This window comes from Spirillospora albida, from assembly GCF_000718255.1.
GTDB classification, from domain to species: domain Bacteria; phylum Actinomycetota; class Actinomycetes; order Streptosporangiales; family Streptosporangiaceae; genus Spirillospora; species Spirillospora albida.
In genome coordinates, this window is the sequence record NZ_JOFJ01000018.1 from 56,044 (window position 1) to 112,273 (window position 56,230).

Annotated in this window: 50 protein-coding genes and 1 pseudogene (2 of these 51 running past the window's edge); 29 read left to right on the plus strand and 22 right to left on the minus strand. The window is 73.6% G+C overall.

Going from position 1 to position 56,230, the window contains the following annotated elements; all coding sequences use genetic code 11:
- Both IE99_RS30605 and IE99_RS0122230 read right to left on the minus strand, forming a co-directional pair.
- Positions 1-1,286: the 5' portion of a pentapeptide repeat-containing protein gene (locus IE99_RS30605; RefSeq protein WP_157610441.1), read on the minus strand. The gene continues 79 nt to the left of window position 1, outside the view; the window shows 1,286 of its 1,365 coding nt (coding positions 1-1,286); its start codon is at positions 1,284-1,286; the stop codon falls past the left edge of the window.
- A gap of 92 nt (positions 1,287-1,378) precedes the next feature.
- Positions 1,379-1,876: pseudogene (locus IE99_RS0122230) on the minus strand (TetR/AcrR family transcriptional regulator); the annotation flags it as partial.
- Between the two features lie 71 nt (positions 1,877-1,947).
- Between IE99_RS0122230 and IE99_RS0122235 the strand changes: the two are divergent.
- Genes IE99_RS0122235 through IE99_RS0122245 form a run of 3 tightly spaced genes read left to right on the plus strand, consistent with a single transcriptional unit; the run spans position 1,948 to position 4,540 of the window.
- Positions 1,948-2,529, plus strand: coding sequence for a hypothetical protein (locus IE99_RS0122235; protein ID WP_051713010.1), 582 nt, complete (start codon positions 1,948-1,950; stop codon positions 2,527-2,529).
- The gene (locus IE99_RS0122240) at positions 2,529-3,788 is read left to right on the plus strand and encodes a methyltransferase family protein (RefSeq protein WP_030174148.1); all 1,260 of its coding nucleotides are present in this window, start codon (positions 2,529-2,531) and stop codon (positions 3,786-3,788) included. Before IE99_RS0122235 ends, IE99_RS0122240 begins: the two co-directional genes overlap by 1 nt.
- A gap of 11 nt (positions 3,789-3,799) precedes the next feature.
- Positions 3,800-4,540 carry a VOC family protein gene (locus tag IE99_RS0122245; protein ID WP_030174151.1) on the plus strand — a complete coding sequence of 247 codons (741 nt, stop codon included), beginning with the start codon at positions 3,800-3,802 and terminating at the stop codon, positions 4,538-4,540.
- Between the two features lie 24 nt (positions 4,541-4,564).
- On the opposite strand, the gene IE99_RS0122250 is transcribed toward IE99_RS0122245, so the two are convergent.
- Positions 4,565-5,536: a helix-turn-helix transcriptional regulator gene (locus IE99_RS0122250; protein ID WP_030174154.1), complete on the minus strand. Its 972-nt coding sequence runs from the start codon at positions 5,534-5,536 to the stop codon at positions 4,565-4,567.
- A 117-nt stretch (positions 5,537-5,653) separates the two neighbouring features.
- Here IE99_RS0122250 and IE99_RS0122255 point away from each other — a divergent pair, with 117 nt between their 5' ends.
- From IE99_RS0122255 to IE99_RS0122270, 4 genes are all read left to right on the plus strand, one after another.
- Positions 5,654-6,049 (plus strand): RidA family protein, encoded by a 396-nt coding sequence (locus IE99_RS0122255; RefSeq protein WP_030174156.1) that lies wholly within the window; start codon positions 5,654-5,656, stop codon positions 6,047-6,049.
- Positions 6,050-6,331: 282 nt separating this feature from the next.
- Complete coding sequence (locus tag IE99_RS0122260) at positions 6,332-7,150, plus strand: MerR family transcriptional regulator (protein WP_084219786.1); 819 nt, start codon at positions 6,332-6,334, stop codon at positions 7,148-7,150.
- The gene (locus IE99_RS0122265; protein ID WP_030174162.1) at positions 7,147-8,073 is read left to right on the plus strand and encodes an ABC transporter ATP-binding protein; all 927 of its coding nucleotides are present in this window, start codon (positions 7,147-7,149) and stop codon (positions 8,071-8,073) included. Before IE99_RS0122260 ends, IE99_RS0122265 begins: the two co-directional genes overlap by 4 nt.
- On the plus strand, positions 8,070-9,653 hold the full coding sequence (locus IE99_RS0122270) for a hypothetical protein (RefSeq protein ID WP_030174165.1): 1,584 nt from the start codon (positions 8,070-8,072) through the stop codon (positions 9,651-9,653). The genes IE99_RS0122265 and IE99_RS0122270 overlap by 4 nt, the downstream gene beginning before the upstream one ends.
- Positions 9,654-9,673: 20 nt before the next feature.
- Here IE99_RS0122270 and IE99_RS0122275 read toward each other — a convergent pair whose 3' ends face one another.
- Positions 9,674-10,318, minus strand: coding sequence for a response regulator (locus IE99_RS0122275; protein ID WP_030174168.1), 645 nt, complete (start codon positions 10,316-10,318; stop codon positions 9,674-9,676).
- Positions 10,315-11,091: a sensor histidine kinase gene (locus tag IE99_RS0122280; RefSeq protein WP_030174171.1), complete on the minus strand. Its 777-nt coding sequence runs from the start codon at positions 11,089-11,091 to the stop codon at positions 10,315-10,317. The genes IE99_RS0122275 and IE99_RS0122280 overlap by 4 nt, the downstream gene beginning before the upstream one ends.
- Before the next feature lie 137 nt (positions 11,092-11,228).
- Here IE99_RS0122280 and IE99_RS0122285 point away from each other — a divergent pair, with 137 nt between their 5' ends.
- The 3 genes from IE99_RS0122285 to IE99_RS0122295 are packed head-to-tail and all read left to right on the plus strand — an operon-like array spanning position 11,229 to position 15,852.
- Entirely contained in the window at positions 11,229-11,903 is a 675-nt protein-coding gene (locus tag IE99_RS0122285; RefSeq protein ID WP_030174174.1) for an ABC transporter ATP-binding protein, read from the plus strand.
- On the plus strand, positions 11,900-14,194 hold the full coding sequence (locus IE99_RS0122290) for an ABC transporter permease (protein WP_030174176.1): 2,295 nt from the start codon (positions 11,900-11,902) through the stop codon (positions 14,192-14,194). The genes IE99_RS0122285 and IE99_RS0122290 overlap by 4 nt, the downstream gene beginning before the upstream one ends.
- A complete protein-coding gene (locus IE99_RS0122295) occupies positions 14,191-15,852 on the plus strand; it encodes a DHA2 family efflux MFS transporter permease subunit (protein WP_051713015.1) in 1,662 nt (553 codons plus the stop codon). The genes IE99_RS0122290 and IE99_RS0122295 overlap by 4 nt, the downstream gene beginning before the upstream one ends.
- Here the strand turns inward: IE99_RS0122295 and IE99_RS30610 are convergent.
- From IE99_RS30610 to IE99_RS0122310, 3 genes are all read right to left on the minus strand, one after another.
- Complete coding sequence (locus IE99_RS30610; protein WP_030174182.1) at positions 15,818-18,406, minus strand: ATP-binding protein; 2,589 nt, start codon at positions 18,404-18,406, stop codon at positions 15,818-15,820. The two genes, IE99_RS0122295 and IE99_RS30610, sit on opposite strands and share 35 nt — an antisense overlap.
- Before the next feature lie 98 nt (positions 18,407-18,504).
- Positions 18,505-19,719, minus strand: coding sequence for a GAF domain-containing sensor histidine kinase (locus IE99_RS0122305; protein WP_037559920.1), 1,215 nt, complete (start codon positions 19,717-19,719; stop codon positions 18,505-18,507).
- Positions 19,716-21,557 carry a SpoIIE family protein phosphatase gene (locus tag IE99_RS0122310; RefSeq protein ID WP_051713016.1) on the minus strand — a complete coding sequence of 614 codons (1,842 nt, stop codon included), beginning with the start codon at positions 21,555-21,557 and terminating at the stop codon, positions 19,716-19,718. The genes IE99_RS0122305 and IE99_RS0122310 overlap by 4 nt, the downstream gene beginning before the upstream one ends.
- 332 nt (positions 21,558-21,889) lie before the next feature.
- Here IE99_RS0122310 and IE99_RS0122315 point away from each other — a divergent pair, with 332 nt between their 5' ends.
- Positions 21,890-23,566, plus strand: coding sequence for a methyl-accepting chemotaxis protein (locus IE99_RS0122315; protein WP_211258886.1), 1,677 nt, complete (start codon positions 21,890-21,892; stop codon positions 23,564-23,566).
- A gap of 117 nt (positions 23,567-23,683) precedes the next feature.
- Here IE99_RS0122315 and IE99_RS0122320 read toward each other — a convergent pair whose 3' ends face one another.
- Complete coding sequence (locus IE99_RS0122320; RefSeq protein WP_030174193.1) at positions 23,684-24,538, minus strand: metal-dependent hydrolase; 855 nt, start codon at positions 24,536-24,538, stop codon at positions 23,684-23,686.
- On the minus strand, positions 24,535-26,019 hold the full coding sequence (locus IE99_RS0122325; RefSeq protein WP_030174196.1) for a flavin-containing monooxygenase: 1,485 nt from the start codon (positions 26,017-26,019) through the stop codon (positions 24,535-24,537). Before IE99_RS0122325 ends, IE99_RS0122320 begins: the two co-directional genes overlap by 4 nt.
- An 88-nt stretch (positions 26,020-26,107) precedes the next feature.
- Here IE99_RS0122325 and IE99_RS0122330 point away from each other — a divergent pair, with 88 nt between their 5' ends.
- Positions 26,108-26,749, plus strand: a complete 642-nt coding sequence (locus tag IE99_RS0122330) for a TetR/AcrR family transcriptional regulator (RefSeq protein ID WP_030174198.1) — start codon at positions 26,108-26,110, stop codon at positions 26,747-26,749.
- 181 nt (positions 26,750-26,930) lie between these two features.
- On the opposite strand, the gene IE99_RS0122335 is transcribed toward IE99_RS0122330, so the two are convergent.
- Entirely contained in the window at positions 26,931-27,320 is a 390-nt protein-coding gene (locus tag IE99_RS0122335; RefSeq protein ID WP_030174201.1) for a cupin domain-containing protein, read from the minus strand.
- A 71-nt stretch (positions 27,321-27,391) separates the two neighbouring features.
- Between IE99_RS0122335 and IE99_RS0122340 the strand changes: the two genes are divergently transcribed.
- The 3 genes from IE99_RS0122340 to IE99_RS0122350 all read left to right on the plus strand — a co-directional run bounded on the left by IE99_RS0122340 (position 27,392) and on the right by IE99_RS0122350 (position 30,674).
- On the plus strand, positions 27,392-27,988 hold the full coding sequence (locus IE99_RS0122340) for a TetR family transcriptional regulator (RefSeq protein ID WP_030174203.1): 597 nt from the start codon (positions 27,392-27,394) through the stop codon (positions 27,986-27,988).
- Between the two features lie 164 nt (positions 27,989-28,152).
- Positions 28,153-28,947: a maleylpyruvate isomerase N-terminal domain-containing protein gene (locus IE99_RS0122345; RefSeq protein ID WP_030174206.1), complete on the plus strand. Its 795-nt coding sequence runs from the start codon at positions 28,153-28,155 to the stop codon at positions 28,945-28,947.
- Between the two features lie 110 nt (positions 28,948-29,057).
- Positions 29,058-30,674, plus strand: a complete 1,617-nt coding sequence (locus IE99_RS0122350) for an FAD-dependent oxidoreductase (RefSeq protein WP_030174208.1) — start codon at positions 29,058-29,060, stop codon at positions 30,672-30,674.
- A gap of 10 nt (positions 30,675-30,684) precedes the next feature.
- Here the strand turns inward: IE99_RS0122350 and IE99_RS0122355 are convergent, their stop codons facing one another.
- Both IE99_RS0122355 and IE99_RS0122360 read right to left on the minus strand, forming a co-directional pair.
- Positions 30,685-31,914, minus strand: coding sequence for a GAF domain-containing sensor histidine kinase (locus IE99_RS0122355; protein ID WP_030174210.1), 1,230 nt, complete (start codon positions 31,912-31,914; stop codon positions 30,685-30,687).
- A 182-nt stretch (positions 31,915-32,096) separates the two neighbouring features.
- Positions 32,097-32,786 carry a TetR/AcrR family transcriptional regulator gene (locus tag IE99_RS0122360; protein WP_030174212.1) on the minus strand — a complete coding sequence of 230 codons (690 nt, stop codon included), beginning with the start codon at positions 32,784-32,786 and terminating at the stop codon, positions 32,097-32,099.
- 171 nt (positions 32,787-32,957) lie between these two features.
- On the opposite strand from IE99_RS0122360, the gene IE99_RS0122365 reads away from it, so the two are divergent.
- The gene (locus IE99_RS0122365) at positions 32,958-34,199 is read left to right on the plus strand and encodes an oxygenase MpaB family protein (protein WP_030174220.1); all 1,242 of its coding nucleotides are present in this window, start codon (positions 32,958-32,960) and stop codon (positions 34,197-34,199) included.
- 48 nt (positions 34,200-34,247) lie between these two features.
- Here the strand turns inward: IE99_RS0122365 and IE99_RS0122370 are convergent, their stop codons facing one another.
- From IE99_RS0122370 to IE99_RS29630, 3 genes are all read right to left on the minus strand, one after another.
- Positions 34,248-35,927, minus strand: a complete 1,680-nt coding sequence (locus IE99_RS0122370) for a GspE/PulE family protein (protein ID WP_030174223.1) — start codon at positions 35,925-35,927, stop codon at positions 34,248-34,250.
- A 119-nt stretch (positions 35,928-36,046) separates the two neighbouring features.
- The gene (locus tag IE99_RS0122375) at positions 36,047-37,135 is read right to left on the minus strand and encodes a GH25 family lysozyme (RefSeq protein WP_084219793.1); all 1,089 of its coding nucleotides are present in this window, start codon (positions 37,133-37,135) and stop codon (positions 36,047-36,049) included.
- Between the two features lie 191 nt (positions 37,136-37,326).
- A complete protein-coding gene (locus IE99_RS29630) occupies positions 37,327-37,656 on the minus strand; it encodes a hypothetical protein (protein WP_037559923.1) in 330 nt (109 codons plus the stop codon).
- Positions 37,657-38,160: 504 nt separating this feature from the next.
- Here IE99_RS29630 and IE99_RS0122385 point away from each other — a divergent pair.
- The 6 genes from IE99_RS0122385 (at position 38,161) to IE99_RS0122410 (ending at position 46,511) form a co-directional block, all read left to right on the plus strand.
- A complete protein-coding gene (locus IE99_RS0122385) occupies positions 38,161-39,615 on the plus strand; it encodes a hypothetical protein (RefSeq protein WP_051713019.1) in 1,455 nt (484 codons plus the stop codon).
- Positions 39,612-40,451, plus strand: a complete 840-nt coding sequence (locus IE99_RS0122390) for a hypothetical protein (protein ID WP_030174235.1) — start codon at positions 39,612-39,614, stop codon at positions 40,449-40,451. The genes IE99_RS0122385 and IE99_RS0122390 overlap by 4 nt, the downstream gene beginning before the upstream one ends.
- 43 nt (positions 40,452-40,494) lie before the next feature.
- Positions 40,495-43,914 carry a bifunctional glycosyltransferase/CDP-glycerol:glycerophosphate glycerophosphotransferase gene (locus IE99_RS0122395; RefSeq protein WP_030174237.1) on the plus strand — a complete coding sequence of 1,140 codons (3,420 nt, stop codon included), beginning with the start codon at positions 40,495-40,497 and terminating at the stop codon, positions 43,912-43,914.
- Positions 43,911-44,873 carry an aldo/keto reductase gene (locus tag IE99_RS30615; RefSeq protein WP_084219799.1) on the plus strand — a complete coding sequence of 321 codons (963 nt, stop codon included), beginning with the start codon at positions 43,911-43,913 and terminating at the stop codon, positions 44,871-44,873. The genes IE99_RS0122395 and IE99_RS30615 overlap by 4 nt, the downstream gene beginning before the upstream one ends.
- A 44-nt stretch (positions 44,874-44,917) precedes the next feature.
- On the plus strand, positions 44,918-45,661 hold the full coding sequence (locus IE99_RS0122405; RefSeq protein WP_051713022.1) for an SDR family NAD(P)-dependent oxidoreductase: 744 nt from the start codon (positions 44,918-44,920) through the stop codon (positions 45,659-45,661).
- A 118-nt stretch (positions 45,662-45,779) separates the two neighbouring features.
- A complete protein-coding gene (locus IE99_RS0122410) occupies positions 45,780-46,511 on the plus strand; it encodes a cytidylyltransferase domain-containing protein (RefSeq protein WP_030174246.1) in 732 nt (243 codons plus the stop codon).
- 8 nt (positions 46,512-46,519) lie between these two features.
- Here the strand turns inward: IE99_RS0122410 and IE99_RS0122415 are convergent, their stop codons facing one another.
- Positions 46,520-47,317 carry a class I SAM-dependent methyltransferase gene (locus tag IE99_RS0122415; RefSeq protein ID WP_051713024.1) on the minus strand — a complete coding sequence of 266 codons (798 nt, stop codon included), beginning with the start codon at positions 47,315-47,317 and terminating at the stop codon, positions 46,520-46,522.
- Between the two features lie 19 nt (positions 47,318-47,336).
- Positions 47,337-47,837 carry a GNAT family N-acetyltransferase gene (locus IE99_RS0122420; protein WP_030174252.1) on the minus strand — a complete coding sequence of 167 codons (501 nt, stop codon included), beginning with the start codon at positions 47,835-47,837 and terminating at the stop codon, positions 47,337-47,339.
- Positions 47,838-47,940: 103 nt separating this feature from the next.
- Here IE99_RS0122420 and IE99_RS0122425 point away from each other — a divergent pair, with 103 nt between their 5' ends.
- Together IE99_RS0122425 and IE99_RS0122430 are read left to right on the plus strand one after the other, a co-directional pair.
- On the plus strand, positions 47,941-48,192 hold the full coding sequence (locus tag IE99_RS0122425; protein WP_030174255.1) for an acyl carrier protein: 252 nt from the start codon (positions 47,941-47,943) through the stop codon (positions 48,190-48,192).
- Complete coding sequence (locus IE99_RS0122430) at positions 48,189-49,211, plus strand: HAD-IIIC family phosphatase (protein ID WP_030174257.1); 1,023 nt, start codon at positions 48,189-48,191, stop codon at positions 49,209-49,211. Before IE99_RS0122425 ends, IE99_RS0122430 begins: the two co-directional genes overlap by 4 nt.
- On the opposite strand, the gene IE99_RS0122435 is transcribed toward IE99_RS0122430, so the two are convergent.
- Positions 49,192-50,049 carry a PaaX family transcriptional regulator C-terminal domain-containing protein gene (locus tag IE99_RS0122435; RefSeq protein WP_030174260.1) on the minus strand — a complete coding sequence of 286 codons (858 nt, stop codon included), beginning with the start codon at positions 50,047-50,049 and terminating at the stop codon, positions 49,192-49,194. The two genes, IE99_RS0122430 and IE99_RS0122435, sit on opposite strands and share 20 nt — an antisense overlap.
- A 78-nt stretch (positions 50,050-50,127) precedes the next feature.
- Between IE99_RS0122435 and IE99_RS0122440 the strand changes: the two genes are divergently transcribed.
- Both IE99_RS0122440 and IE99_RS0122445 read left to right on the plus strand, forming a co-directional pair.
- On the plus strand, positions 50,128-51,159 hold the full coding sequence (locus IE99_RS0122440) for an alpha/beta hydrolase family protein (RefSeq protein WP_030174263.1): 1,032 nt from the start codon (positions 50,128-50,130) through the stop codon (positions 51,157-51,159).
- A 1-nt stretch (position 51,160) separates the two neighbouring features.
- The gene (locus IE99_RS0122445; protein ID WP_030174266.1) at positions 51,161-52,300 is read left to right on the plus strand and encodes a saccharopine dehydrogenase family protein; all 1,140 of its coding nucleotides are present in this window, start codon (positions 51,161-51,163) and stop codon (positions 52,298-52,300) included.
- On the opposite strand, the gene IE99_RS0122450 is transcribed toward IE99_RS0122445, so the two are convergent.
- Complete coding sequence (locus tag IE99_RS0122450; protein WP_211258887.1) at positions 52,257-52,712, minus strand: DUF6069 family protein; 456 nt, start codon at positions 52,710-52,712, stop codon at positions 52,257-52,259. The two genes, IE99_RS0122445 and IE99_RS0122450, sit on opposite strands and share 44 nt — an antisense overlap.
- 112 nt (positions 52,713-52,824) lie before the next feature.
- Here IE99_RS0122450 and IE99_RS0122455 point away from each other — a divergent pair, with 112 nt between their 5' ends.
- Positions 52,825-53,280: a MarR family winged helix-turn-helix transcriptional regulator gene (locus IE99_RS0122455; RefSeq protein WP_037559925.1), complete on the plus strand. Its 456-nt coding sequence runs from the start codon at positions 52,825-52,827 to the stop codon at positions 53,278-53,280.
- 27 nt (positions 53,281-53,307) lie between these two features.
- On the opposite strand, the gene IE99_RS0122460 is transcribed toward IE99_RS0122455, so the two are convergent.
- Entirely contained in the window at positions 53,308-53,673 is a 366-nt protein-coding gene (locus IE99_RS0122460; RefSeq protein ID WP_030174284.1) for a metalloregulator ArsR/SmtB family transcription factor, read from the minus strand.
- An 85-nt stretch (positions 53,674-53,758) separates the two neighbouring features.
- Between IE99_RS0122460 and IE99_RS0122465 the strand changes: the two genes are divergently transcribed.
- Both IE99_RS0122465 and IE99_RS0122470 read left to right on the plus strand, forming a co-directional pair.
- Complete coding sequence (locus IE99_RS0122465) at positions 53,759-55,300, plus strand: FAD-dependent oxidoreductase (protein ID WP_245623307.1); 1,542 nt, start codon at positions 53,759-53,761, stop codon at positions 55,298-55,300.
- Positions 55,301-55,351: 51 nt separating this feature from the next.
- Positions 55,352-55,867 carry a GNAT family N-acetyltransferase gene (locus IE99_RS0122470; protein ID WP_030174296.1) on the plus strand — a complete coding sequence of 172 codons (516 nt, stop codon included), beginning with the start codon at positions 55,352-55,354 and terminating at the stop codon, positions 55,865-55,867.
- 124 nt (positions 55,868-55,991) lie between these two features.
- Here IE99_RS0122470 and IE99_RS0122475 read toward each other — a convergent pair whose 3' ends face one another.
- A protein-coding gene (locus tag IE99_RS0122475) for an LUD domain-containing protein (protein WP_030174298.1) crosses the window boundary here: on the minus strand, positions 55,992-56,230 show its 3' end. The gene runs 391 nt beyond the window's last position; only the last 239 of its 630 coding nucleotides appear in the window; its start codon lies off the right edge, out of view; the stop codon is at positions 55,992-55,994.

The window sequence follows — 56,230 nt, forward strand, 5'->3', positions numbered from 1 at the left end:
ACCTCGTGCGCCAGGGCGGTGTCCGCCGCCGTCGCCGCCTCCAGGTCGACCCCCTTCTCCGGGAAGATCGCCTCGCCGAACCTGGCGGGCCCGGTGAACGCCGCTCCGCTGAACACGGCGTCCCCCGTGAAGGTCGCTCCGCCGAACCTGGCGTCCCTGCCGAAGCCCGCGCCGCTGAACCAGGCGTCTGCCGTGAACGTGGCCTCGATGAACCCCGCGTGCCCGGTGAAGGCGGCCCCGCTGAACACGGCGGAACCGGTGAAGGCGGCCCCGATGAACACGGCCGGCCTGGTGAAGGCCGCCTCCCTGAACCAGGCGTCCCCGGCGAAGGACGCTCCGATGAACACGGCGTCCCCGGTGAAGGTGGCGCCGCTGAACCAGGCGTCCCCGCTGAAGGACGCCCCGCTGAACACGGCTTCCCGGACGAAGGTGGCGCCGCTGAACACCGTGTCCCCGGTGAAGGCCGTGTCGGTGAAGTCGGCGGTGTGGAGGTGGCAGCCGGTGAGGTCGAAACCGGTGAGGGCGGCGCCGGTGAGGTCGAGGTCGATGCCGCTCCAGTGGACCGGGGCGTCGGGGCGCAGATGGGTGTGCAGGAGGCGCTGGGCGGTGAGGCGGACCTGGTGCTCCTCGTGCGGATCGGGTCCGGGTGAGGCGGCGAACCGGGCGGGGGCGGGCTGGCCGGTGCGGGCGGCGCGGTAGCGGGCGGCGTTGCGGCGGGCCCGTTCCCGGTGCTCCTCCTCGGAACCGGGCCCGGGGGCGCAGGGCGGGGTGCAGGGCATGCGCAGGTAGGCGCAGATGATGTTGACGATGGTCTGCCGGTGCCGCTCGTTGCCGTTGGCCAGCCGTTCCAGCGTGTAGAGCGCGGCGAGGCGGACGGGCGCCTTGTCGGAGCCGAGCTGTTCGGCGGCGGCGTTGTACAGCTCGGTGATGCGGCGCTCGGCGGCGTCCTGCTCGCCCAGTGCGGTGGCCAGCTCGGCGTGCCGCTGCCGGCGGAACGCCAGCATCAGCCCGACCGCGGCGGCCGCGCCGCCGCCCGCGGCCAGGCCGGTGCGGACGGCGTCCATCCGGATCTGGGCCCGCTCGGTGCCGGGCCGGGCGTCCTCGGCCACGCCCAGCAGCCAGGCGGTGGTCACCCAGATCGCCAGCGCCGCCAGACCGGCCGCCGCCGGCATCCAGAACCCGGCCGCCAGCGGGCGGACCCGCAGCGGCTCGCCCGCACGCCGCTCCCGCATCCCGGCCCAGCGCCGCCGCACACGTTCCCGCGCTCGTCCCACACGTCCGCTCACACCATCAGTCAACGAGCACGGGGCCTTCCCCCGCCACCGGCTTTGCCACAAAGGTGCAGGGAGACGGGACGCAGGCCACCGCGGCGAGGGCGCTACTCGGCGGGTTTCGGTCTGCGGCGGGGGAGGCGCATGGTGAGGAGTTTCGCGCGCGGGGCCACCCGGGCGGCCAGGCCGAACAGCGCCTCGGTGCGGGTGCGGTCGGCGTCGAGGTGGGTGAACATGTTGACGCCGAGGTAGAAGGTGATCGCGGCGTAGGCCAGATCGCGCGGCGGCATCAGCTTGGCCAGCGGCGAGCCGCCGATCACCCGCTCGAGGGTGTCCTCGACGAACGCGATCCAGGGTTCCGCCCTGTCGACGATCTCCTTGCGGAGCTCGGGACGCGCGATGCTGGCTCCGACCAGTTCGGAGAACAGGGTGATGTGGCCGCCCTCGATGTCGGCCCGGTAGACGGCGGTGGCCGCCTCGACCAGTTCCTCCAGCGTCCTCGCGGGGGCGACCGCCCGGGTGTGGGCGGCCATGCGCTCCTGCGACGACCGGTCCAGGGCGGCCAGGAGCAGGGGGTCGACCCCGCCGAAGTGGTAGAAGAGGACCCGGAGCGCCGGGGCCGCTGCTCGGCGAGGGCGTCGTCTGCCTGGTCATCGCTGCCCCGCTGTTCTACGGCGTGGGCGCGATCGTGGGGCTCCTCGCCGACCGGGCCAAACGGCACCGCGGCATGCAGGTCATGCTCCTCGTCCCGCTGCTCGTCGCCGCCGAGGGCAGCGTCGCCGACCTTCCGCGCGGCGCCGAGGTGACCGTCGCCAGGACCGCCGCCGCCGGAACCGACATCGAACGCGCCCTGGCCGGTGCCCCGGCGATCGGGCCGGTGGGCTCGCGGCTGCTGCGGATGAAGTTCCCCAAGCCCGTCCGCGCGGACGGCACCGGGCTGGACGTCGGCGCCACCCGCCGGATCACCTTCACGCCGCGCACGTCGCTGGGGATCGGCGCCCGCCCGGAGCCCCGGACGATGGAGCTGAGGGTCGTCCGGCGCGAGCCCGGCCGGGTCGTCTTCGCGGTCACCCGGGACACCACGCTCGCCCGGTGGCTGGAGTTCGAGGAGGCCGAGTTCGCCTGGCGGGGCGCCCGGTTGAGCGTCACCCTGCGCTACACCCGGACGTTCGACCCGTCCTGGTACTTCGGGCCGGTCCAGAGATACGCCATGGGCGAGGCCGCCGCCTACCTGGCCGACACGTTCACGGCACCGTGATGGACCCGGCACTGGTGCGCGGGGTCGCGCTGTTCGGGCCGGTCCTGCTGCTGGCGGTCCTGCTCCGGCACCGGCCGCCGGGACGGAGCGAGACCGCGGCCCTGATCCTCGCGATCACGTGGAACACCGCGGCGCTGGCAGGGGTGAACGCCCTGGCGGTCCGGGCCGGATGGTGGACGTTCCACGCCGAGGGTGGGACCGCGGACGGCGTTCCGGTCGACCTGCTGCTCGGCTGGGCCGCGCTGTGGGGCGGCCTGGCGGTGGTCGCCCTGCGCCGGCTGCCGGTGCCGCTCGTCGTCGGCCCCGCGGTCTGGATCGATCTCGCGGTGATGCCGCTCGGCGAGCCGGTCGTCCTGCTGGGGGACTCCTGGCTGCTCGGGGAGACGGTCGCCGTCCTCGCGGCGCTGGTGCCCGGCCTGCTGCTGGCGCGGTGGACCGCGACCGGGCGGCACCTGCTGCCCCGAGTGGCCCTGCAGGCCGTCCTCGCGGTCAGCGTCATGATCGTGCTTCCGGTCGCGTGGAGCCGGGTGCCGGACCGTCCCGGATGGGCGCTCGGCCTGGCGGCCCAGCTCCTGCTCGTCCCCGGAGCGCTGGTCACCGCCGCCGTCTGGGAGTTCGCGCGGACCGGCCGGGGGACACCGCTTCCCTACGACCCGCCGGTCCGGCTGGTGACGACCGGCCCGTACGCCTACGTCCGCAACCCCATGCAGACCTCCATGGCGGCCGCCTATCTCGTGCTCGCCGCGCTGGACGTCCGGTTCCTCCTCGCGGTCGCCGTGGCCGTCGCCTACGGCGCCGGGCTCGCGGCCTGGCACGAGGACGAGCAGCTGCGCGGCAGGTACGGGGGCGCATGGACCGCCTACCGTTCGGCCGTCCGCCCCTGGCTGCCCCGCCTGCGCCCGTTCCCCGGGACACCGCCCGCCGTCATCTGGATCGCCGGCGGCTGCGACCGGTGCTCTCCCGTGGCCGACTGGATCCGGCGGCGCCGCCCGGTCGCCCTGACCGTGCGCGCGGCGGAGGACCATCCGGAGGGCGTCCGCCGCATGACCTACGAGCGGGCCGACGGGTTCCGGGCGCGGGGAGTCGCCGCCTGGGCCCACGCCGCCGGGCATCTGCACCTCGGATGGGCGCTCCTCGGATGGACGCTGAACCTGCCCGGACCGGCCCACTTCGCCCAGCTGTGCGCCGACGCGTTCGGCGCCGGCCCGTCCGCGCGGCCCGTCGGCGGCCCTCCGGTCGATCGTCCATCGAGGGCATAGGGTCGGGCGGTATGGGGCTGCGACTCGTCCAGGTGAACTTCAAGGCTCGCGACGACGCGGCGCTCGGCCGGTTCTGGGCGGACGCCCTCGGCTGGGGCGTCTCCAGCGAGGGGCCCGGGGTGACCAACGTCGAACCCGTCGGTTTCACCTGGCCGGACCCCACCGCCGTCTGCGTCGACCTCGTCACCGTCCCCGACCCCGAGACGGTGCGGTACCGCGCGCACCTCGACCTCGCGACCACCTCCGCGGCCCATCAGGCGGAGCTGGTCGCGCGCCTGACGGATCTCGGCGCGACGCCCGCCGACGTGGGGCAGGGGGACGTCCCGTGGACGGTCATGGCCGACCCGGAGGGCAACGTGTTCTGCGTGCTGGAACCCCGGGAGGTCTACCGCGACACCGGGCCGATCGCCGCGGTGGTGGTCGACTGCGCGGATCCGCGGGCCATGGCCCGGTTCTGGGGCGAGGCGGTGGACTGGACCGTCCACGAGGTCACCGACGAGCACGCGGTGCTGCGTTCGGCCAAGGGTGTCGGGCCGTATCTGGAGTTTCTCCGCGCCGCGCCCGGCGCGAAGACCGTGTGGAAGCGCGTCCACCTCGACGTGCTGCCGTACCCCGGTGACGACCAGGCGGCGGAGGCGGCGCGGCTGCGCGCCCTCGGCGCCACCGACGCCGACGTGGGCCAGGGCGACGTGCCGTGGATGGTCATGGCCGACCCGGAGGGCAACGAGTTCTGCCTCCTCGGCCGGGGCTGACGCGTCCCGGACGGCGCCGTCCGGTCAGGGCGGGTCCGCGTAGCGGGCGGCGAGCGCGGCGGCGCGGTCGCGCAGGGAGGCGCGCAGCGACGGCGGGGCGAGGGCTTCGGCGTCCGCGCCGAGCTGCCACAGCGCCCATTCGGCGTGGCGCGAATCCTGGAAGGTCACCTCCAGGCGCAGCCGGCCGTCCGGGTCGGGCTCCTCGGCGCGGACGGTCAGCGCGGTGTTCAGCAGCTCCTCCCGCCGCGCCTGGTGCACCCGTACCAGCACGGTGATGTGGCCGTCGGCCAGGAACCGCGCGCAGCGCTCCCGCCAGATCCGGTCCAGGTCGACCCGGTCCGGCCGCCGTGCCGGTTCGGGCAGCTCCTCGGCGGCCAGCACCCGCGACAGCCGGTAGGTGCGGTCCTCGCCCGATCTCGTGGCCAGCAGGTAGCCCCGGTCGCGGACGGTGACCAGGCCGATCGGGTCCACCGTGCGCCACCGTGGTTCCTGGCCCGTGGCGGCGTAGTGGATGCGGAGCCTGCGCCCGGCGAGCACCGCGCGCCGGACCTCGGTCATCATGGCGCCCGGCACCTCTTCGGTGACCAGCCGGCGTGAGAGCAGGTCGGTCTCCGGGTCGACGAGCAGTCGCCGGGCCGCGTCGCTCGCGGTGGCCCGATGGCCCTCGGGCAGCGCGTCGACCACCTTGCGCATGGCCGAGGCGAGCGCCGAGCCGAGGGCGTACACCTGGTCGCCGCGTCCGGATCCGGCGACCAGCAGGGCGACGGCCTCGTCGTGGTTCAGGCCGGTCAGCTCGGTGCGGAAGCCGGGCAGCAGCGCGAACCCGCCGTGCCGGCCGCGTTCGGCGTAGACCGGGACGCCCGCCGCCGAAAGCGCCTCGATGTCGCGCAGCACGGTGCGGGTGGACACCTCCAGCTCGCGGGCCAGCGCGGCGGCGGTCATCCGGCCGCGCTGGCGCAGCAGGAGCACCAGGGAGACCAGCCGGTCGGCGCGCATGCGGAAACCATGCCAGAAAACACGACCGAGGATGTCGTGATTCGTTGGGAGGCTCCTCGGCACGGCGTCACGAAGCGATGGCGTCGCACCGATGGATCGAATGGAGCTGGTACGGCGATGGAACGAACGGCTGTCAACCCGGTGACGTGGTCGCTGGAGATGGGGTTCAACCAGGGCGAGGTCGTCTCCGGGCACACCCGGACCCTCTACTGCTCCGGGCAGACGGCGACGGACGGCGACGGCAAGCCCAGGCATGACGGTGACATGGCGGCGCAGCTGGCGCTGAGCATCGACAACCTCGAGGCCGTCCTCGGCGAGGCCGGCATGTCCCTCGCGAACCTCGTCCGGCTCAACGTCTACACCACCGACGTCGACGTGCTCTTCCCGAACTACGGCGTGCTGGCGGCGCGGCTGGGCGCGGCGGGCGCGGCGCCGCCCACCACGATGCTCGGGGTGACGCGGCTGGCGCTCCCCACCCTGATGGTCGAGCTCGAGGGGACCGCCGTCGCGTGAGGCGACCCCGCGTCCGGCAGGGCGGCTGAACGGATCGGGCGGCGCGGCTTCCGGCGGCCCCCCGATCCACCCGCGGCCGTGCGGCCGCCTCTGGCGAGCAGTTCGGCCTCCAGCAGGAGACCGACGTCGCGTACCACCACCATGCGGTCACCCTACGCACCGCCCGGCCCGCGGGACCAGAGCGCGGCCCTGCCGCCGGCGGATCGTGGCGCGCGGATCGCCCGTGGCATTCCGGGCGATCGGTCTTGACTGTGACGTTACGTCGTACCCCAGGCTTGGCTCGTGCGAGTGAAGGAATTGGCGGACCTCGCCGGTACCACGGTGCGGACGGTCCGGTACTACCACGAGATCGGCCTGCTGCCCGTACCAGCGGTGCGCGACGGGTGCCGTGACTACGACCTCACGCACGTCGCGCGGCTCATCCGCATCCGCTGGCTGGCGCAGGCCGGGGTGCCGCTGTCGCGGGTCAAGGGAATGCTGCACCCCGCCGACGACCCGGAGCGGGAGCCGGCCGGGGTCCGCGCGTCGGTGCTCACCGACCTGAACGCCACCGTGGTCGCGCTTGAGGAGCAGCTGGAGGAGCTGGAGGCGCAGCGCGCGCAGGTGCGGCGTCTCATCGCCGCCGTGGAGCGGCATGACCACCTGTCGCCGCTGCCGGCGGCGATCGCGCGGTTCTACGAGACGATCGAGCGGCGCGTCGAGGACGACGGCGCGCGCCGGATGATCCGGCGGGAGCGCGACTTCATGGAGCTGGCGTTCTACCGCGGTGAGATGCCACCGGAGGTGGAGGTCGTCTACCAGGGATTCGACGAGGCGCGCATGGCCGAGAGCGCCGCGCTGTTCGGCCGGTTCGCCGACCGGTACGAGGCGGAGTCGGCGCCCACCGACGAGGAGGCCGCGCAGATCGCGGCGGCGATCGTCGAGCGGTTCAGCCGGCATCTGGGGGCCGGGTTCCCGCCCCTGGCCCGGTCGGTGGACGTGGACGGCCTCCGGCGGGCCGCGGACCTGTACGTGCGGCTGGCCGAGGACAAGGACAGGCGGCTCGACAGGGTGATCGCCGACGCGCTGCTGGACGCCATCGAGGAGGCACGGAACCGATGAGCCGGGACGACGTGATCGACGTGACGGGGCTGGAGAAGCGGTTCGGTGCACTCGCCGCCGTCGACGGCCTGGACCTGCGGGTCGCCGAAGGGGAGGTGCACGGCTTCCTTGGCCCCAACGGGGCGGGGAAGTCGACGACGATCAGAGTCCTGCTCGGGCTGTACCGGGCCACCGCCGGGCGCGTCCGCGTCCTGGGCCTGGATCCGGCGTCCTCGGCCGCTCGGCTGAACCGGCGGGTCTCCTATGTGCCGGGCGAGGTGAACCTGTGGCCGAACCTGACGGGCCAGGAGGTGCTCGACGCCCTGGCCGGCCTGCGGGGTGCGCGCGACGTGGCGGCCGAACGGCGCCTGGTCGCCGATTTCGCCCTGGACGTGCGCAAACGGGTCCGCGCCTATTCCAAGGGCAACCGGCAGAAGGTGATCCTGATCGCGGCGCTCGCGGCCCCCACGGACCTGCTCGTCCTAGACGAGCCGACCTCGGGCCTCGACCCGCTCATGGAGGAGCTGTTCCAGCGCTGCGTGCGCGAGGCCGCGGCGGCGGGCCGCACGGTGCTGCTGTCCAGCCACATCCTCGCCGAGGTCGAGGACGTGTGCGCATCGGTGTCGATCATCAAGGACGGCCGGCTGGTGGAGGCGGGGCGGCTGTCCGACCTGCGGCATCTGGCCGCCTCCGAGGTCACCGCCCGGTTCGGCGCGGACCGGGCGTTCGCCGCCGTGGCGGCCGGCCTGGACTCGCTCGGCCTGGCCGTGGACGGACCGGAGGGTCCGGCCGCGGACGGGCACCGGGTGCGGCTGAGCGTCCCCCGCGATCTGGTCCCCGCGACCCTGGGGCTGCTGGCCTCGGCCGACGCCGAGGACATCACCTGCACCCCGGCGCGGCTGGAGGACCTGTTCCTGCGGCACTACCGGGGGGAGGCCCGATGACCGCCGCGCGCCTGATGCTGCGCCGCCACCGGCTGCTGATCGGCTCCTGGTCGGTGCTGCTGGTCGCGCTGGCCGGTGGCACCGTGTCGGCCTACCAGTCGACCTACCCCACCGAGAGGGAGCGGCGGGCGGCCGTCGACCTGATCCAGCACGACGCCGCGACCACGCTGCTGTACGGCAGGCTGCCGGACCCGGGCACGCCGGCCCAGATGTTCGCCTGGGAGGTCGGCGCCCTCGCCACCCTCCTGGTGGCGGTCATGGCGGTGGTGCTGGCGGTCGCCCTGACACGCGCGGCGGAGGAGGACGGGACCCTGGAGCTGATGCTGACGTCCGGGGCGGACCGCCGGACGCCCATCCGGGCCGCCTGCGGTGTGCTTGTCGCGGTGGCGGCCGTCCTCGCCGCGGGCTGCGCGACCGGGGCCGGGCTCGCGGCGGGCCGTGTCGACGGGGTCACCTGGCCGGGCGCGCTGGCCTTCGGCGCGGTCCTGGCGGTGACCCTCCTGGTGGTCGGCGCGCTGACCATGGTGCTCGCGCAGGTCGTCGCCTCCGCCAGGGCCGCCCGTCGCCTGGGGATGGCGGCGGTCGGCGTCGCGTTCGTCGTCCGGGCGTTCGCCGACACCCGGGACGCGGAGCGGCTGAACTGGGCGAGCCCGCTCGCCCTCTCGACGACCGCGGGGCCGTTCACCCATGACCGGTGGTGGGCCCTGGCGGCCTTCGCCGGCGTGGCCGGGGCACTGGCGTGGCTGGCGGTGCTGCTGTCGGACCGGCGCGAGTACGGCGCCGGCCTGCTGCCCGCAACGGAATCCCGCGACGCGCGGCTGAACATCCGTTCCGGGCTCGGCCTGACCGCGCGGCTGTTCCGCGGCGACATCCTGACCTGGACGGTCGCGGTGGCGTGCGTCGGGGCGCTGTTCGCCTCCATGGGCTCCACGGTGGTGCAGCAGAGCAGGGAAGGCGACCTGGACGGCTTCCTGGGATCGCAACTGGAATCGGGTGATCCGGAAGCCGCCTACCTCGCCTACTGCGGGACGGCCGTCGGCATCGCCGTCGCCGTGTTCGCCGTGCTGAGCGTCCTGCGCACCGGCCGCGACGAACGCGAGGGGCTGGCCGACCACGTCCTGGCCACCGGTACGGACCGATGGAGACCGCTGGCCTGGAACGTGACCGCGACGGCCGTCGGCTGCGCGCTGATCCTCCTGGTCACCGGCGCGGCCAGTGCGCTCATCGCCCCGATGACCATCACCGGCACCGACGTGGCGCTGCGCGCCTTCACCTACAGCGCCGGCCAGTGGCCGGCGGCGATGGCCGCGGCCGGGTGGACCGCCCTGCTGGTCGGTCTGCGGCCCGGCGCCGGACCCCTGGCGTGGGTGCTGCCGGCGGCCGGCGGGACCCTCGCCCTCCTGGGGCGGCTGTTCGGCGTTCCCCAGGCCGTGCAGGACCTCGGCATCTTCCAGCACGTCCCCGACCCCGCCGCCGCCCGTCCCGGCCTCGGCGGTCTCGCCGTCCTCCTCGCCGTCGCGGCGGTGACGGTCCTGGCCGGCGTCATCGCCGCGGCCCGCCGCGACGTCGTCCTCGGCTGAGCCCCGCACGGGCGAGCGGATCAGTCGCCGCGGGGGACGACCATGCCGGACTCGTAGGCGAACACGACGGCCTGGGCGCGGTCGCGCAGGCCGAGCTTGGCGAAGATGCGCGCCACGTGCGTCTTCACGGTCGCCTCGCTGAGATGCAGGTGGGCGGCCAGTTCGGCGTTCGACAGGCCGCCTCCGAGCAGGCGCAGCACCTCCCGCTCGCGCGGCGTCAGCTCGTCCACGCCCGTCGGCTCCGGGCCCGGCCGGGCGAACCGCTCCACGAGCCGGCGCGTGATGGACGGCGACAGCAGCGCGTCCCCGGTCGCGACGAGCCGCACGGACGCCACCAGGTGCTCGGGCGTGACGTCCTTCAGCAGGAAGCCGCTCGCGCCCGCCGAGAGCGCCGTGTAGACGTACCGGTCGAGGTCGAAGGTCGTGAGCATCACCACGCGGCAGGACGGACGGTCGGCGAGCACCCGCCGGGTCGCCTCCAGCCCGTCCAGCTCCGGCATCCGGATGTCCATCAGGACCACGTCGGGACGCAGCCGGCGCGCGGCGGCCACCGCCTCCAGCCCGTTGGCGGCCTCGCCGACCACCTCGATGCCGCCCTTGGTGAGGATCATCCGGAAGCCGCCGCGCACGAGCGTCTGGTCGTCGGCGATCAGCACGCGCGTCACGGCCGCTCCAGGGGGATCCGCGCGCGCACCCGGTACCCGCCGCCGAGCCGGCGCCGGGCGTCCAGGTCGCCGCCGTAGACGGCGACCCGTTCGCGCAGCCCGATCAGGCCGCGCCCGTCCTTGTTCTCGGCGGCGGGCGCGGCCGTTCCGGTCAGCACGCTCGGCCCGGTGTTCAGCACCTCCAGCCGCAGGTTCCGCCCGTAGCCCACCCGTACCTCCGCCCGCGCCCCCGGCGCTCCGTGCTTCAGCGCGTTGGTGAGCGCCTCCTGGACGATCCGGTATCCGGTCGCGTCGATCCCGGCGGGCAGCGGACGCGGCTCGCCCGTGACGGTCACGTCCACCGGCAGTCCCGCGAACGCGACCCGGTCCACCAGCGCCCCCAGCCGGGCCAGCGACGGCTGCGGCGCGAGCTCGTCGCCGTCCGGCGCGGGCGCGAGGACGCCGAGCAGGTTCCGCAGCTCCGTCATCGCCTCGCGTCCCGTGCGCTCCACGGCGAGCAGCGCCTCCTCGGCCTCGCCCGCCTCCCCGTCGAGGCCGTGCCGCGCGGCCCCGGCCTGCACGACCATGACGCTGACGCTGTGGCTGACGATGTCGTGCAGGTCCCGCGCCACCCGCGCCCGCTCCTCCTCGACGGCCTGGCTCGCCGCGCCCTCCCGCTCCCGCTCCAGCAGCCAGTTGCGCGCGCCCAGCTCGGCGCGGCGGCGGCGGCGCTCCCACAGCGCCCACAGGCAGGGGAGGGCCACCGACAGTGGCACGATCCATAGGGGCACCATGCGCTCATACTGGCGGCGGACCGGACGAAGCGCATCCTTCGGCCGGGCGAGGCCCGTACATCGCCGGGATGACCCGGCCCCGCGGCTACATCCCGGGCCCGACGCGGCGGCGGCCCGGCGAGCCCTACCGTCCAGGCATGGAACTGATGGTTCGGCTCAAGGACGTGCGCAAGGAGTACGGCGAGACCGCCGCGCTCGCGGGCGTCACCCTCGACATCCGCGCCGGTGAGGCCGTCGCCGTGATGGGCCCCTCGGGTTCGGGGAAGTCCACCCTCCTCAACATGGTGGCGGGCCTGGACCGGCCCACCTCCGGCCAGGTGATCGTGCGCGGCGAGGACATCACCGGCATGGGTGAGGCGGCCCTCGCCAAGTACCGCCGGCGCCGCATCGGCATGGTCTTCCAGTTCTTCTACCTCCTGGACGACCTGCCGGTGCTGGAGAACGTCATGCTCGCGGCGCAGCTGCTCGGCATCGGCCGCAGGCAGGCGCGGACCCGGGCGATGGAGCTGCTGGACGAGCTCGGCATCGCCGACCGCGCCGACGCCTACCCCGTGGCCCTGTCCGGCGGGGAGCGCCAGCGCGTCGGCGTCGCCCGCGCCCTGATGAACCGCCCCGCGCTGCTCCTGGCCGACGAGCCGACCGGCGCCCTCGACTCCCGCGCCGGCGAGCAGGTCATGGACCTCCTGCTGGACCTCAACCAGATCGGCCAGACGCTGCTCATCGTCACCCACGACGAGCGCCTGGCCGCGCGCTGCGCCGACCGGGTCATCGCGTTCGAGGACGGCCGGCTCGCCACGGAGGTGACCCGGTGAGGGCGGTATGGCGGGCCGCGCGGTACGCGGTCCGGCGGCGGAGGCTGCAGACGCTCATCATCGGGGTCGTGGTGCTGCTGTCCACCGCCACGACCGTGCTCGCGATGGGCCTGCTCGCCACGGTGGACGGCCCGTACGACAGGGCGTTCGCGCAGCAGCGGGGCGCGCACCTGACCGTCTCCTACGACGCGGCGAGGACGACCGGCGCGCAGGCGGCGGCGTCGGCGGCGCGGCCGGGCGTGACGGCGGCGGGCGGCCCCTACGCGTCGCAGATCATGACGGTCGGGTCCCCGGGCCGCCCCGCGGGCGGATCGTCCGGCGGTTCGCCCGGCGGGCCGTCCGTCCGGCCAGCGCTGCCGCCCGGCCCGATCACGGTCGTCGCGCGGGCCGCCGACGGCGGCGACCGCGTGGACCGCCTGACGCTCAAGCGCGGGCGCTGGGCGACCGGACCGGGCGAGATCGTGGTGGGCAGCGACCTCGCGCGCGGCCCCGGGCAGACGGAGCTGATCGGGCAGAAGGTCCCCTTCACCGACGGGCGGACCCTCACCATCGTGGGCCTCGGCCGGTCGATCACCCGCAGCGCGCAGGGCTGGGTGGCGCCCGGTCAGCTGACCAGGCCGGACGGCAGGCAGATGCTCTACCGGCTCGCCGACCCCGCGGCCCCCGCCGCGAACGTCACCGCCGGGCTCGCGGCGACCTCCGCGCAGAGCTACGAGGTGGCCCGCCGCAAGGCCACCGAGGACGGGAAGGTGGCGATCCCGTTCCTCGTCGCGTTCGGGGTCGCCGGGCTGATCGTCGCGGTCCTCATCATCGGCAACGTGGTCAGCGGCGCGGTCGTGTCGGGGTTCCGGCACATCGGCGTCCTCAAGGCCATCGGGTTCACCCCGGCCCAGGTCACCGGCGTGTACCTGATGATGATCGCGGTTCCGGCGGTGGTGGGCTGCCTGGCCGGCACGGTGGCCGGCAACATCCTGGCCGGGGCGGTCAGCGCGTCCCTGAGCGAGTCGCTCGACCTGCCGGCCGCCAGCGGGGTCTCGGTCGCGGTGGACGTGCTGGCCGTCCTCGGGGTGCTCGGCGTGGCCGCCGTGACCGCGCTGGTCCCGGCCGTCCGCGCGGGGCTGGTCCCGGCGGCGGTGGCGGTCAGCGCGGGCGCCGCGCCGCGCCGCGGCCGGGCCCTGCGGGTGCAGCGGCTGCTGGCCCGGACCCGGCTGCCGCGCCCGGTCAGCCTCGGCCTCGGCGTGCCGTTCGCCCGGCCCGGACGCACCGCCCTGACGGTCAGCGCCGTCGCGTTCGGGGTGGCCGCCGTCACGCTGGCGGTCGGCCTCAGCCGGACCCTCGACGCCTACTTCACCGACGAGACGCGCCTGCGGACCTTTCAGGTCGAGGTCGTCGGGCAGGGCGAGGCGCCGTCGCTCGCGGGACGGCCCGGCACCGCGAAGGTCGCCGTCACGTCGTCCGCGCAGGTCCACGTGCCGGGTTCGTCCCGGGCGGTGGAACTGAAGGCGTACCAGGGCGCGCCCGCCGACCGCCACGGCTACCGGGTGGTGAGCGGCCGGTGGCTGGACGGGCCGGGGCAGGTGGTCGTCGGAGACCCCTTCCTCGAGGAGTCCGGCAAGAGGATCGGCGACACCGTCACCGTCGGCACGGACGGGAGGAAGGCCGTGCTGCGGATCGTCGGCACGGCGATCGTGGACGGCAGCGACACGTTCGTCACCGACTGGGCGTCCTTCGCGCCGTTCGGCGACGTCGCCCTCGGCTCCCTCATGGAGGTCACCCTCACGCCGGGCACGTCGGCGCGCGCCTACGTCGACGCGCTCACGGCCGAGGGCGTGATGGCCCATACGACCGACGAGGGCACGGACGTCGAGCAGGCGATCGTCCTCGGCCTCGTGGCGCTGCTGACGCTGGGGATCGCCGCCGTGGCGGGGCTCGGGGTGTTCAACACCGTGGTGCTCAACACCCGCGACCGGGTCCGCGACTTCGGCATCCTCAAGTCGCTCGGCGCGACACCGAAGCAGGTGCTGACGGTCGTCCTCGTCTCGATGGGCGCGCTCGGCCTGCTCGGCGGGCTCATCGGCCTGCCGCTCGGCATGGCCGCCCACCAGGTGGTGCTGCCGGCCATGGCCCGCACGGGCGGCATCGTCCTGCCCTACGGCCTGACCGAGATCTTCCCGTGGACGCTGGCGGCCCTGTTCGTCCTGGCGGGGATCGCGATCGCCGTGCTCGGGGCGCTGGTCCCGGCGGGCTGGGCGGCGCGGATCAGGACCGCCACGGCGCTGCGCTCGGAGTGAACGTCGGCCGCACGGGCGGCGGGCCGCCCGTGTGGCCGACCAATTCGAACGCTATTCTAGAACGGTTTCGGCAGGACGCGCCGTCCCCCCGCGGCTCCGCGGCCGTCACCGAGGAGGATCCGCTGGTCTTCGCCCGCGACAACCGGCCGGACGCGCCGTCCGGCGCCGGCACCTGGCAGATCGTGGCGACGGTCAGCCTGGGGACGACCATGCTCGTGCTCAGCGGCACCGTCCTCAACATCGCCCTGCCGCTCATCGCCGGGCACTACCGGGCGGGCCCGCTCGCCGCGACCTGGGTCGTCCTGGGTTTCATGCTCGTCCAGACGTCCCTGCTGGTCGTGTGCGGCAGGCTCGCCGACCGGTTCGACCGGCGCAAGGTCTACCTGTCGGGGCTCGCCCTGTTCACCCTGGCGAGCCTGGCGGCCGCCGCGGCGCCGACCATCGAGGTCCTGATCGTCCTGCGGACCCTCCAGGGGATCGCCGCCGCCATGGCCATGGCCAACGGGACGGCGCTCATCGCGGCCGCCGTCCCGAAGGAGCGCCTGAGCCAGAGCATGGGCGTGTACCTGGGCGCGCTGGGGGTGGCTCCGCTGCTCGGCCCCTCGCTCGGCGGCTACCTCGCCGACACGTTCGGCTGGCAGTGGGTGTTCCTCATGGACGTCCCGGTCGGCCTCACCGCCCTGGTGTGGGGCGTGTACTGCCTCCCCCGGGCGAAGACCTCCGCGCGCGACCCGATCGACGCGGTCGGGGCGGCGCTGCTGACGGGGTGGCTCGCCCTCCTCGTCCTGGTGGTCTCCCAGACGGGCTCGGGGGACTGGCGCTCCGCGCCGCGCCTTGTGCCGCTCCTGCTCTGCCCCCTGCTGTTCGCCGTCTTCGTCCTGCACCAGCGGCGCTCCCGGTCGCCGCTGATCGATCCCGGCCTGTTCGCGGCGCGCGCGTTCGTGCTCGGCAACCTCGCCGCGCCGCTGAGCGCCGTCGGCATGGTCGGCATGGCGTTCCTCATCGCGCTGTTCCTGCAGAACGTGCAGGGCATGTCGACCGTCGAGGCGGGGATCGCGGTGCTCGCCGGACCGCTGGCGGGCATGGTCGCGCCGCCCATCAGCGGCCGGCTGGGCGCGCGGTTCCCTCCTCGGCGCATCGCGGTGTGCGGTACCGTCGCCGCCGCGGCGGGCCTGGCGCTCCTGGCGACGTACCTGGCGGAGGACACGCCCTACCCGCTGATCGCCGCCGGGATGGTGCTGGTGTGCGCCGGAGCCGGCGTCTTCTACACGGCCAACACCACCCTGCTCATCATGGGCGTCCCGGCCGAGCGGCTCGGCGTGGTCAACGGCGTGCGTCTCACCGTCCACTTCCTCGGGGTGTCGCTCAGCCCGGCGATCTGCCTCGCGGTCGTCTCGTCCCGGCTGGCCCCGGGCGACCGGCACGTGCTGTACGCGAGCGCGGAGACCCGGCCCGGCGCGGCCGTGCGCGACGCCCTCGTGTCCGGTTACCGGCTGAGCTTCTGGATCTTCGCCGTGGCGGCCCTGGTCTGCGCGTTCCTGGTGTCCCGGCTCTCCGGTCCGGCCGGACCGACCGCGGGCCCGGATGATCCCGGACGCCCTTACCGCAGGCCCGCCGGCGGGCTCAGGCGGGCGGTCCGGTGGGGAGCCGGACGGTGAAGACGGTCCCGCCGCCGGGGTTGGGGGCGGCGGTGATGGTGCCGTCGTGGGCGGTGATGATGGCCCGGGTGATGGCCAGGCCGAGCCCGGTGCCCTTGATCCCCGCCTCCTTGGCGGTGGTGGCGCGGAAGAACCGGGTGAACAGCTGGTCGTACTGGTCGAGCGGGATACCGATGCCGGTGTCGGCGACCGAGATGACCACCGTTCCCTCGGCGTCGCCCGTACCCGGGCGGGCGGTGACGGTGACGAGGCCGCCGGCCGGGGTGTACTTGATGGCGTTGGACAGCAGGTTGTCGATCATCTGGCGGACGCGGACCGGATCGGCGACCGCGTGCAGGGCGGGCGCCAGGTCGGTGCCGAGGTCGAGCCGCTGGGCCTCGGCGGCGGCGCGGTGGTCGGAGACGGCCTCCTGGAGCAGGTTGGTCAGGGAGGTCAGGCGCGGATCGATGCTCACGTGCCCGGCACTGAGCCTTGCCAGGTCCAGCAGGTCGTCGACCAGGCGCCGAAGATGGGTGGTCTTGCGGCCGATCACCTCGGCGAACGTGCGCTGCTGCCCGGTCAGCCCGGCGTCGAGCAGGAGCTCGGCGTACCCGTAGATCGAGCTGATCGGGTTGCGCAGCTCGTGGGTGACCAGCGCCATCAGCTCGTCCTTCATCGCGTCCACCGTCCGGAGCCGCTCGACCTGCTCGCGCTGCTGGGCCAGGAGCTTCTCGCGCTGCTGCTCGATCCGGTGGCGTTCGGTCACATCGGTGGTGATGCCGTCGATGAAGACGCGCCCGTCCTCCAGGCGGGGGGCGCCGCGCATCCATATCCACCGCACCCGGCCGTCGCCGCCGCGGACGCAGCACTCGACCTCGGCTGGGCGGCCCGCGCCCAGCTCGGCCTGGAACGCCCGGAACGCCTCGGCGTCGTCCGGTCGCTCCAGATGCTCGGCGACGAACCGGGCCTGGTCGACGTCGTTGGGAATGTGCTTGCCGAAGACCTTGACGCTGTTGGGGCTCATGTAGACCGAGCGGACGCGGTGGTCGGGGGTGACCTCCACGGTCCAGACGTGCTCGTTGATCTGGGTGACGACCCGGTCGAAGTGCTCGCGGCTGGCCTGCAGCGCCAGGGTCAGGTCCTCGCCGCGGCGGCGCTCCATGTAGCGGCCGACGAACTCGGCGATGCCGTCCAGCAGGTCGGCCAGGTCCTCATCGGGCCGGACGACGTTGGTGATGAAGAACGCCAGCACGCCGAGGACCCGGCCGCCGGTGTGCACCGGCACCGCGATCGCGGTGCGCACTCCGGTCCGCAGGGCCACCCGGGCGCGGGGGAAGTCGATCGGTTCGGCGGGCAGGTCGGTCACCCAGATCCGTTCACCGGTGTCCCAGGCCCGGCCGGCCAGCCCCTCACCCCGGGCGTAGGTGAGGGGATCGGGGCCGGTGAACGCCTCGAGACCACCGCTGGGCGACGTCCAGGACGCCAGCCGCGTGATGGACTCGCCGTCCTCGTCGACCTGCCAGTACTCCCCGCAGCACCACCCCAGCGCGCCGGCGACCGCCTCGATCACGCCGGTGGCGGCCTCCGGCACCGATGCCGCCTGGGCCAGCGCGGTGTCGACGGCGTGCCTGGCCGCGCGCAGCATCTCGGTGCGCTGCTGGTCGGTGATGTCGTGCATGGCCACCACCGCGCCCAGCCGGCGCCCGTCGGGGGCGTCGAGCGGACGTCCGTTGACCGACAGGCAGCGGGCCGCCATCTCCGGGGTGTCGACGACGATCCGCTGGCCGGCGACGTGCTCGCCGGCCAGCGCCCGCGCCAGCGGCAGCTCCTCGGGGCGCAGCGGGTCGCGGGTGTCGGCGTCCAGGATGCGGTACGCCTCGGGAAGGTCCCACACCGACACTCCAGGTGAGAGCGGATGGGCGACCAGCGGGCGCTTGTTCATGATGGTGATGCGCCCGTCCCGGTCGCACGCACGCACCTCGGCGTCGAGGCTGTCCAGCAGCGCCTGCACGAAACCCCATCGCTCGTCGTCGGCGATGAGCGCCTCGATCTCGCCGTGCTCGGACGGCCGATCGTGCGGACGGACGCGGGTCAGCCGCGTCGCGATCTCCGCCTCCACCAGCCCGGCCAGTTCCCGCAGCGTCTCCAGATGTACGGCGTCCCATGTCCGCGGCCGCGTGTCGATCATGCTCAGCGCCCCCAGCGCCTGATCGCCGCCCGCGCGCACCGGGACCCCCGCGTACGCCAGCATCGACCCGCCGCGGACGGTGTCGATGCTCCGCCACCGGCCCTCGGCCCGCAGGTCGGGCAGCACCAGCTCGGCGTTCCGGGCCACCACGTCCCGGCACGGCGACCGCGGCCACGGGGCGGGTTCCCTCTCCCAGCGCCCGGCGGAGCTCACCACCACCTGGTGGTCGGCCTCGATCAGCGACAGCATCGACACCGGCGCCGGCACCGTCCGGACCGCCGCCCGGGTCACCCAGTCCAGCACCGGAACGTGCCGGGCCTCCAGCAGGCCCGTCGCGCGCAGCACCCGCAGCCGGTCCGGGTCGGTGACGCGATCGATGACCGCCATCACACTCCACCTCCGTCCGGGCTATACCCCGGCCAGGGGCCGAGGTGCGGCTCCGGCGGGCGGTGCCGGTGCTCAGCTCCTGGCGCGGCCATGCGGCGTCACGCCGCCGGGGGCACCGGCAGGGTGATGCGCATGCAGGTGCCCTTGCCCGGGGCGCTGTCGGTGCGGATGCTCCCTCCGTGCGCGTCGATGATCTTGCCGGCGATGGACAGGCCCATCCCGGTCCCGGGGATGGCCCTCTCCTCCGCCTCGGGTGTGCGGTAGAAGTCCTCGAAGATGTGCTCGATGTGCTCGGCGCCGATGCCGATGCCGGTGTCGCAGACCGCCAGACGGGGGGCCGGGTCGGCGATCACCGTGACGGTGATCGTGCCCGGGTCCAAGGTGAACTTGATCGCGTTGTCCAGCAGGTGGCCGACCGCGTGCTGCAGGCGGGGCGCGTCGGCCCACACCGCCACCGGCTCGGGCGCGTTCAGGGTCAGCGTGTGGCGTTCGGCGCCGGCGCTGTCGGCGGCGACGTCGAGCGCGTGACGGGCGATGGCGACCAGGTCGCAGCGCGCCGGGCTGAAGGAGGTGGTCTCGGTGTTCAGGCTCGCCATCAGCAGCAGCTCGTCGATCAGATGCAGGATGCGGTCGCTGTTGCGTCCGATCACCGACAGGAACCTGTTCTCGGTGGGCTCGTCCAGTTCGCCGGACTGGATGAACTCCAGAGAGGAGCGGATCGAGGTCAGCGGTGTGCGCAGCTCGTGGTTGATGCTGCTCAGGAACCGGTCCCTGATCGCCCGCACGTCCCGCAGCCCGTGGATGGTCCGGTCGGCGCGCAGGGCGTAGTGGTGCGCCTGCAGCAGCCCGGCCGCGCTGTCGGCCAGGAAGCGCAGGATCCGGCGCTGGTCGTCGGTCAGGTGGCGCGGCCGCTCGTCCAGCGCGCAGACCACGCCCAGGACGTGGCCGCGCGCATTGATCACCGGGGCGGCGGCGCAGAACCGCAGCCGGTGGCCGTCGATCACCACGGGGCCCCCGCCGAAGCGCGGGTCGGCGTCGATGTCGCCGACCTCCATCTCCTCCCCCCGGGCGAGGACGGAGACCAGCGGCGCGACGTCGTGGTCGGTGTCGGTCCCGGTGATCCCGGTGTGCCCCGTGATGCGCGGCCCGTCGGGGCCGATCAGGATGACCAGGCTGATCGGGGCGGCGCAGACGTGCGCGGCCGTGACGGCGATGGGGGTGAGGTCCGGCTCGGGCAGGACTTCGACCGCGCCGGGGTCCGCCGGGGCGGGGAAGCGCGCCGGCCGGTCGCCGGGGTACGGTGCGGCCGTCATTCGCCGGGCAGCCGGAGGGCGAGCAGGGCGGCGTCGTCGGTGCCGCCGGACGGCATGCGCTCCAGCAGCTGATCGCAGAGCTCGTCGACCGGATGCCGGGCCAGCGCGGCCGCATGGCGGCGCAGCCGGTCCATGCCGGCGTCCAGATCACCGCCGGGCACCTCGATGAGCCCGTCGGTGTAGAGCAGCACCGTCCCGTCCGCCGGCAGCGGTTCGATGGCGTCGAAGCGCGAACCGGGTTCGGGGACGCCGACGCCGAGCAGCGGGTTCTGGCCGGTCTCCAGATAGCGGGTCTCGCCGTCGGCGGTGACGAGCAGCGGCGGCGGATGCCCGGCACTGACCCAGTGCAGCTGCCAGGGGCCGTCCAGCGGACCCTCGACGCGCGCCAGGATCACCGTGGCGGTGACGATGTCCGTGGTGAAGATCATCGCCTCCTCGAAGCGGTCGATGACGAGACTGGGCGGCTCCGTGCGGTCCCAGATCAGGCAGTGCAGCATGTTCCGCAGCTGCGCCATGTGCGCGGCGGCGGGCAGGCCGCGCCCGGCCGCGTCCCCGATGACGAGCGCGGTCACGCCGTCGGACAACACGAGGGCGTCGTACCAGTCTCCGCCGATCCGGGCGCCCTCCCTTCCTCCCGGCCGGTAGCCGGCGGCCAGGCGCAGGCGGCCCGACTCGGGCAGCGGGGCGAGCAGGTGGCGCTGCACGGTCTCGGCCGTCTCGCCCTGCCGGCCGGCCAGGCGCGCGTTGTCCACCGCCAGCCCGGCGCGCCGGCCGATGTCGGCGATCAGCATCAGCTCGGAGGCGTCGAACGGGCGGGCCGGCTCGGTGCGCGCCACCGTCAGCGCCCCCAGCACGCCCCGGGCGGTGCGCAGCGGCGCGATGATCACCGAGGCCGCGCCGAAGGCGGCGAACAGCTCGCCGTGCGCGGCGTCCAGCGGGCCCTCGCCCGCGGCGGCGATGTCGTCCGGCCCCAGCAGCAGGGCCTCGCCGCCGCGCAGCACCCGGGCCAGCGGGGCGCGCGAGGAATCGGTGACCGGCGGCAGCGGCCCCAGCCAGACGGCCGGATCCTCCTCGGTGCCGCCCTGGAGAGCGGCAACGCCCGGGGGAGCGGGGCCGCGGACGGGGGAGGCGACCGAGACCCGGCGCACCTCGGCCAGACCGGTGCACACGTCCACCGCCGCCCAGTCCGCCAGCCGGGGCACGAGGAGGCGGACCAGCCGGCCCAGCGCCTCGTCCTCCTCCGGTGTCCGGGCCAGCACGGTGCTGATCTCGCTCACCGCCGCGAGCCGCCCGGTGAGCCTCTCCACCGCAGCCAGCTGGTCGGCCTGCCGCCGGGCGGCGGCCCGGCGGTCGCTCGCGTCGCCGAACAGCACCGCCGCGCCCCGGATCCGCCCGTCGCGCCGGATGGGGGAGGCAGCCCAGTCGATCGGCCGCAGATGGCCGTTGCCGTCCAGGAAGGCATCGCACTCGCCGTCGCCGTGGACGGTGCGGCCGTGTTCCAGCACCGGCAGCAGCACGCACTCCGATCGCGGGATCGGCGCCCCGGCCGCGTCCCGGTGGAGCAGGTCATGGGCATCGGCCCCCACGAGGGCGCCGGCGGGCCGCTCCAGCAGCGCCATGGCGTGCGGGTTGACCGCCGTGATGCGCCCGGAGTGGTCGGTGAGGCACAGGCCCGCGCCCAGATCGGCGAACACCGCCAGCAGCAGCTCGGCGTCCGGCGGGATCGCCGCGTCCGGCGCCGCGTCCGGTGTCCAGGCCGGCGCGGCGGCCGGGACCGGCGGGTCTCCGGCGTCCATGCCGCCGGGCTCTTTCCCGGTGCCGTCCGTCTCCGCCGTCATCGGGACGTCCCCCGCGCCCGCGGGCACGGACGCCGTCGGCGCCGCGCGGACTGAGCGCGGGCACCGGCGCCCTCATCGGTGATCGGCACGCTGGACAACGATCTGTGCTCCCGTTGCTTTTCGGGCTGCCCCAGGCAGATCACACCTACCCGGACGAACGCCGAGCGCACCGGACGGATCGTCAAGAACTCTTGGCCCGCCGCGCTGCGTGCCACCGTCGTCCACCTCGGCGGCGCGCCGCCGCAGGGCGGCCTCAGGGTCGGGGTCGCCCGAGGGGGCGCACGCTCCCCACGCCGAGTGTGATTCTGCTCATTCTGTGGCCGGTCCGGTCGATGGTCGCGGCACGGGCGCAACCGGCCCCCAGTCAACGACATCGATCAGACAGAGCGGGGCCGAACATGAAGAAGATCAACGATCTCAAGGTCGGAGTGCGCCTGGGTGGTGCGTTCGCGGTGGTGAGCGTCCTGCTGTGCGGGGCCGTCGGCGTAGGCGCCACCGGGATCTTCTCGGCCCGGGAAGCGGCCGATCAGATGGCGGCCAGTGCGGCGGTGCGCGGCGCGGCGCTGACGGCGAAGTTCCGCACCGCCGACTTCAACGGCTGGCAGACCGGCTACGCCTTCGACACCATCCGCGGCGTGCCGAAGGCGACCGACGACACCGTCGGGCAGCGCAAGAACTTTTTGGCCTCCACCGAAGCCTTCCGCAAGGACCTCGACAAGCTGGCGGGTCTGGAGCTGACCGCCACCCAGCGCGAGCACCTGCAGCAGGCCGAGACCGCGTTCGAGCAGTTCATGCGCCTCGATGAGCAGGTCGTCGCCGCCTACCGCCAGGGCACGCCCGTCCGGACCCGGCAGGCCAATGACCTGGTGGCCGGTGAAGCGCTGGAGTACTTCGACCGGGCCGCCGGCGCTGTGAACGGGCTCGCCGATGAGGCCGATGCCAACGTCGTGACCGCGATCGCCGACGCTCGCGCGGCCAGCGACACCGCCCTGCGGCTGATGCTGGGCGCGGGCGCGCTGTGCCTGCTGCTGGCCGCCGCGCTGGCCGTGCTCGTGACCCGGACCATCACCCGGCCGCTGGCCGCGACCGTGCGGACCTTGCGCACCATCGCCGCAAAGGACCTCACCGCCTCCATCGACACCTCCCGCCGCGATGAGCTGGGCGACATGGCCCGCGCTCTGGAGCAGACCGTGAGCGTGCTGCGCGGCGCCTTCGGCATGATCACCCGCCACAGCGCGACGCTGACCGGCGCCTCCCGGGAGCTGGCCGCCGTCTCCGGACGGATGGACACCGCCGCCACCGGCACCGCCGCCCGCTCCGACCAGGTCGCCGCCGCCGCCGAGCAGGTCTCGGCCAACGTGCAGACCATCGCCGCGGCCAGCGAGGAGATGAGCACCACCATCGCCGAGATCGCCGGCAGCGTCAGTCAGGCGGCCCGGGTGGCCGACACCGGCGTGCAGACCGTGCGCGACGCCGGTGACACCGTGGCCAATCTGGGCGCCTCCAGCGCGGAGATCGGCTCGGTCATCAAGACGATCACCTCGATCGCCGAGCAGACGAACCTGCTGGCCCTCAACGCGACCATCGAGGCGGCGCGTGCGGGGGAGCAGGGCAAGGGCTTCGCGGTCGTCGCGGGCGAGGTCAAGGACCTGGCCCAGGAGACCGCCAAGGCCACCGAGGACATCGCCCGCCGCGTCGAGGCCATCCAGGCCGACACCGACGCGGCGATCGCGGCCATCGGCGGGATCAGCGAGGTCATCACCACCGTCAGCGAGCACTCCACCACCATCGCCGCCGCCGTGGAGGAGCAGAGCGCCACCTCCGGGGAGATGAGCCGCAACATCTCCCAGGCCGCTGTCGGCGCCGACGACATCGCCGCCGGCATCACGGGGGTCGCCACCGCCGCGCAGACCACCACCGCCGGGGTGGCCGATGCCCGCCGTACCGCCGGCCAGCTCGATGAGGTCGCCACCGAACTGCACGGCATCGTGGCGCAGTTCACCGTCTGAGGTTCCGGCCGGGTTCCCCTTTTCCGATACGGACGCGGCCCGCTTCTCCTTGCCGCCTCTCCCGGAACGGTGTCTCCGGGAGAGGAGCGCGGTTCGGGCCTCGCCTCGACGTGTCGGTCAGGCCGAGGCGAGGCGGTCGTTGAGGGTGCCGTCGGGGCCGAAGAGCTCGGCGCGCCAGCGGGCGAGCAGTTCGGTGGCGTCGTAGTCGTCGGGGTGGAAGCCCTCGCGCTGGTAGTCGCGGATCCGGGCGCGGAGCTCGCGGCTCAGGAAGGGGGAGCGGCGCAGCGCGCGGACGCTCGCGGCCAGGCGCCGGGGGTTGTAGGTGGCGGGGTCGGCGAGCATCGACAGGATCGTGGCGACGATCGTGAGGCCGAGAAGACCGAAGCTGGCCTCCACCATGGTGCGGCGGCGCATCCGCTCGGTGCCGCCGACGGCGCGGTAGACGTCGAACGCGACCGCCTTGTGCTCGGACTCCTCCAGGGCGTGCCAGAGCAGGACGTTGCGGACCTCGGTGTCGCCGAGCAGCGCCTGCGCGCGGGGGTCGGTGAGCAGGCACTCGGCGAGCGTCGCGGTGTAGTGCTCCAGCGCGGCGGTGTGGCCGAGCCGGGCCCGGCCCGGCATCAGCCGGTCGCCGAGCGCCAGGCTGCGCTTGACGAACGCGTCCACGCGGTGGGTCGGGTAGCCCATCGCGCGCAGCGTGGCGTTGAGGGTCTCGTGCTCGCGGCCGTGCACGACCTCCTGGCCGATGAACCCCTTCACCTGCTTCTTCAGCTCCGGGTCGGTGATGCGGCCGGAGTAGTGGTGGACGGAGCGGATGAAGAACTCCTCGCCCTTGGGGAACATCGCCGACAGGACGGCGACCACATGGCTCATGATCAGGTCGCCGTCGACGTAGTGGCGGCGCAGGGAGCCCTTGGGGTAGCTGAAGCGGACGCGGCGTACCTTCACGGAGCGTTCGGGAACGGACGTCATATGGGCCTCGTCTCGTAGGTGTAGTCGTCCAGGGGGAACGTGGCGGCGGCCTCGCGGGCCTGCGCCGAACTGGTCGGCCGCAGGTAGGGGACGTCGCCGTGGTGGTCGAAGTAGTAGCTGTTGGCCGTCGCGCAGCGGCCGGTGAAGACCGAGCCGGCGAGGCGGCGGCGCATCCCGGCCGTCCACCGCTCGGTCGGCTCCGCCCGGACCTCGACGCAGGTCGCGCCGCGCCGGCGGGCCTCGGTGAGCACCCGGACGACGTGCGCGGCGGTCGTCTCGACGAGCTGGTGCCAGGTGCCGCCGACCCACCCGTAGGGGCCGAACATCATGAAGTGGTTCGGGAGGCCGGGCAGCGACACGCCCTCGTAGGAGGCGAGCCGGTCGGTGGCGTAGCGGTCGGCGAGGTCGAAGCCGCCCCGGCCGCGGACGGGGGTGCGGCGGAACACCTCGGGGTCGGTGGACAGCCGGAACCCGGTCGCGAGGACGATCACGTCGGCGGGCCGCTCCGTGCCGTCGCCGGTGCGGATCCCGGCCTTGGTGACCGTCTCGATGGGGTCGGTGACGAGCGTGACGTCCGGCCGGTTGAACGTCTTGAGGTAGGTGTTGGACACGGACGGCCGCTTGCACCCGAATCCGTAGTCGGGGGTCAGCCGGCGCCGGACGTCAGGGTCGCGGACCTGCGTCCGGTACCAGGCGGTCAGGAGCCGCTCCAGGGTGCGGGTGACGGCCGGGCGGTGCCCGACCACGCTGTCGATCAGCAGGAACTCGGCGCCGCGCGTGCTCGCCCGCCGCACCGCCTGCTGGACGCGCGGCGCCCGCCGGTAGAGCCGCCGCAGCGCGGCCGGGGTGCGGGCGTCCGGTTTGGGGGCGATCCAGATGGGGGTGCGCTGGTAGACGTCCAGGTGGGCGACCTGCGGGGCGATCTCGGGGACGAGCTGGACGGCGCTGGCGCCCGTCCCGATGACGGCGACCCGCCTGCCGCGCAGCGGGGCCTCGTGGTCCCAGCGCGACGACGACAGCACGTCGCCCGCGAAGTCCCCGATGCCCGGGATGCCGGCGTCCTTGGGATCGACGAACACCCCGATCGCCGACACCACGAACCGGGCGGTGACCTCCCCTGACGGTGTCGCGAGCCGCCATTGGTGCCGTTCCTCGTCCCAGTCGCGGCGGAGGACCTCGGCGCCGAGGCGGATGTGCTCGCGGATCCCGTAGCGGTCGGCGAGGCCGTCCACGTACGCCTTGACCTCGTGTCCGGGGGCGAAGACCCGGCTCCAGGACGGGTTGAGCGCGTAGGAGAACTGGTACGCCTGCGCGGGGACGTCCACGCCGATGCCGGGATAGGTGTTGTCCCGCCAGGTGCCGCCGATGTCGGAGGCCCGCTCCAGGATGACGAAGTCGGTGATGCCCGCGCGGCGCAGCGCGATGCCCATGCCGATCCCGCTCAGCCCGGCCCCGATGATCGCGACTTCGGCGTCCGGCATGGGGCCTCCCTGCTGTTGGAATGCTTGTCCAATAATCTGCACATGTAACAGATTTCGTCAAGATGTAAACCGGGTTAAGCTGCCTGACATGGGGATCGTCCACGGCCTGTTCCAGCGCGCGCGCAGCGCGCCGCCGCACGGGGACGGGACGGCCGAGCGGGTGCTGGACGCCGCCCTCCGGCAGGCCGAGGACTTCGGCGTCCGCCGCTTCACCATCGACGACGTCGCCCGCCGCTGCGGGCTGTCCCGGGTGACCATCTACCGGCATTTCCCGAAGAAGGACGCCCTGCTGGACGCGATCCTGCTCCGGGAGATGCGGCGCTTCCTCACCAGGGCCGACGCGGTCATCGCCGCCCAGTCCACCCCGGAGGACCGGCTCGTCGAGGGCCTGCTGTTCTGCCTCGACTTCCTGCGCGGGCACCGCCTGCTGAACCGGCTGCTGCGCACCGAGCCGGAGTTCATCCTCCCGCACCTGACGACCCGCGCCGCGGGCCCGATCGCCGAGGCCCGCGCCTGGATCGGCGGCCATGTCCGCGCGGAGATCGCCGCCGGGCGCCTGGACGTCCCCGACGCCGACGTCGACTACTTCGCCGAACTCGTGATCAGGGGCGTGATCTCGTTCGTCCTGACCCCCGAGACGGTCCTCCCCCTGGACGACCCGGACGCCCGCCGCCGCCTGGCCGACCTCTACCTGGCCCCCTTCGCCCGCCACTTCCGCCCGGAGACCTGACGGGGGACCGGATCGCGTATTACAGGTGCAGACGGCGCCAGGAAGACGCGGTGGGCTCTGTTCGCCCACGCCGATCGTTACGAAGCTGCGGCGTCATCTGCGACTTACGCCACCTACCAGTGCACCGCTGGCGTCCCCTCCGAAGACCTCCGGCCGTCCGTCGGCGTTGCGGGTGTCATGGCTACCCGTCTGCCCGGGGCGGCACCCGCCGAGAAGGGCGTGGCCCCAGGGGACTTCCCGCATACCCGGTGGCGGCGGAGTGACCGGGTTCCTTGAGTTCGATGAAGATCGCGTGGCTCGGGGTGTCGCCGATGTTCTCGCCCGCGTGCTCCTGGGCGTCGAGCCATCGCACCTGTCCGGTCTCCAGTTCGACTTCCGCCTCCTTGCCGCCGGCGGTTAGGCGGCGCGTGAAGGACGCCAGCGGGACCATCACGGTGTCGGGGTGGCCGTGCGCTGCGGTCTTGTCGCCGGGGTGGTCCCGGTACTCCAGCACCCTGACGCGCTCGTTTTCGAAGAGCACCGTGTACAGCTCGGGATCGGTCACAACGGGATCGTGGGGATCGTGGCTCATGGACGCCTCCGCATGGGCTCTCCGTAGCTCCATGGGACTTGAGTCCCATGGGATGAAAGTACCATGATGGCATGTCGGTACCATATGAGCTGATCGGCCGTCGCGAGCAGAAGGCCCGCACCCGCGCGGCGCTGGTCGACGCCGCCCGCCGCCTGCTCGGTCAAGGAACCGAACCCACGGTGGAAGAAGCGGCCGCCGCGGCCGGCGTCTCCCGCACCACCGCCTACCGCTACTTCGCCAACCAGCGAGCTCTGCTGGCCGCAGCCCACCCCGAGATCGAGCAGACCTCCCTGCTGCCCGACGACCCACCTGACGACCCAGCCACCCGCCTGGCCCTGGTCATGCAGGCGTTCACCCAGCTCACCCTGGACTGGGAGCAGCAACTGCGCAGCTCGCTGCGGCTGTCACTGGAACCGGAGGCCGGCCGGCCGACACTGCGCGGCGGCCGGGCCATCGGCTGGATCGAAGACGCCCTTGCCCCGCTCGCCCACACCCATCCCGGCCTGGACATCCGCCGGCTCGCCGTGGCGATCCGATCGGCCACCGGCATCGAAACGCTGATCTGGCTGACCGACATCGCGGGCCTCACCCGGCAACAGGCCACCGAGATCATGCGCCAGACCGCGCAGGCACTCCTCACCGCAGCCCTCGTCCAGCACCGGAGTTGAGGAATCCGGCGACCTTCCTGGTGCGGTGGTGCCTCGCGTCACCCGGCTCAGCGGCATATCCGTTGGATCTTCGGCGGTCGCTGGCGGGATCCCGTATTGACGCCGCCTCCCGGGTGCTCCACAGTCTCCAGAACGATCACCCCCCGACCCCCGAGAGGGCCGCCATGTCCGCCGCCGGAATCGCCGGAACCCGACTGCTCGTCGAGGATGCCCTGCGCGTCGTCCAGGGCCTGACCGCCGACGACTGGAACCGCGAGAGCGCGTGTCCCGGCTGGCGGGTGCAGGACGTCATCGTCCACATGGCGTTCTTCTTCAACACCCTCGCCGACCCGTCCTGCCTGCCGCAGGACAAGACCATCACCCAGGCCGAACGCCTCAACGACGCCGCCGTCCGGGAGCGCGCCCACTGGACGCCCGAGCAGGCCGCCGCGTACTACGCGGAGCAGTCCGCCGCGGGGCTCGCGGTGCTGGAGATGCTGGAGGCGCCGGGAACGGCCGAGACCGCGATCCCGCTCGCGGACCTCGGGACGTACCGGCTGTCGGAGATGAGCACCACCGCGGCGTTCGACCATCTCGTCCATCTCGCGTGCGACCTGCTCGCCCCGCACGGCCCGATCGCGCAGCCGCCGATCCCGATGGACGACGCCCGGCTGGCCCCCGCGCTCGACTGGATGCTGTCCGGCCTGCCGCAGATGTGCGGCAAGGCTCTGTACCCGGTGCTGACCCGTCCGCTCGGGCTGCGCCTGGAGGGGCCGGGCGGACGGCGGGTCGTCCTGGAGCGCGACTCCGGCGCCGTCCGCGTCGCCGAGGCCGCGGCGCTGCCGGACGACGTCGTGACCTCGTCCACCGTGGAATTCCTGCGCTGGTCCACCACCCGCTCGGACTGGCGCGACGCCACCGCCGTCAGCGGCGACGCCGCCTACGCCGCGGCCGTCCTGGACGCCATCGACATCGTCTGACCGGGACCGATGTGCCGCACCGGCCGGGAATATACCCCAGGGGGTATAGGTTGACGGGTGTGTGCGGGCGCGCACCGGGCCGCCCGCCGCCCGGTACGGAGGGTGCGACGGTGAAGACCGTGATCATCGGTGGGGTGGCCGGCGGGATGTCGGCGGCGACGCGGCTGCGGCGGCTGGACGAGTCGGCCGAGATCGTGGTGCTGGAGCGCAGCGGCCACGTCTCCTACGCCAACTGCGGCCTGCCCTACCACCTGGGCGGCGTGATCCCCGAGCGGGACGCGCTGCTCCTCCAGACCCCCGAGAGCCTGCGCGCCCGGTTCGCCCTGGACGTCCGCGTCCGGCACGAGGTGACCGGCATCGACACCGCCGCGCGCACCCTGACCGTGCGGGACGCGGTGTCCGGGAGCACCTACACCGAGACCTACGACCACCTGGTGCTCTCGCCCGGCGCGGCCCCGTTCGTGCCGGACGTGCCCGGCGTCGAGCGGGCCCACGCGCTCCGCACCGTCGAGGACCTGGACGCCCTGGTCCGCGCCCTGGACGCCGCGCCCCGCACCGCGGTGGTGGCCGGCGGCGGGTTCGTCGGCCTGGAGACCGCCGAGAACCTGCGCCGCCGCGGCCTCGACGTGACCGTGGTGGAGCTCGCCGACCAGGTGCTGGCGCCGCTCGACCCCGAGCTCGCGGCGCTCGTCCACGCCGAGCTGCGGCGCAACGGCGTCGCCGTGGAGCTCGGCACGTCCCTGTCCGCCGTCGGCCCCCGCGAGGTGGAGCTGGCGAGCGGGCGGCGGCTGCCCGCGGACCTGGTCGTCCTCGCGATCGGCGTCCGCCCCGACATCGCCCTGGCCCGCGCGGCGGGACTCGCCATCGGCCCGCGCGGCGGCATCGCCGTGGACGCCCGGATGCGCACCAGCGACCCCCGGGTCTTCGCGGTCGGCGACGCCGCCGAGAAGGCCGACGCGGTCGGCGACGGGCCCGTCCTGGTGCCGCTCGCCAACGCCGCCAACCGCGCCGGACGGCAGGTCGCCGACGTGATCGCCGGACGGGACGCCGACCTCGCGCCCAGCCTCGGCACCGCCATCGTGGCGGTGTTCGGCCTGACCGTCGCCGTCACCGGCTGGAACGAGAAGCGCGCCCGCGCGGCCGGCCGCCCCCACCAGGCGGTCCACACCCACCCGGCCTCGCACGCCGGCTACTACCCGGGCGCCGCGCCGATGGCCCTCAAGCTCGTCTTCGACCCGTCCGACGGGCGGATCCTCGGGGCGCAGGGCGTCGGCACCGACGGCGTCGACAAGCGCATCGACGTCATCGCGACCGCCATGCGCGGCGGCCTGCGCGCCGCCGACCTCGCCGACCTCGAGCTGGCGTACGCGCCGCAGTTCGGCTCCGCCAAGGACCCGGTGAACATGCTCGGCTACATCGCGGGGAACGTGGCGTCGGGCGACGGGCCGTCCGTCCAGTGGCACGAGCTGGACGAGGCCGTCGCGGCGGGCGCGGTGCTCGTCGACGTCCGCACCCCGGGCGAGTTCGCGGCCGGGCACATCCCCGGCGCGGTCAACGTCCCGCTGGACGAGCTGCGCGACCGGGCGGCCGGGCTGCCCGACGCCCCGCTGATCGTCTACTGCGGCGTCGGGCTGCGCGCCCACACCGCGTCCCGCCTGCTGGCCGGCCTGGGCCGCCGCGCGGCCAACCTGGACGGCGGCTACCGCACCTGGTCCGCCGCCGCCTGAAGCGCGCCCTCTACGGCGGGGGCAGGAGGGTGACGCGGACGGTGGTGCCGCCGCCCGGGCCGCCCGTCATGGCGACGGTGCCGCCGTGCATCTGGACGATCTCCTTGACGATGGCGAGGCCGATGCCGGTGCCGCCGATGGCCTGCTCCTCGGAGTGGGGGGCGCGGTAGAAGGCGTCGAACGCGCGGGCCGCCTCCTCCTCGGTGACGCCGACACCGGTGTCGTGGATGGCGATGGCGGGGCCGGGATCGCCGGTGACCGCGACGTCGATGCGCCCGCCGCCGGGGGTGAACTTGATGGCGTTGCCGAGCAGGTGGACCAGCGCGATCCGGATCCGCTGCGGGTCGACCCATGCCGTGACCGGACGCGGCGCGTCCAGGACGAGGGTGTGGCCGCGGTGCCCGGCCTTCTCTCCGGCCTCGGCCACCGCCTCGGCCACCAGGGCGGACAGGTCGGCGGGCTCGGGGTTGAAGGAGACGCTCTGGGCGCTGAGGCTGGCGAGCAGCAGCAGCTCGTCGAGCCGTTCCAGCAGCCGGTCGCTGTTGCGTTCGATGACCTCCATGAAGCGCTGCTGGGTGTCGGGGTCGATGTCGCCCTCGCGGACCAGGTCCAGGTAGGTGCGGATCGAGGTCAGCGGTGTGCGCAGCTCATGGTTGATGTTGCGCAGGAACGTCTGCTTGAGGTCGTCCAGCTCCTGGAGCCGCTGGGCGACCTGCTCGGCCTGCCGGCCCTCGTGGTGGTGCTCCAGCAGCGCCACCACGCAGACGGCCAGCGCCCGCAGCGCGGCGCACTGCTCGGGGGACAGCCGGCGCGAACGCCGGTCCAGCACGCACACGGTGCCCAGCACGTACCCCCGGTCGCTGACGACCGGCACACCCGCGTAGAACCGGATCCACGGGTCGCCGACGACCGCCGGGTCGATGTGGAACCGCGGGTCCTTGAGCGCGTCGGGCACCAGCAGCATCTCCCGCGAGCAGATGACGTGCGGGCAGAACCCGGTGCGCCGGCTCACCGCGGTGATGTCCAGCCCGAAGCGGCCCACGAGGTGCTGGAGGCGGTCGCCGACGAGATTGACCAGCCCGATCGGCGTCCGGCAGATCCGCGCGGCGAGCTCCGCGACCCCCGTCAGGGACGGCTCAAGGGAGACGTCGACGGCGCCGAGGTCGGTCAGGTCACGGACCCGCTCCTCCTCGTCGGGCGGGAGCGGGGCGGACCCCTCCGGGAGCGGCGGCTCACCCATGACCGCGCCCTGGCACGCCTGTGCCGCGCGGGCGGGCCGCCCGGCCCGCCGCAGCGGTCATCACGCTGGACACGACCTACCGCCATCGTCTGGGCTTCCGCCGTCCGGAAACGGCCTGAGCAGCATGAACGTACCCCGGGGCGCCCAAGATCACCCGCCTGCCGCGCCGGTCGGCGGGGGACTCAGCGGCGATCGAGGCGGTGCGGGGAGGGCTCCAGCATGGGGACGAGGAAGCGCCGGGCGAGCGCGGCGAGCTGCTCGTCGTCGTCGAGGTCGACGAGCCTGCTGGGGATCGCCAGGAAGGACGCGGAGATCCGGACCATCATCTCGGCGACGTGGTCGATGTCGAGGTCGCCGGACACGTGGCCGGCGCGCTGCTCGTGGCGGAGCTGGCCCGCGACGAACCGGCGCACGGTGGCGAGCGTCCCCCCGCCATCGCTGATCATGGATCCGACGATCAGGTCCGGTTCCGTGGCGATGAGCCCGCCGATCAGGGGGTTGTCCCGGATGGCGCGCAGCGAGCCGACGAAGCCCAGCACCACCCGGTCGGCGACGGTCTCGGCGTGCCGGATCTCGGCGAGGAACCGGTCGAAGTAGCGGCGGAACTCCCGGCGCACCACCAGCTCGACCAGGGCGTCCTTGGTGGCGAACCGCCGGTAGACGGTGATCCGCGAGACCCCCGCCCGCCGCGCCACGTCCTCCATGGTCGAGCGCTGGATGCCCATCCTGCAGAACTGCTCGTAGGCGGCGTCCAGGACGCGGGCCCGGCTCTCGTCCGGGTCGTCGGCCCGCTCGACGGCGTCGCTGAAGGCGCGGTCGAGCAGGGACTCCGGGTCCGAGGACGCCGCGAGGAACGACAGAACAGGTTCCACGATCTCCTCCTGAGACACCCGATTCTGCCGCGATCCGGCCGCGGCCACACGGGGGCTTGTGACGGCCGACACGGTGTGCTGTTATTGGCCCGGCACCGAATGATACGCAGAAGCGCATCTTGTTTCAGCATATCAGTCCGGTGTCTCGCCACCCCGAGAAGGAGCAAGCACATGGAGCAACCCAGCAGGCGCAACGTGCTGATGGCGGGCGGGACGCTCGGCGCGGTCGGCGCGCTCGCCGCGGCGTCGCCGGCGCAGGCGTCCGCACTGTGGACGTGGTCCCCCAAGGGCTCGGTGGCGGGCTACGGCAAGGGCGCCGACCCGCGTGGGGTATGGGACCCCGAATGCGACGAACTGGTCGCCTCGCTGATCGCGGGGGGCGCCGCCCCCCAGGTCAACAAGCTGCTGAAGACCTGGACGAAGAACGGCCAGGCACTGCCGAAGGGCCTGCCGGCGGACCTGCGGGACTTCATGGAACGTGCCCGTCAGCTGCCGTCCTGGACGGACCAGGGCAAGCTGAAGACCGCCGTCGACTTCAACGAGAAGCGGGGCCTCTACCTCGGCGTCACCTACGGGTTCGCCAGCGGGATGATGAGCACGGCCATCCCCAAGGAGGCGCGCGCGGTCTACTACTCCAAGGGCGGCGCGGACATGCGCGACCGCATCACCAAGACCGCCAAGCTGGGATACGACATCGGCACGTCGAACGCCTACAAAGACGACGGCGAGATGGTCGTGACGTGCGTCAAGACGCGGCTCGCGCACTCGGGGGTGCGGCACCTGCTGCCCAAGTCGCCCTACTGGACGAAGGCCGCCGACGAGAGCATCCCGATCAGCCAGGCGGACATGATGGTCACCTGGCACAGCCTGCCCACGACGGTCATGAAGAACCTCGTCAAATGGAAGGTTCCGATCCCCGCCGCCGAGTCCGAGGCGTTCCTGCACTCGTGGCAGGTCTGCGCGCACATGCTCGGCATCAGGGACGAGTACATCCCCAAGTCGTGGGACGAGGCGAACTCCCAGGCCGCGCAGGTCCTGGACCCGATCCTCGCCCCGACGCCCGAGGGCATCAAGCTCGCGGACATGCTCCTGAACCTCGCGTCCTTCATCGACGGGGGCATCCTCAGCAAGCCCGTCCTCGGCGCCCTCACCCGCTACATCCTGGGGCCGGAGATCGGGGACTGGCTGAAGATCCCCAAGGACCCGTTCTGGGACCCGATCTTCGAGAACGCCTGGGAGCCCTTCATCGCCGTCCGCGAGGGCCTCCTCAAGCTCGAGGACGCGCCGGGGGTCCTGCAGAAGGCGTACTGGGCCTTCGACGAGATCATCCGCCTGGGCGTGCTGCTCGTCCTGTCCGGGGGCGACCTGCCGATCAGCATCGAGATCCCGGTGACCAACAACCCGCACTACTAGCGGGTTCCCTCGGGCCCGGAATCCACCGGATTCCGGGCCCGAGGCATGTCAGGCGGCGACGCGCAGGACCTCGGCGACGGACGTCTGCCCGGCGGCGGCCTTGGCCAGGCCGTCCGCGCGGAGGTCGCCCATGCCCTGCTCGGTCGCCACCCGCCGCAGCTCGTGCGCGGACGCGCGGCGGATCGTCAGCTGCTCGATCTCCTCCGACATCGTCATCACCTCGTGCAGCGCGATGCGCCCGCGGTAGCCGGTGTTCGAGCAGGAGCGGCAGCCGACGGGCTTCCACAGCGTCTTCGGCATGGGCACGTCGCCGAACGGCCAGCGCGCCGCGTCCAGCTCCGCCATGGTCGGGGCGTGCTCGCGCTTGCAGAAGTCGCAGAGCCGGCGGGCGAGGCGCTGCGCGAGGACGCAGTCGACCGACGAGCCGACGAGGAACGGCTCGATGCCCATCTCCGTCAGCCGCGTCACCGCGCTCGGCGCGTCGTTGGTGTGCAGGGTCGACAGGACGAGGTGGCCGGTGAGGGCGGCCTCGACCGCGAGCTGCGCGGTGGCGCGGTCGCGGATCTCGCCGATCAGGACGGTGTCGGGGTCGGACCGCAGGATCGCCGGCAGCACCGCCGCGAACGTCAGGCCCGCCTTGTGGTCGACCTGGATCTGGTTGACGCCGGGCAGCCGGTACTCGACCGGGTCCTCGACCGTGATGATGTTGACGGTGGGGGAGATCAGCGCGGCGAGCGTCGCGTACAGGGTGGTGGACTTGCCGGAGCCGGTCGGGCCGGTGACCAGCAGCATCCCGTGCGGCTTCGCGAAGGACGCGCTGTAGCGGGCGTGGTTGTCCGCGCTGAACCCGAGGGCCTGGAGCTCCAGCGTGATGCCGTTGGTGTCGAGGACCCGCAGCACCACCTTCTCGCCCCACACCGTCGGCAGCGTCGCGGTGCGCAGGTCGACCGACCGGTGCGCGGTGTGCACGGTGATCCGGCCGTTCTGCGGGACGCGCCGCTCGGTGATGTCGATGTTCGACATGATCTTCAGCCGGGAGACGAGCGCGGCCTGCACCTCGCGCGGCACCGTGTCGACCTCGTGCAGCACGCCGTCGATGCGGCAGCGGACCCGCATGTCGCCCTCGGTGGGCTCCAGGTGCAGGTCGGACGCCCGGTTGGCGATGGCCTGCTCGATCAGCGAGTTCACGTACCGGACGATCGGCGCGTCGTCGCCGGCGTCCGCGATCCCGGCGACGCTCGCCGTCTCGGTCTCCTGCCGGGTCCGCAGCGACGCGGCGATGTCGGCGAGGTCGGTGTCCTCCCGGCGCAGCCGGTCGATGATCGTCCGGAGTTCGGACCGGGCCACCACGACGGGCCGGACCGTCAGCCCGGTCGCGGCGCGGACGTCGTCCAGCGCGACGACGTCGGCGGGGTCGGTGATGCCGACGACGAGCTCGCCGTCCTTCAACGACAGGCCGAGGACGCGGTGCCTCAGCACCAGCGGCAGCGGGATCCGGCGGACCGCGGCGGGCTCGATCGGGTACCCGGCGAGGTCCACGCTGGCGACGCCGTGCGCCTCCGCGGACGCCTCGGTCAGCTGCGTCTCGGTGACGAGGTGCTCGTTGATGAGGACGTGGCGGATCGACCGCCCGGTGCGCTCGGCCTCGTCGGTGGCGCGCTTCAGGGCGTCCTCGCCGACCCCGCGGCGCCCGAGCGCCTCGAGCAGCGGGCGGAAGCTCTCGTTCATCGTCCCTCGATCCGGTGGCGGTCCTCGTGTCCCATCGGCGGGGACGGGCGCCACCTGAGCCGGGAAATGGGCGAAGCCGCCGCCGGGGTCGGCCCGGCGGCGGCTTCGCGGTCGAGGGGTCAGCGGACGTTGACGTAGTCGGTGCGGCTCGTGCTCGCGACCCTTCCGCCGTCGCCGCCGAAGGCGACCTGCCAGGTGCCGTCCAGCCGGGCGGTCACGGTCGTCCGGAACGTGCCGCTCGCGTCCGTGGTGACGGTCTTGACCGACGAGCGGGCGGTGGCGCCCTTCTTCTGGAACACGAGGGTCACCCTCGCGCCCGGGACCGGCGCGCCGGTGTCGTCGCGGTGCAGCGTCCCCTTGACGACCAGTACGCGGCCCTTCCTGACGGGTTCGGGCGAGACGTTCATCGTCCGGATCCGCGTGGCGGCCTTCCCGCGCGCCAGCGTCTGCAGCGAGGCGTAGTTGCCGTTGAAGACGTTCTGGTCGCCGGGGAAGATGCCGGAGGAGTCGTACTGCCAGATGGCCTGCTGCTTCCACCCGGGGGGCAGCGGGCCCAGCGTCGACGAGTACTGGGCGATCCACAGGGAGTTGCCACTGAACGCGGTGCTGTCCCCTGTGCAGGTCTTCCACCAGTAGCCGTTGGTGTAGATGATGGGCTTGCGGCCGGTGAGGACGGCGTACCGGTCGCTGAACTCCTTGACCCAGGCCACCATCTTTGCGTCGGAGAACCCGTAGCAGGTGTCGAGGCCGTTGGACGACTGGTAGGGGTTGAACTCGATGTCCAGGACGCCGGGCAGCGTCCATCCGTCGGCGGTCCAGTGGCCGCCGTTCTTGACGAAGTAGTCGGCCTGCGCCGCGCCGCTGGACTTGTGCGGCAGCGCGAAATGGTACGCACCCCGGATCATGCCGACGTTCCGGGCGCCCGTGTACTGCTGGGAGTAGTACGGGTTGCGGTACGTCACGGACTCGGTCGCCTTGATGAACGCGAAGCGCGCGCCGTCCTTCCAGACCTGCGGCCAGGACACGTTCGGCTGGTGGCTGCTCACGTCCAGGCCCTTGATGCCGGGGGGCACCGAGGCGGCGACCGGGAGGGCGGCCTGCCGGACGGGCTCCCGCGCGGGCGCGGCGAGGGCGGGGGTGGCGGAGAGCGCGCCGGCCAGGACGGCGGCGGCCAGGCCGCCGGCGGTCGGGCCAGTGAGGGGTTTCATTTCGGGGGCCCCCAAGGTCAGGGATGGGATCTCCCCTTCCGATCGGCTCCCTTGGGGAACACATGAGCATTTCTCGCCCTCGGCGTGGCCCCGGCGGTGCCCGGATGAACGCGAACGAGGTGCGGTGCGTCACCGTTTCGGGATGTCCGAAAAGTGTTGCACCGCACCTCGGTTGGAGCGGGGTGGGGGCGTCAGCGGGCCAGGCGGATCCGCCAGGGGCGGCGGGCGTGCCGGTCGCCGGCGCGGAGCGTCCGGGCGGCCGCGCCCGGCAGCGCGTCCGGGCGCGCCGGGGCGGAGGCGGCCGGGACCAGGGGCGTCACCGGCGCGGGGACCTCCCGCGCGGACGGGAACGCCGTGGCGCACTCGGGGCAGGCGTACACGCCCCGGTCGTCGGGCAGGCGGCCGACGCGGACGACGGGCCGCGGCCATGCCTTGGAGCAGACGGCGCAGGCGTCCCCGTCGCGCTGGCGCTCGTCCAGGCAGGCGGGGTCGATCAGCAGCTCGATGCCGTTTGCGGACAACCGCTACACCCCCTTCGTTACAGAACGAGAGTAACCGATTGCGCACGTGGTGTCACATTTGAACTGTTGCAGGGGGTTGCTCGCCCTGCTCGAGAGGTTCGCCGCCGACGGTCCTCGGCCGATCGAGCGGTGGCGCGTGCCGTACAGGCGACGCGGACGCGGCCCGTTCTCCGACCCGGGTGCGTCGCGCCGGAGCCGGTGATCCGGGTTTCGCGCTGCGGCCGCCCGGCTGCCGGAGCGGATTCGGATGTGTCAAGAGTCGGGAAAGTTGTGATGGAGCCTCGCTCGGAGATCGTCGCCGGTCCGTAGTGTTGAGTGCCCGGAGACGGTTTCGGGGAGACAATGAACCTAGATGTCGACGACCAGGACTTCCGGCGTTTTCTGGAAGCCGCTGAACTCTACTGGAAAAGAGGACGTTCCGGATCTTCGACAGAAAGATGGATCGTTGTCGAGGCGTTCCATCCCGACATTCGGGTCCATATCCGTAATCTCACGCTGGGCGGCGTGCTGAGCCGGATCACCGGCGCGCGCCTGCTGGTCCTGACGGGTGCCGATCCCGAATGGAAGACGACATTCTGGAAGCGGTTCGACACGGACCGCGTGCGGGCGCTCGCCGAGGCGTACGGGGCGGACGAGGTTCTGGACGTCCATGCCCTCGCGGCCCGGCAAGTGCGGGACGGTGCGCTGCCCGATGCCGACCTCGACCCCGGATCGCTCGCAGCGCGGACCGACTCCACGCTGTGCCGGCTGCTCTGCGCGCCCCGCGTCCCCGCCGGGTACGACCGCGCACCCCGCGCCGGGCTGGGCCGGGCCCTCGCCGCCGTCTACGCCATGGTCTTTCACCGGTACGCGCCGGAGGCCCTGATCACGTGCGACGTCGAGTACGACCAGTGGGGGCTGGCGGTCGAGCTCGCCATGCGGTGGGACGTCCCGGTCCTGCACGCCCAGACGACCGGGTCGATGAAGGCGTACGCGCTGTTCCCCGGAAGCCGGGTGGGAGAGCCGACCTTCCGCGGTGAACTCACGCTCCAGATCGGCGACTTCTTCCGTGCGAACGTCTGGGAGAACCGATCGCTCCTCGAGCCGGGCGTCGCCCGGGTGATGGAGCGGTCGCGGCTCAACATGGGGCGGCCCAGCTGGTGGCGCAAGGACGGTCAGGCAGCCCTGGAACTGCGCACGGAGGCCGAGCGGGAACGGTTCCGTGTCTTCGCCCAGGACCGTTTCGGATTCGACCACGACCGGCCCGTCGTCGCCGTCTTCGCACACGCGCTGTCGGACGCCCTCGGCACCAACCGGGAGGTGTTCGCCGACCTCGCCGAATGGCTGGAGGAGACCGCCAGGTTCGCCTACGGGCGCAGCGACGCGAACTGGTTGTTCCTGGACCACCCCCACCAGAGGATCTTTGACGAGACGGGGTTCTTCAAGGAACTCGCCGGGCAGTACGCGGGGGCGCCGAATCTGCGGTTCCTGCCGAGCGTCGACCTTTCCAAGAATTCCCTTTACGCACTCACCGATCTCGGCGTCACCGTCCGCGGCAGCGTCGCGAACGAGCTGCCCGCCCTGGGCGTGCCCGTCCTGCAGGCGGGCTGGTCGGAGTGGAGCGGCTGCGGATTCTCCCAGGTCGCCGCCGACCGCAGCGGGTACTGGAAGGCGCTGGACGACTCGATCGGCGCGATCACGGCGGGCCGCCCGCTCCTCACCGACGATCAGAAGGCGGGCGCCCGGCTCTGGCAGTGGTTCTACCGCTGCGGCACCGACGTTCCGTCGCAGCTCGTCCCGCACTGGGAGACGATGCCGGCGCGGACGCTGCTGGAGCATCTGGAGACGCGGATGCTGCAGATCGAGGACGACGGCGAACCGCTGCACGCGGCGGTCGCGCGGATGTGGGAGCGGCGGGAGCCCGTGCTGACCCGGTTCGACCTGACCGACGCGGCGGAGATCCGGAGGCATGTCCGATGAACGTCCAGGACGCGCACGCAGGCGCGCTGACCATCGACGACGGCCGCGCGCCTGAGATCAGGGCGGTCGAGAACGTGCTGCGCCGCACGGGCCGCCTCGGCCGGTGCACCGGGTCGCCCGCGGCGGTCGGGGCGCGGATCCCGACGATGGAGGGGCGGGTGCGGGTGACCGTCCGGCTCGGGATCCGCGCCGGCGGAGAGGACGACCCGCGGCTTCCCCGGGCCGTTCTCGTGCGGGCCCAGGGAAGGGTTCGCGGCGCGGTCCTGCTCGTCCCGCGCAAGAAGGGCGTGCGGACGGCGCCGCTGGAGTTCGACCTCGACCCCGGGGAGATCGCCCCTGAGGGGTTCCTGCTGGTCGAGTTCTGGGACGCCGCCGCCCGCGCCGCCCTGCCCGGCATGGGCGGTCTCGCCGGCGTCCTCATTCAGTCGCTCCACGTCCAGGCGCCGGGTGCCCCGGCGAGCCCGCTGTCGCTCGGCTCCGGTGAGCCCGCCGGACGCCTCGCGGCCTGCGGCTTCTTCGTCGTCAATCCCAGCGCCGACGACGTGACCGTCACGCTGTCCGCCGCACCGTCCGCCCAGCGGGGGCGCGCCGCCCGTCTGCTGGGCCTGGCAGCGCAGCGCGCGGCGCCGTGGTGTCCGGAGCCCGCCGCCCGGTCCCTCGTCGATGGTGCGGACGCGGCGGTCATGCTCGCCCGCACCGGACGCGACGCGTGCGAATTCCTGATCCCGGCGCGTCCCGAGCCCGTCGTGGTGTTCCCCGACGGAATCCGGGCAGGTCACACCGCGTCGCACGCCATCACCGTGAGCGGACGGCCGGGCGCGGAGTCCCGCCGATGATCCCCGGCGCGGGGGCGTCCTGTCAGTGATCCTGGAGAGGCCCATGTCAATATCGGCGCGTCCCGCCCTGAGCGTCATCGTTCCGTTCTACGACGTCGAGTGCTATTTCGACGAATGCCTCGCATCTCTGGCCGCGCAGACGTTCGCGGACATCGAGGTCATCTGCGTGGACGACGGGTCCCGGGACGGGAGCGCGGCCATCGCCGAACGGTACGCCGCCCGCGACCCCCGGTTCCGGATCGTTCGGCAGGACAACCAGGGTCTCGGCCCGGCCCGCAACACCGGTGTCGACCATGCGCGGGGCCGCTACCTGACGTTCGTGGACAGTGACGACGTCATCCCGCCCGGTGCTTACGGGCGCCTTGTCGGGGCTCTGGAGGAGTCGGGGTCCGATCTGGTGTGCGGGCACATGGCGCGGCTGTCGTCGGCGGGCGTCGTGAAGGTCGCGTGGGTGGACGCGGTGTTCGCCGCCGAACGCACCGGCATCACCGTCGCGGACCTCCCGGTCCTGCTCCGCGAGCGCAGCCCCGTCAACAAGGTGTACCGGCGCGAGTTCTGGGACGCGCACGGGCTCCGGTTCCCCGCGGGGTACTACGAGGACGCGCCCGTCATCATCCCGGCGCTGCTGCTCGCCGGGGCCATCGACGTCGTCCCGGACGTCGTGTACCACTGGCGGCGGCGGGAACGCGGGCCGCTGTCGATCACCGAGCGGAGCCGGGAGACCGCGCAGGCCACCGACCTGCTTCACGCCCTCATCCGGACCCGCGCGTTCGTCGTCGAGCACCGGCCGGAACTCCTCGAGGCGTTCGACCTTCAAGCTCTGGAGCGGGAGGTGTGGGCGGCGGTCTGCGCGCTCGCCCAGGCCGACGAGGACGACCAGAAGGAACTGCTGAAACTGATCGGGGACGTGATGTCCCCGATCGATGAGCGGCTCATCGCCCGGCTGCCCGTCGCGCACCGCGTGCAGATCGGGCTCGCGGCTCGCGGCGCCGTGGACGAGATCGTCGAGATGCGCCGCGCCCAGCTGTCGGGCGACTGGACGATCGAGCCGGTGCGGCGCGGCCTGTGGAACCACCGCTGGTACGCACGCCACCCCTTGTGGGAGGAGAGCCCCGAACGGCTCCCGCGCCGGTTCTTCGACATCACGGGCGCGCTCAGCGCGCGGACCGCGCTGACGGCGGCTGAATGGGACGGCGATGTCCTGCGCGCCGAGGCGCTCGCCTACATCCGGCTGCTGGACACTCCCCGCCGCGACGACTCCCAGATCCGGTTGACGCTGCGGCGTCCCGGGGGCGGCGTGGCCCGGACCGTCCCGATCGAGCGGCTGCACCGGCCGTCGGCCACCGCCGTCGCCAGCGAGCCGCACGCCAACCACGACTGGGCCGCGTTCGCGTTCACCCTCGACGCGGCGTCCCTGCTCGAGGGCGGCCGGCGCCGACGCTGGGTGCTGGAGGTCGAGGTCGCCGCGCACGGCGTGCGTCGCCGGGCGCGCCTCGACCCGCGCCGCATCCCCGCGCTCGTCACCCGTGACGGCGACGGGTTCCGCTTCCTGCGGGCGGCACGCGGCGGCGACGGGTCCATGCAGCTGGTGAGCCGTCCGCTGGACGTCGTCTGCACCCGTGCCACCGTCCGGGACGGCCGCATCGAGCTCGGCGGTTCCCTGGCCGCCGACTTCGCCGGGAAGCTGGTCATCCGGGCGGTGCCCGACGGTCCCCACGGCACGGTCGAGGCGGCCGCGGACGTGACGGACGGCGCGTTCACCGTCCGGCTTCCCCTGCCGTCGCTGGACGGCGCCCGCGAGGCGCGCTGGCGGTTCTCCACCGTCGTCGCGGGGAAGACGCACCGGCTCATCGGGCTGGACGTTCCGGAAGGGGACCCGGAGGGCGGTGCCGTGAAGACGGCGTTCCGGGTCGGGCGCGGCGGCGGCCTCGACCTGTACATGCAGGACGGGCTGCCCGTCCTGGAGGCGGTCACGTGGACGGAGGAAGGGGTGCTGAGGCTCACCGGCCGCCAAGACCGTCCGGGCCGGTTCGTGCTGCGGCGCGGCGGGTGCCTCGAACGTCCGGTGGACACCGAGTGGGACGGCCGCCGCTTCACCGCGTCCGTCGACCCGTCCGCAGGGAACCTGCCGATGCCGAACGGCGACTGGGAGCTCCTGTTCGCCGACGACACCGACGCGCGCGCGGATGTGGCGTTCGGCACCGCCCTCACCGGCGGGCTCCCGGAATCGCGCCGTTCCGGGCTCCGGGAGGTGGAGGTGAGGGCGGTGACCGGCCGGATGAGCGGCCTGCGCATCCGGATAGTGGCCGCGCACGACGAGGCGGAGAGGGGCGCGTACGCCCAGCGGAGCATGCGCCGCGCCTGCTTCACGCCGCGCACCCCCACCGAGCCGCTCGCCGTGTTCGTCGCCCGCCAGGGCCTCGGCCACGGCGGCCACCCGGAGGCGCTGCTGCGGGAACTGCGGCGCCGCCGCCCCGACCTGACGCCCGTCTGGCTCACCGCCGACGGCCGGCACACCGCGGCGGTCGCGGCGGAGAGCGTCGTGCTGAGCAGCCAGGCCGGATATGAGGCCCTGTCCCGGGCGCGGCTCGTCATCAGCGACCATCATTTGTTCGAGTGGTTCGAGAAGCGACCCGGCCAGTGCTACGTGCAGACCTGGCACGGAACGCCGATGAAACGCGTGGGATTCGACCTGGAGGACATGCCGTTCCATCGCGTCCGGCCGTTCAGGGCGATCGCGGCCGACGTCGCCCGCTGGGACCTCCTGCTCAGCGGGAGTCCGTACATGACGGACGTCATGCGGTCCGGGTTCCGGTACGAGGGGCCCGTCGCCGAATGCGGTAGCGCCCGCAACGACGTCCTCGTGTCCCGGGCGGCGGACGACATCGCCGCCCGCACCCGCCATGCCCTCGGGATCCCGGACGGCAAGAAGGTCGTCTTGTACGCGCCCACCGGACGCAACGAGGACCCTGACGCGACGTTCCATCGCGCGTTCCAGCCGGAACTCGATGTGGAGGTCGCGAGACGGGAGCTCGGTGACGACCACGTCCTGCTGATTCGCGCGCCCCAGTTCACGGCCCGGCGGTACATTCGCAAGGTCGACGGCTTCACCTGGGACGTCACCGACTATCCGTACATCGAGGACCTCTACCAGGCCGCGGACGTTCTTGTCACCGACTACTCGTCCGCGATGGCCGACTTCGTCATCACGGGGCGGCCGGTGTTCCTCCTCGGGCCGGATCATGAGATGTTCCACGAGCGCCTCCGCGGGCTCGTCGTGGACCTAAAGAGTGAGGGCCCCGGCCCGCTGCTGCGCACCACTCGTGAGCTCGCCGAGGCTCTTCGCGGACCGAACCCGGCGCTGGACGGCCGCTATGCCCGGTTTCGGGCGATGGTGTCGCCGGGAGACGACGGCAAGGCGTCCCAGCGTGCGGTCGACGCGATCCTGGAGCACCTGGAGTGACACGGGCCAACGCGCGGCTCGCCGCGGAGCGGGCTCCGAAGCCGGTGCGGGATGGGGTGGGTGGGCAGGGGGTGCTGGTGCTCGGGACCGTCCAGTTGGGGGTGCCGTACGGGGTCGCCAACCGGGTCGGGCAGCCGGGTCCCGCGGCGGCCGAGGCGATCCTGGCGGAGGCCGCCCGGCTCGGCGTCACGCATCTCGACACCGCCCGCGCCTACGGGACGTCCGAGCGGTGCATCGGCCGGGCGGCGCCGCGCGGAATGCGCGTCGTCACCAAGGTCGCCCCGCTGGAGCCCGGCGAGACGGACGCGGCGCGGGCCGTCCGGGAGAGCGTCGAGCGCAGCCGCGCCGAGCTGGGGGCACACGGGGAGCGGCTCGCCGCGCTGCTGCTGCACCGCATGGCCGACGCCCGCGAGGGGGCCTGGGACGTCCTGCGCGACCACCGGGACGCCGGGATCGCCGAGCGCATCGGCGTCTCCGTCCAGAACCCCGCGGAGCTGCTGGCGGCGCTGCGGCTGCCCGGTATCGGCTACGTCCAGCTGCCGTTCAACCTGCTGGACCGCCGCTGGCTCGACCCGGCCGTGACCGGCGCGCTCGCCGCCCGCCCCGACCTGGTCGTGACCGTCCGGAGCGTGTACCTCCAGGGGCTCCTGCTCGCCGGACGGGACGTGAAATGGCCCGGCGTGCCCGACCCCGACCGCGACGCGCTGGTCGCGGCGATAGACGCCCTCGTCCGCGACCTGGGCCGCACCGGACGCGCCGACCTGTGCACGGCGTTCGCGCTGTCCCACCCGTGGGTGACCTCGATCGTGGCGGGCGCGGAGACCGCCGCGCAGGTCCGCGACACCGCCGCCGCGACCGCCCGCCCACCGCTCACCGACGCCGAACGCGGCGAGGTCCTCGCCCGGCTCCCCGCCGGGCCCGCCGACCTCGTCGACCCCAGCCGCTGGAGGACCCGCTGAACTCCCTCGACGACCTGTTCGGCCTGCACGGCCGCACCGCCCTCGTGACCGGCGCCGCCGGCCACCTCGGCGCCGCGATGACCGAGGCCCTCGCGCGCGCCGGCGCGCGCGTGTGGGCCGTCGGCCGCGACCCCGGACGGCTCGGCGGCCTGCGCGACCGGCTCGCCGCCGAGGGCCTCGACTGCCGCACCGCCGCCTGCGACATCACCGACGACGAGCAGGTCGCCGCGCTCGCCGACGAGTTCCACGCCGACCACGAGAGCCTTGACGTCCTGGTCAACAACGCCCACCAGCCGCGCGGCGGGACGCTCGGCAGTGCCCGGCCGGCCGACTTCCACCATGCCTGCGAGCTCGCCCTCGTCGCCACCACCCGCATGATCAACACGTTCCGGCGGGCGCTGGTCACCGCCGCCGGCACCGGGTCGCCCGGCATCATCAACGTCTCGTCGATGTACGGGCGGGTCAGCCCCCGCCCCCACCTCTACGACGACGACGCCTCGGTGAATCCGCCCTACTACGGGGCGGCCAAGGCGGGGCTGCTGCAGCTCACCCGGTACGCCGCGGTCGAGCTGGCGCCGCACGGCGTCCGCGCCAACAGCATCACCCCCGGGCCGTTCCCCGCCGACACGAGCACCCCTCTCGCCGACCGGCTCCGCGAGCACACGCCCCTCGGCCGGGTGGGCGTCCCCGACGAGATCGCCACGGCCGTCCTGTTCCTCGCCTCGCCCCGGTCGAGCTTCGTCACCGGCGCCGACGTCCCCGTGGACGGCGGCTGGACGGCCTGGTGACCGGCCGCCGTTAAATGGCCTCCCGGAAAAGGTAATTCCTCGGAAAGCAAGGCGGATTCGGCGGCCGGCCGTCGATACCGTGACGTTTTCGCCAATGCGACCGCCGGGGGAAATGGCCATGCCCGTGGGAATTCTGGGAATCGTGCAGGCCCGCATGGGGTCGTCCCGCCTGCCGGGCAAGGTGCTGCGCCCGCTGGCGGGACGCAGCGTCCTCGGCTGGGTGGTCCGCGCCGCCGCCGACGCCGGCGTCGAGGACATCGTCGTGGCGACCACGCGGGCCCCCGAGGACGACGCCGTCGTCGAGGAGTGCCGCCGACTCGGCGTCGGCTGGCACCGCGGCCCCACCGACGACGTCCTGTCCCGCTTCCTCGGCGTCCTGGACGAGCACCCGGCGGAGGCGGTGCTGCGCCTGAACGCCGACTGCCCGCTGCTCGACCCCGCGCTGATCCGGACCGCCGCCGCCGTGTACGGGGCGGTGCCCGGCCTGCACTACCTGAGCACCCACGTCGGCCGCAGCCTCCCGCTCGGCATGGACGTCGAGATCGTCGACGCGTCGGTGCTGCGCGCCATCGACGCGACGGCGACGGCGCACCACCGCTCCCACGTCACGTCCTACGTATACGCGCACCCGGAGATCTACCGCGTGATGGGCCTGACCCTGCCGCCGGACGCGTCCGACCTGCGCGTCACCCTCGACACCCCGCAGGACTGGGACCTGGTCTCCGCGGTGGTCGCCGAGTTCGGCGACCGCCCCGTCCCGCTGCGCTCCCTCGTCACGTGGCTGCGCCTGCACCCGGAGGTCCGCGACCTGAACGCTGGCATCCACCAGAAGGCCCTCGAACTGGGCTGAGGCCGCTTCTAGCCTGCGGTGCGGCGGGGGAGGGCGGCGGCGCCGGCTCCGGCGCCGTGGTCGGCTCCGGCGGTGGCCTGGCGGGGGACGCGGGAGCGGGGGCGGAACATCAGGCGCAGCAGCGGCGCGCCCGCGACGTCCTGCTCCTCCATCCACCAGTCCTCGCGGCCGCGCGCCCAGGCGCGGAGGCCGTCGCGGAGCGGGGCCGGGTCGTCCCACGTGCCGTACAGCTTCTGCCCGGTGACGCACACCGGCCGCAGCCCGCGCGTGAACACCGCCTCCCACGCGGCGGCGGCGACGCCCGGGGTGTGCTCGGCGCGGTAGTCGTCCAGGACGACGACGCCGCCGGGCGCCAGGACGGCGCGGGCCGCGCCGATGTCGGACCGGACGTGCTCGTACAGGTGGGACGCGTCGACGTGCACGAACCGGCACGTCCCGGGCCGGACGTGGTCGAGGATCTCGCCGGTCGGGGCCTGCACGATCCGCGGGGGGCGCTCGTGGAACGCCAGGTAGTTGCGGGTGAACCCGGCCCGGGTCAGCGACGCGTAGGAGCCCTTGACCTCGCTGTCGTTCGCGGCGGTCGGGGCGGGGCTCTCGAACAGGTCGCACACGGTGAGCGTCTCCTCCGGGCGCAGGTGGCGGCCCAGCAGGATCGCGCTCTTGCCCAGGTAGCAGCCCAGTTCCAGCAGGTCTCCCCGGGACGCGGCGCCAGCCGGCCCGGCCAGGAACCAGGAGAACAGCTCCTGGTCGGTGATGGGGAACCAGCCCGGCACCTCGTCGAGCGTCCGCGGCGCGTCCTCGGTCATCCGTCCTCCTCGCACTCGGTCATCCGTCCTGCCGGCACAGTTCCACCCTGATCACCTGGCGCGGCTCGCCGTCCACGAGCCGCTCGCGCGCGCCGGTCTCGCGGAAGCCGTGCCGCCGGTGCAGCCACCGCACGGCCGCGTTGTCGGCGAGGACCTCCGCCCACAGCCGCCGGACGCCCATGGGCCCGAACGCGTACCGGACGGCCTCGCGCTCCAGCTCCATCCACGCGCCCATCAGGTCGCCCGAGCGGTGCCCGAGGCCCTCGATGTCGAGGTAGATGCCCCACGCGGCGGTGGCGGCGTCCCGGTCGTGGTCGAAGAAGTTGACGACGCCCGCGGGTGTGCCGGCGCGCTCGTAGATGAGCGTGCGGCGGGACGGGTCGCGGCCGACGGCGTCCCACCAGCGGCGGTGCTCGTCGGCGCCGATGCGGTGGGTCGTGAGGCTCACCCGCCGCACCTCGGGGTGGTTGCGCCACTCGCGGACCATCTCCCGGTCCGCGTCGGTCGCCTCCCGCAGCATTCGGCCTCCTTCGGCTCGCGCACGGTCACGTTACCGACACAGGACGTGACTGTTCAATTACTATCGGGGATCGGGAATCACGAGGTGGAAAGGAAATGGTGCGATGTCCGAGAATGTGCGTAACGCCATCCGGGGTTTTATCAGTCCGAAATTTCCGGGCGTCGACTGGGAGGACCACGAGGACCTGTTCTCGTTCGGCCTCGTCGACTCCGCGACCGCGATGGAGCTCGTGATGTTCCTGGAGCGCCGCTTCGGCGTCGAGATCCCCCCGCAGGACCTCGACATCGCCAACTTCCGCACCGTCGACGCGATGACCGCGCTCGTCGGCCGGCTCGGCGGGGCGGCGGTCTCGTGAAGCCGGTCAAGTGCGTCGTCTGGGACCTGGACGACACCGTCTGGTCGGGAATCCTGCTGGAGGACCACCGCGTCGAGCCGCGTCCGGAGGTCCTCGCCGCGGTGCGGCGCCTGGACGAGCGCGGCATCCTGCAGTCGGTCGCCAGCCGCAACGACCACGACACGGCGATGGCGCGGCTCCGCGAACTGGAACTCGCCGACTACCTCCTGCACCCGCAGATCAACTGGAACCCCAAGTCGAACTCCATCGCCGCGATCGCCCGCTCCCTCAACATCGGCGTGGACGCCCTCGCGTTCGTCGACGACCAGGAGTTCGAGCGCGACGAGGTCGCCTTCGCGCACCCCGGCGTCCTGTGCGCCGACGTCGCCGACCTCGACCGCCTCCTGGACGACCCGCGGCTCAACCCGTCCCACGTCACGGAGGAGTCCCGCTCCCGGCGCCTGAAGTACCTGGCCGACAACCGGCGCGAGCAGGACGAGCGCTCGTTCGCCGGCACCCGCGAGGAGTTCCTCGCCACGCTCGGCATGGTCTTCACGATCGCCCCCGCCGGCGAGGCCGACCTGCGCCGCGCCGAGGAGCTGACCGTCCGGACGAACCAGCTCAACTCGACCGGCGTCACCTACTCCCTCGACGAGCTCCGCCGCTTCGCCGAGTCGCCCGACCACCTGCTCCTGGTCGCCGACCTGGAGGACCGGTACGGCTCCTACGGCAAGATCGGCCTCGCGCTCGTCGAGCGCGGCCCCGTCTGGACCGTCAAGCTGCTGCTGATGTCGTGCCGCGTCATGTCCCGCGGCGTCGGCACCGTCCTGCTGAACCACCTCATGCGCCTGGCCCGCGCCGACGGCGCCCGCCTGCGCGCCGAGTTCCGCCCCACCGACCGCAACCGCGTCATGCGCGTCACCTACGGCTTCGCGGGCTTCCGCGAGATCGAGACCCGCGAGGACGGCACGGTGATCCTGGAGTCGGACCTGGAGACGATCCAGCCCGTCCCCGCCCACCTCACCCTGAACGTCGGGTGAGCTCCTCCAGGACCTCCGCGTAGCGGCGGAACAGGCGCGGCGCGGTGGTGTCGCGGCGGGTGAGCAGCAGCGTCCAGCATTCCGCGACCACGGCGCGGGCCCGTGCGCCGGGCCAGGGGCGGGGGAGGAGCTCCGGCGGGAGCAGCGGGTCCGGGTCCATGGCGCGGGTGAACTCGGCCGCCAGCTCGACCGCGATCGCGAGGCCGGGGGCGTCCGGGTCGCGGAGCCGTTCCAGCCGCTCGGACGCGACGTCGGCGAGACGGCGGTGCCCGGCGGCCAGCTCGTCCAGCGGCCAGAGCCGGGCGGCGAGCGCGACGGGGTCGGTGACCCCGCCGGCGTTGAGGTCGGTGCTGGTCAGGAACGTGACGTGCGCGGCGGCGCCGAGCCGGTCCGCCGCGTCCGCGACGAGGTCCTCCCAGGCGTTGGCCGCCACGTAGAGGCCGCCCTGCAGCGGCGCGCCGCCGAGGTGGACGACGGTGGCGCGCAGCGCGTCGCGGACGGCGCGCTGCGCCTCCGGGACGGCGAACGCGACCAGGTGCCAGACGCCGTCCCAGGGGGCCTCGCCGCGGTCCTGCGCGTACATGAGCCGGACGAACTCCACGTCCGGCTCGATCGCGTGCCGTGTGCCGGCGGTGGCGCGCAGCACCGCCCGGCGCCCCCGCCCCTCCTGGACGAACGCGCCGTCCGCGACGAGCCGCCGGACGCACAGGCGCACCTGCTGGTCGGTCATGCCGAGCGCGCCGGCGACGGCGTAGAGCTCGGCGGCGTCCACGGTCAGGTCGTCCCGGACGAGGCTCTCCACCAGCGTGCGGGTGGCGACCTCCACCTGTGCGGGCATCGCGTGCACCTCCTTTCGTTCGAGTATAGTACGGTCGAACCTGAAACGACCGTTTTGAATGCGAACGAAAGGTGGCCGATGCGCCTCCGTCCCTCCAGCCGCCCCCTGCGCCGCCTCCTCGCCGTCCTGCTCGGCCTGGCCGTGCTCGCCGCCGCGGCATTCGCCTGGGTGATCCACCAGAACACCTACGACCTGCGGGAGGAGCGGGTCGTCATCACCGGCGGGCGGCAGCCCCTCAAGGGCGTCCTGGCCTGGCCGAAGCGCGGGGAGGGGCCGTACGGGCTCGTCGTGTTCGTGCACGGCGACGGCCCCTCCGACGCCACCCGCGAGGGCTTCTACCGGCCGATGTGGGAGGCGTTCGCCAAGGCCGGGTACGCCTCGCTGTCCTGGCACAAGCCCGGCGTCGCGGGCGCCCCCGGCGACTGGCTCGACCAGAGCATGGACGACCGCGCCGACGAGACCGCCGCCGCCATCGCCTGGGCGCGCAAGCGCCCCGGCATCGACCCGTCCCGGATCGGCCTGTGGGGCGCCAGCCAGGCCGGATGGGTCATGCCGAAGGTCGCCGCGCGGACCCCCGTCCGGTTCGTCATCGCCGTGTCACCCGCGATCAACTGGCTGCGCCAGGGCCGCTACAACCTCCTCGCCGAACTGAAGGACGAGCAGGCGAGCCCCGGCAAGGTCCGGGCCGAGATCGCCCGCAGCGACAAGACCCGCGAACTCCTCGACCGGAAGGCCGGCTTCGAGCAGTACAGGGCCGCGATGGGCGACGTCCGCGGGCTCACCCCGGCGCGCTGGCGGTTCATCTCGAAGAACTACACCTCCGACGCGTCCCGCGACCTCGCCGCGATGCGCGCGCCCGTCCTGCTGATCCTCGCCGGACGCGACCGCAACGTGGACGTCGCCGACACCGAGGCCGGCTACCGGAGCGCGCTGCGCGCACCCGGGCGGCTCAAGGTCGAGCACTACCCGGACGCCACCCACGGGCTCGTCCGGGCGGACATCGAAGGATCCTCGCCGAAGCTGTACCTGTACGCGATCGCGGCGCCCCGCGCGCTGTTCGCCCCCGGCTTCCTGGACGACCAGCGCCGCTACCTCGAAGGGGTGCGCTGACATGCGGGTCCTGGCCCTCGGCGGGGCCGGCGCGATGGGCGCGGCCGCCGTCCGCGCCGCCGCCCGCCTCCCCGGCGTCGCGATCACCGTCGGCGACCGCGACGTGGACGCCGCCCGGCGGCTCCGCCTCGGCACCCCCCGCCACGTGGACGTCTCGGACGAACGGTCCCTCCACGCCGCCCTGGAGGACGCGGACGTCGTCCTCAACACCGTCGGCCCCTACTACCGGTTCGGTCCCGCCGTCCTGCGCGCCGCCATCGCGACCCGCACCCACTACCTCGACATCTGCGACGACTGGGAACCCACGCTCGCCATGCTGGACCTCGACGCGGACGCCCGCGCCGCCGGGGTCTGCGCCGTCGTCGGGATGGGCGCGAGCCCCGGCGTCAGCAACCTGCTCGCGGTCCGCGCCGCCCGCGGCCTCGAGGCCGTCCACGACGTGCACACGGCGTGGCCGGTCGACGTCCCGCCCGGACCGGACGAGGACCTCCTCGGCCCGGACGGACGGCCCGGCGCCGCCGCCGTCCACTGGATGCAGCAGATCAGCGGCGAGATCGCCGTCGTCGAGGACGGCCGCCTCGTGCATCGCCCGCCGCTGCGCCCGGTCACCCTCGCGCTGCCCGGTGGGCGCACCGGCACCGCCTACACGGTCGGCCACCCCGAACCGGTCACCCTGGTCCGCGCCCTCCGCCCCACCGGCCGCGCCGCGAACCTGATGGTCGTCACCCCGGACACCCTCGCCTACCTGGACGTCCTGCGCCGCGATCTGGACGCGGGCCGCCTCACCCCCGAGTCCGCGGCGGCCGATCTGGCCCGCCCGACCCTGGCCCGGTTCGTCCGCTCCTGGCCGGCCGCCGCGACCCGGCGCGGCCCCGGTACCCTTCCGCCGTTCTTCGCCGCCGTGACCGGCCTCAGCCGGAACCGCCCCTGGACCGTCCTGGCCCACCTGCCCGCGATCGGCGACATGGCGGAGGCGACCGGCCTCCCCTTGGCCCTGGCCCTGGCTCAGTTCCTGGACGCCGTCCCCGAACCGGGCGTCCACGCGCCCGAGGCCGTCATCGACCCCGACCGCCTCCTGGCCGCCCTCCCCGTCCCCGTCACGGTCGAGAGCGACGGGACGTCCGGTGGAAGAGGGGGATGAGTGCGCCCGCCACGGCCAGGTGGGCGAGGCTGAGCACGATGATGGAGCCGGTGGATGCCTCGACCCCCGTCAGGGGGAGGTACGAGGCGAGCAGGAGGGCCAGGGCGACGCCCAGCCAGATGCGCCAGGCGTGCCGCGTGAGGCGCTCGAGGACCGCCAGGAACGCCCAGCCGGCGAGGCCGGAGCCGAGCGCGATGAACGCGAAGGCGGCGGCGCCCAGATCCAGCGGTTCCCGGTCGGGCTGCTCGACGACCAGGTCGTGACCGAGCAGCGGCTCGCCCACCACCCACACGGCGAGGGCGGCCGCCACGGCCGCGGCCACGCCGATGAGCCGCCCGCGCGTGCGCCCCGCACGCGGGCCGGTCCCCTCCGCCGCTTCGTTCCTCTGCGCCGTGCCGGTGTGCTGCGCCATGGGGGATTCCCTTCAGTAGGTTGATTGTTCAGCTCCTTAAGTGTTGGACGCTAGCAGATACTTAAGGAGCTGAACAATACAGGTGGTGAAATCAGGGCTCTATGCTGGTCGTATGAGCGCCGATGCCGACCCGGTCGTGACCGAGCTGATCGAACTGATCTTCCAGGCCGGCGGGCGGCTGCGGGCGGAGTTCAACGCCGCCGCGGCGGAGCTGGACCTTCCTCCCGCCCAGGCCATGGTGCTGACCGACCTCACCGGCCCCACGCCCATGCGGACGCTCGCCGACCGGCTGTCGTGCGAACCCTCGAACGTCACCGGCATCATCGACGGCCTGGAGCGCCGCGGCCTCGCCACCCGCCGCCCCGACCCGGCGGACCGGCGCGTCAAGCAGGTCGTCCTCACCGCGGAGGGCGAGCGCAGGCGCGACCACCTCCGCGCCCGCGGCCGCGCCCAGGCCGAAGCCTTCCTGGCCCTCACGCCGGCCGAGCGACTCCAGCTGCGCGACTTCCTGGCCCGCATCACCGGCGGCTCGGGCGGACGGCCGTCCTGCGGTCCCGCCACCCCCTGACCGGCGTGGCCGGAGAATGGCCGGCGGTCAGGCGGGGGCGGGGGCCGGCAGAGTGAACAGGCCCGAAAGCCGGGTGAGCGCGGCGGGGATCGCGCGGTAGTACACCCAGGTCCCGCGGCGCTCACCCTCGATCAGCCCGGCCTGGCGCAGCACCTTCAGGTGGTGGGAGATGGTCGGGGCGGTCAGGTCGAAGGCGCCGGTCAGGTCGCACACGCACGCCTCGCCGCCCTCCGCCGCGGCGATCATGTTCAGCAGCCGCAGCCGGACCGGGTCCGCCAGCGACTTGAACACCTTGGCCAGCTCCGCGGCCTCATCGGCGTCCAGCGGCGGGCCGCTCAGCGGCGCGCAGCAGGCCGGGGCGGTGACATCCTCGATTCCCAGCGACATGGACATGCCTCTAATTTGACATCTATCTATGCAGGGTGCAAGCTGAGAGCTACTTAGATAAATTTCGAAATAAGCGTCGAAGGAGTGCGCCGTGAGCGACACCGCCCAGCCGCAGAACCCGACCGCGCCCCCTCAGGCCATCGCCGGGGGCGGCTGCTGCGGGGTCAGCGCCTGCTGCACCGACGCCGAGCAGGCCGTGGACCCCGGCTCCACCGTCGTGCAGGCCAAGACCGAGGCCGGCTGCGGCTGCCTGGACACCCCGCGCGACGACCGCGACGCGTTGCCGGTCGTGGTGATCGGTGCCGGGCCGGTCGGCCTTTCGGCCGCGGCGCACCTGGCCGAACGCGGCCTGGACTTCCTGGTCCTGGAGGCCGGTGACCGGGTCGGCGCCTCGATCCGCCAGTGGAGCCACGTCGCCCTGTTCAGCCCGTGGCGATACGGCATCGACCCCGCCGCCCGCCGCCTGCTGGACGCCGCCGGATGGGCCGCCCCCGACCCCGACGCGCTGCCGACCGGCGGCCGGCTCGTCGGCGACTACCTCGAGCCGCTGGCCGCGCTCGGCCCGATCGCGCCGCGGCTGCGCACCGGGACGCGGGTCGAGGCGATCAGCCGCGCCGGATACGACCGCGTGCGCAGCGCCGGACGCGAGAACGCCCCCTTCGTCCTGCGCGTCCGCCACACCGACGGCACCGCCGCGCAGATCCGGGCCCGCGCGGTCATCGACGCCTCCGGCTCCTGGGCGACACCCAACGTGCTCGGGGCCACCGGGCTGCCCGCCCTGGGCGAGGCCCAGGCCGCGCCCTGGATCAGCCACGCCCTGCCCGACGTGCTCGGCGCCGACCGCGACGACTTCGCCGGCGGGCACACCCTGGTCGCCGGCGCCGGCCACTCGGCCGCCACCACCCTCATCGCCCTGGCCGAGCTCGCCGAGACCGAACCCGGCACCCGCGTCACCTGGGCGATCCGCGGCGCGAGCGCCGCCCGCACCTACGGCGGCGGCTCGGGCGACCAGCTGCCCGCCCGCGGCAGGCTCGGCACCCTCGTCCAGCACCTGGTCACCACCGGGAAGATCACCCTGCTCACCGGGTTCTTCACCGACGAACTGCGCCCCCTGGCCGCCACCCCCGACCTCGGCGGCGTCCAGGTCATCTCCCGCGACCCCTACGGCGCCGAGCAGACGGTGACCGCCGACCGGATCGTCGCGGCCACCGGCTACCGCCCCGACCACTCCATCGCCGCCGAACTGCGCCTGCGACTGGACGCGATCCTGGGCACCACCCCCGCCCTGGCCCCGCTCATCGACCCCAACGAGCACTCCTGCGGCACCGTCCCCCCACACGGCGTCGACGAACTCGCCCACCCCGAAACCGGCTACTACGCCATCGGCGTCAAGTCCTACGGCCGCGCCCCCACCTTCCTGCTCGCCACCGGCTACGAGCAGGCCCGCTCGGTGGTCGCCGCCCTGGCCGGGGACTGGGACGCCGCACGCGCCGTCGAACTCGACCTGCCCGAAACCGGCGTCTGCTCGGCCGACAACGCCATCGGCCTCGGCACCGGCATCAGCGGCGGCCTGCTCGCCCGGCCCCTCGCCACCGCCAACGCGGGCGACCGCGGCGCAAGCTGCTGTGGCTGACCGCCGACCGACCCCGGCCGCCCCGGTCCGCCGCCACCACCCGGAGCAGTCATGACCCCGCTCATCCGGCCCATGACCGACCAGGACGCCGACCAGGTCCTGGCCATCTACCAGGCCGGCCTCGACACCGGCCACGCCAGCTTCGAGACCGCCACCCCCACCTGGGACGCCTTCACCGCGAGCAGGCTCCCCGCCCACCGCCACGTCGCCGCCGCCCCCGGCGGCGAGATCCTCGGCTGGGTCGCGGCGAGCGCCGTCTCCGCCCGTCCCGTCTACGCAGGAGTCATCGAGCACTCCATCTACATCGCCCCCGCCGCCCAAGGCAGGGGCGTCGGCGCCGCGCTGCTGAAAGCGCTCATCGCCTCCACCGAGGCCGCCGGGATCTGGACCATCCAATCCGGCGTCTTCCCCGAGAACACCGCCAGCCTCGCCCTCCACCACCGCGCCGGATTCCGCACCATCGGAACCCGCGAACGCATCGGCCTCCACCACGGCAGGTGGCGCGATGTCATCCTCCTGGAACGCCGCAGCCGCACCACCGGGGTCCACACCACCCCCGGCCACTGAGGCGATCGCCGCTCCGGGCGCACGGGCTGTCCGCGTGGACGACGAACGGGGGCGCGTCGGGCGCGCGGCCGTGAGCGGCGACGGGGCCGGTACCCGGAGGCCCCGGACGTGTGCCGACTCCCCATCAGAATCCGATGGTCTCGCGGAGCAGCAGGACGGTGCCGCGCCCGGGGGAGGGCTCCGCGTTGAGGATCAGAAGGCGGTTGGGGGCACTGGGCCTGCCGTAGGCGTTCATGGCGCGGTCGTTCTCCAGCGGGAGGCAGTGGTCCTCGACCCTGCGCAGCGCGGTCGGCAGGTCGGAGACCACCTTCTGCGCCCCGACGATCCAGATCGCGTGGGCGGCGGCGCCGGCGTAGCCGGGCA

Coding starts and splice junctions, on each gene's coding strand:
- IE99_RS0122240 (WP_030174148.1), top strand. CDS start 2,529: ATGGACCCGGCACTGGTGCGCGGGGTCGCGCTGTTCGGGCCGGTCCTG.
- IE99_RS0122245 (WP_030174151.1), top strand. CDS start 3,800: ATGGGGCTGCGACTCGTCCAGGTGAACTTCAAGGCTCGCGACGACGCG.
- IE99_RS0122250 (WP_030174154.1), bottom strand. CDS start 5,536: ATGCGCGCCGACCGGCTGGTCTCCCTGGTGCTCCTGCTGCGCCAGCGC.
- IE99_RS0122255 (WP_030174156.1), top strand. CDS start 5,654: ATGGAACGAACGGCTGTCAACCCGGTGACGTGGTCGCTGGAGATGGGG.
- IE99_RS0122265 (WP_030174162.1), top strand. CDS start 7,147: ATGAGCCGGGACGACGTGATCGACGTGACGGGGCTGGAGAAGCGGTTC.
- IE99_RS0122270 (WP_030174165.1), top strand. CDS start 8,070: ATGACCGCCGCGCGCCTGATGCTGCGCCGCCACCGGCTGCTGATCGGC.
- IE99_RS0122280 (WP_030174171.1), bottom strand. CDS start 11,091: ATGGTGCCCCTATGGATCGTGCCACTGTCGGTGGCCCTCCCCTGCCTG.
- IE99_RS0122285 (WP_030174174.1), top strand. CDS start 11,229: ATGGAACTGATGGTTCGGCTCAAGGACGTGCGCAAGGAGTACGGCGAG.
- IE99_RS30610 (WP_030174182.1), bottom strand. CDS start 18,406: ATGGCGGTCATCGATCGCGTCACCGACCCGGACCGGCTGCGGGTGCTG.
- IE99_RS0122305 (WP_037559920.1), bottom strand. CDS start 19,719: ATGACGGCCGCACCGTACCCCGGCGACCGGCCGGCGCGCTTCCCCGCC.
- IE99_RS0122310 (WP_051713016.1), bottom strand. CDS start 21,557: ATGACGGCGGAGACGGACGGCACCGGGAAAGAGCCCGGCGGCATGGAC.
- IE99_RS0122315 (WP_211258886.1), top strand. CDS start 21,890: ATGGTCGCGGCACGGGCGCAACCGGCCCCCAGTCAACGACATCGATCA.
- IE99_RS0122320 (WP_030174193.1), bottom strand. CDS start 24,538: ATGACGTCCGTTCCCGAACGCTCCGTGAAGGTACGCCGCGTCCGCTTC.
- IE99_RS0122325 (WP_030174196.1), bottom strand. CDS start 26,019: ATGCCGGACGCCGAAGTCGCGATCATCGGGGCCGGGCTGAGCGGGATC.
- IE99_RS0122330 (WP_030174198.1), top strand. CDS start 26,108: ATGGGGATCGTCCACGGCCTGTTCCAGCGCGCGCGCAGCGCGCCGCCG.
- IE99_RS0122335 (WP_030174201.1), bottom strand. CDS start 27,320: ATGAGCCACGATCCCCACGATCCCGTTGTGACCGATCCCGAGCTGTAC.
- IE99_RS0122340 (WP_030174203.1), top strand. CDS start 27,392: ATGTCGGTACCATATGAGCTGATCGGCCGTCGCGAGCAGAAGGCCCGC.
- IE99_RS0122345 (WP_030174206.1), top strand. CDS start 28,153: ATGTCCGCCGCCGGAATCGCCGGAACCCGACTGCTCGTCGAGGATGCC.
- IE99_RS0122355 (WP_030174210.1), bottom strand. CDS start 31,914: ATGGGTGAGCCGCCGCTCCCGGAGGGGTCCGCCCCGCTCCCGCCCGAC.
- IE99_RS0122365 (WP_030174220.1), top strand. CDS start 32,958: ATGGAGCAACCCAGCAGGCGCAACGTGCTGATGGCGGGCGGGACGCTC.
- IE99_RS0122370 (WP_030174223.1), bottom strand. CDS start 35,927: ATGAACGAGAGCTTCCGCCCGCTGCTCGAGGCGCTCGGGCGCCGCGGG.
- IE99_RS0122375 (WP_084219793.1), bottom strand. CDS start 37,135: ATGAAACCCCTCACTGGCCCGACCGCCGGCGGCCTGGCCGCCGCCGTC.
- IE99_RS0122390 (WP_030174235.1), top strand. CDS start 39,612: ATGAACGTCCAGGACGCGCACGCAGGCGCGCTGACCATCGACGACGGC.
- IE99_RS0122395 (WP_030174237.1), top strand. CDS start 40,495: ATGTCAATATCGGCGCGTCCCGCCCTGAGCGTCATCGTTCCGTTCTAC.
- IE99_RS0122410 (WP_030174246.1), top strand. CDS start 45,780: ATGCCCGTGGGAATTCTGGGAATCGTGCAGGCCCGCATGGGGTCGTCC.
- IE99_RS0122415 (WP_051713024.1), bottom strand. CDS start 47,317: ATGACCGAGGACGCGCCGCGGACGCTCGACGAGGTGCCGGGCTGGTTC.
- IE99_RS0122420 (WP_030174252.1), bottom strand. CDS start 47,837: ATGCTGCGGGAGGCGACCGACGCGGACCGGGAGATGGTCCGCGAGTGG.
- IE99_RS0122425 (WP_030174255.1), top strand. CDS start 47,941: ATGTCCGAGAATGTGCGTAACGCCATCCGGGGTTTTATCAGTCCGAAA.
- IE99_RS0122435 (WP_030174260.1), bottom strand. CDS start 50,049: ATGCCCGCACAGGTGGAGGTCGCCACCCGCACGCTGGTGGAGAGCCTC.
- IE99_RS0122440 (WP_030174263.1), top strand. CDS start 50,128: ATGCGCCTCCGTCCCTCCAGCCGCCCCCTGCGCCGCCTCCTCGCCGTC.
- IE99_RS0122445 (WP_030174266.1), top strand. CDS start 51,161: ATGCGGGTCCTGGCCCTCGGCGGGGCCGGCGCGATGGGCGCGGCCGCC.
- IE99_RS0122450 (WP_211258887.1), bottom strand. CDS start 52,712: ATGGCGCAGCACACCGGCACGGCGCAGAGGAACGAAGCGGCGGAGGGG.
- IE99_RS0122455 (WP_037559925.1), top strand. CDS start 52,825: ATGAGCGCCGATGCCGACCCGGTCGTGACCGAGCTGATCGAACTGATC.
- IE99_RS0122460 (WP_030174284.1), bottom strand. CDS start 53,673: ATGTCCATGTCGCTGGGAATCGAGGATGTCACCGCCCCGGCCTGCTGC.
- IE99_RS0122470 (WP_030174296.1), top strand. CDS start 55,352: ATGACCCCGCTCATCCGGCCCATGACCGACCAGGACGCCGACCAGGTC.